Source organism: Bacteroides sp. 224 (assembly GCF_010500995.1).
GTDB lineage: Bacteria > Bacteroidota > Bacteroidia > Bacteroidales > Bacteroidaceae > Bacteroides.
Genome location: NZ_QVMK01000005.1, coordinates 1 through 57,671, shown reverse-complemented (window position 1 = coordinate 57,671; position 57,671 = coordinate 1). Strand labels below are relative to the sequence as shown.

The window sequence follows — 57,671 nt, the reverse complement described above, 5'->3', positions numbered from 1 at the left end:
TCTAAATATCAATACCACAAATTACTCAACATCATTCAAGATCGCAATATGATAACAGAAATAGGGCTCAATAGAAGAACCTATGTAAGTTACAAATTGAAAACTCTCAATGAATTGGTGGATGCCATATCTATGAAAGGAAACAGATTAAAACGCAGACAACAGCGTAACGAAGAAAAGGCAAAAGCAATAGAGCGTTTTTTTGCCTCTCAACAAAACGAGTAAAGATGATTTCTTGCGGCCGTTGAAGAAAACTCTTGCGGCCGTTCCAATATTCTGCCACGGCCGCTACAATATCCTGCCACGGCCGCAAGAAAAATCTTCAGCTTAAAGTTCCGGCTCTTCTATCGTCCACGTCATCACAAAATCGGGATGAGTTAAGTAATAAATCAGGAAACGTTTTCTTAGGGATGTACGATACTCGCGACAGTTCATAAAGGGCTTGGAATCGGCGGGTAATTCCACCATTAAATGCGCTCGGAAATCTACTTCACTCTCATTCATACATTTAAACATAACTTCTTTGGCAGACCATATCAGGAGCAGAGAGAGTATTTCTTTTTCGGGGTTAATATGTGCCTTCTCATCCTCGCGCACAAATTTATGGGCTACCTTCAACACACGATCTCTGTATTGTTCTATATCAATACCCACCTCATGCCGCCGGCTTACAATAACAGCCACATATCCCTTGGTATGAGAGATGCTTATATGGGCAGAAGCATCGGCCAGATAAGGTTTCCCGGAAGGTTCGTAGAGCACCTTCTTCATCTCTCCTAAGAGTTCGAAAAGCAACACACGAATAGCCAACCACTCCAGCCGTCGAGATTCGGAAGTAAAAGCCTCCATGCCTTTGAGGTATTCGGCACGGCCCATCACAGGAAGTTTCATCAAAAGTTGATCAATGCTTTCTTCCTGTTTCCAGATAGCCCATCGGCAGTGATATTGGTTGTATTGTTTAAATAACGGCATTATTTTTTTGAAAACTTCACTTTCAAGATTCTTCTGTTATCCATTTCGAGCACTTCAAACTCATAGTTTTCATACACAAGCTTTTCATGCAGTTTAGGAAATTCTCCTTTTACTTCAAGAAGCAATCCGGCAATCGTATCGGCATCACCGGAAACTTTATCGAACAAATCTTCCTCCACTTCTGCAACCCGGTAGAAATCGGTCAATAAGGTTTTACCCTCAAATATCCAGGTATGATCGTTCAATACAACGTACGTTTTTTCTTCATCATCATATTCGTCCTGAATTTCTCCTACGATTTCTTCGATGATATCTTCCATAGTTATAAGTCCGGATGTACCTCCAAACTCATCTACTACAATGGCAATATGTGTTTTATTGGCTTGAAAATCTTTTAGCAAATCATCAATCATCTTCGTTTCCGGAACAAAATAGGCCGGACGTATAAGCGTTTGCCAACGAAAGCTTTCTCCTTTATTAATATGAGGCAGAAGATCTTTTATATACAAAATGCCTTTAATATTATCTCTCGAACCTGAATATATGGGTATACGCGAGTAAGCATTATCAATAATACATTGGAGCACCTCTTTATAAGGAGTACGAATATCCAAATCTACCATATCAATGCGAGAAGTCATCACTTCTTTGGCTGTTTCGCCACCAAAACGAACTATTCCTTCTAAAATAGTATTCTCTTCCGACAGTTCTTCTTTGTTTGTTAAATCCAATGCTTGCGAAAGTTCGCTCACTGATATGATGCGGCTCTTCTTTGTTAAATGCTTATTCATAAAGGTAGAAGAATGCATTAATAGCGAAGCCAAGGGATAAAAAATGGTACGAAACATCAAAATACCCGGTGCGGCAAAACGAGTGAAAGCCAACGTTTTTTGTGCTGAATAAAGTTTAGGTATGATCTCTCCAAACAACAACAGCAGAAAGGTCAATACTACGGTAAGTATTAAAAACTCTGCAATAGGCGATGCAAAATTGAAAATACCCATAAAGAAGTAATTGCATAGCATAATGATGGTTACATTCACAAAGTTATTGGTAATCAGCACAGTAGCCAGCAAGCGTTCTGTATTGCTCAATAATTTACGAACTTTACTGTCAGCAGGGTGAGCTCCTTCATCTATTTCATTTTTATCGGAAGGAGACAAAGAAAAGAATGCAATCTCCGAGGCGGAGGCAAAACCGGATATAAGTAGTAATAACGCAGCCAATATGATGGCTATAATCTCCGAAGTAGACGGAGCATTCACTGAAATTCCACTGAAAATGTCTGCCAAACGGCATAAATGATCGTCTGAGTCCAAAAGTCTATTTTTTTAGTTACACGTATTAGTTACGAGTTACAAGTTACGAGTTACGAGTTACAAGTTACGAGTTACAAGTTACGAGTTACGAGTTACAAGTTACGAGTTACAAGATATGCTGCATAGTATTACTCGTAACTTGTAACCTGTAACTCGTAACTATTTTATTTAAAACGGCAAGTCGTCCGTTTGGTTATTTCCTCCTATGTTTTGTTGAGGTTGTTGAGTCTGTGCAGGTGCCGCAGTTGATTGCACTCCTGAGGCGGCTCCTCGGGTAGAAAGCATCTCCATAACATCTACAAAGATTTCGGTGACATATCTCTTATTTCCGGCTTGATCATCGTAAGAACGAGTTTTTATCTTTCCTTCAATATAAAGCTTATCACCTTTATGCAGGTATTTCTCTGCTGTTTCGGCAAAACCGCGCCACAATACCAGATTATGCCATTCGGTTCTGTCGGGTACTTGCGTGCCGTTTTGCAATGTATATCCGCGTTCGGTAGTAGCCAACGGGAAAGTAGCTACAGCCACTCCGCTATCCAAGTATCTTACCTCAGGGTCTTTGCCCAGATTTCCCACAAGAATGACTTTGTTTATTGACATAGTTCGTTTATTTATGATTTTAGAGTTCAAAAATAAGAAGTTTTGGAACACGATGCAAGTTATTTCAAATAAGTCGACTATCTTTGCTATAAAATTATACACTATCATAGTAAAACGTCTAAAAAACACGTATGAGTAAAGTTATTATTAACTCTTTTGAAGATTTCGAGCAATATGTAGGAAAGGAACTGGGTGCTTCGGATTATCTTACTGTCACACAAGAGCGTATTAATCTATTTGCAGATGCCACTTTAGACCACCAATGGATACATGTGGATACAGAGAGAGCAAAAACAGAAAGTCCTTTCAAAAGTACTATTGCCCACGGCTATCTGACTTTATCATTGCTTCCTCATTTATGGAATCAAATCATTGAAGTGAACAACACCAAAATGTTGATCAACTATGGAATCGAGAAACTTCGATTCAACCAAGCTGTACTTCCCGGAGATGAAGTAAGATTGGTAACCAAGCTTCAATCCATCGTCAATCTAAGAGGGGTAAGCAAAGCAGAAATAAAAATGACACTGGAAATTAAAGGTGCCAGAAAGAATGCAATGGAAGGAACCGTTGTTTTCTTGTATCATTTCGTATAAACGATCTCATCATAAAAAAAGAAGTGCTCATTTGAAAGAACACAGAGACACGAAGACACAGAGATTTATAATCCTCTGTAAATGAAAGACTCCGTGTCTTCGTGTCTCTGTGTTCTAAAAATGAATGACCTGCTGAAGCAATCTTGGAAAAGCATATTCCTGCCAATCACTCTTATGTATTTTCACATAATCGAAGAAAGAATCTATAGCTTCGGAAAATTCAACTTCATAAAAATTGGAGTAGATAATTCGATGAGAAAGTACATGTTTCACATCCCTGCAAACCAAACGAATAGTAAAGTCTTTATTTGCGCCCAACATTTCCTTTAATTGAGGTAAAGACAGGAATTCCTCCTCCAACACCGGATGCTCCGTTTCTATGAGAGGAATTTCAAAAAGATTCTTCCAAATATCATTCCCCACACGTTTGCGTATAAATGTATATTCTCCGGCAGATATATAAATGTAATTGAAATATCGGTTGGTGGTTTTGGTTTTATGCTGCTTCACAGGCAATCGACCAATAGCCCCTTCCTTAAAAGCAACACAAATATCAATTAAAGGGCAAAACATGCAATCGGGAGATTGAGGCGTACATTGTATGGCTCCGAAATCCATAATGGCCTGATTATACAAAGCCGGTTCTTTCTTATCTAAATATTCATTGGCCAATGCAGCAAACAATTTCTTTCCCTGAGTAGAATCAATAGGAGTGTCGATTCCCAAATAGCGAGCCAGTACCCGATACACATTACCATCTACTACCGCATAAGGCATTTTATAAGCAAATGAGCAAATAGCGGCAGCCGTATACTCTCCTACCCCTTTCAGGGCCAACACTTCTTCATAAGTTTTCGGAAAAACACCATCCATGCTTTTGGCAGCAGCATGAAGATTTCTTGCACGGGAATAATACCCCAAACCCTCCCAATATTTCATAACTTCGTCTTCATGAGTCTCGGCCAATGCCTTTACATCAGGAAAACGCTTTATGAATCGCAGAAAATATTCATAACCCTGCGCCACCCGGGTTTGTTGAAGAATTATTTCAGAAATCCAAATGGTATACGGATCAGAAGTATCCCTCCAAGGAAGTTCTCGTTTGTTGTCTTGATACCAAGCTAATAGCGTTTGAGTGAAATTCATGCACAAAAATACAAAATGTTCAGGATATATTTTTTTGAGAAGCTAAAAACCTCTATATTTGCAATCCGATTTTCGAAGCTATTGTATTATAAGCTAATAACATAAGTAATAATTTATTTTTTGAAAGAAAAATGACTAAAGCAGATATTGTAAACGAAATTGCAAAAAATACCGGTATAGACAAAATAACCGTAATGACTGCAATTGACTCGTTTATGGAAGTAATTAAGGATTCGTTGACTAATGAGGAGAATGTATATTTACGCGGTTTCGGTAGCTTTGTGGTAAAAAAGAGAGCACAAAAAACTGCTCGAAATATTTCCAAGAACACAGCTATTATCGTACCGGAGCACAATGTTGCAGCGTTCAAACCAGCTAAGTCATTTGCAGAAGTAGTTAAAAACAAGTAAACATAAATATTAACCCATAAAATGTGAAGCTATGCCAAGCGGAAAGAAGAAAAAAAGACATAAAATGTCTACGCACAAGCGTAAAAAAAGATTAAGAAAGAACAGACATAAAAGCAAAAAGTAATTTTATAGTCTGATGAACAGAGATAAAGAACAAACTTGTAAAGCAAAATGTCTTTCAGGTTTGTTCTTTCTGTTAGGTACTAAATAATAAACAATAATAGTGACAAGCGAATTAGTAGTTGATGTACAACCCAAAGAGGTTTCTATTGCACTTTTAGAAGATAAAAGTTTGGTAGAACTTCAAAGCGAAGGAAGAAACGTTTCTTTCTCGGTGGGCAACATGTATTTAGGCCGCGTCAAGAAATTGATGCCGGGATTAAATGCTTGTTTTGTAGATGTCGGTTACGAGAAAGACGCTTTTCTTCATTATTTAGACCTGGGACCTCAATTTAACTCACTGGAGAAGTTCGTAAAACAAACTTTAAGCGACAGAAAAAAAATCACTAACATTGGCAAAGCAACCCTGCTTCCCGACCTTGACAAAGATGGCACCATAGCCAACACACTCAAAGTAGGACAAGAAGTAGTGGTGCAAATAGCCAAGGAACCCATCTCAACGAAAGGCCCCCGATTAACTTCCGAAATATCTTTTGCGGGGAGATACCTTGTTCTTATTCCTTTCAATGATAAGGTTTCCGTTTCTCAAAAAATTAAATCGAGCGAAGAGCGCGCCCGCCTCAAACAACTACTACAAAGTATTAAGCCCAAGAATTTTGGAGTAATAGTACGTACCGTAGCCGAAGGAAAACGCGTAGCCGAACTCGACGGAGAGCTTAAAGTATTATTAAGGCAGTGGGAAGAAAGCATGGTAAAAGTGCAAAAGGCAACCAAGTATCCTACATTAATCTATGAGGAAACCAGTCGTGCCGTAGCTATGCTTCGCGACCTATTCAATCCTTCTTTCGAAAACATTTATGTGAACGATGAAACGGTGTACAAAGAAATAAAAGACTACGTAACACTCATCGCACCCGAACGGGAAGGAATTGTAAAACACTATAAAGGTCAACTTCCTATTTTCGACAATTTTGCCATTACCAAACAAATAAAATCGGCGTTTGGTAAAACCATATCCTACAAAAGCGGCGCTTATTTAATCATTGAGCACACAGAGGCATTGCACGTAGTTGACGTGAACAGTGGAAACCGCACCAAAAACGCCAATGGACAAGAAGCAAACGCACTGGAGGTAAACCTGGGAGCAGCCGACGAGCTGGCTCGCCAATTAAGGTTAAGAGATATGGGGGGTATCATTGTAGTCGACTTCATTGATATGGGCGAAGCTGCCAACCGCCAAAAGGTATACGAACGGATGACTGCCAACATGCAGAAAGACAGAGCAAGGCACAACATTCTGCCTCTCAGCAAATTCGGATTAATGCAAATAACCCGTCAGCGGGTGCGCCCTGCTATGGACGTAAACACTTCCGAAGTTTGTCCTACCTGTTATGGTAAAGGAACCATCAAGTCATCCATATTATTCACAGATACACTTGAGAGTAAAATTGACTATCTGGTAAATAAACTGAAGATCAAAAACTTCTCGTTACACATCCATCCGTATGTAGCTGCATTTGTAAATCAAGGACTTGTTTCTTTGAAACGCAAATGGCAAATGAAATACGGATTTGGTATCAAAGTAGTTCCCAGCCAAAAGCTTGCCTTCCTTGAATATGTCTTCTATGACAAAAACGGGGAAGAGATAGATATGAAAGAGGAATTAGATCATAAATAATAGAAAAGGGTGAGTGTAAAGAGCTTACCCTTTTTTATTACTGCCTCGGGTAAGCATTACACTACCACTCACTATCTTTTTATATAATCCGAGTATTTGTTGATAAAGGCACTGAATCCTTTGATCTTCATCAAACCCTTTTCGAAAAGGAAGATACCTAATAAAGCACAGAAAATACCCAAAAGTACATCAATAATGTAATGGTGACAAGAATAAACTGCCGTACACCAAATGCCTACCATTAATATAATCAGCAAAGAAGTAAATGCCCAATTACACTTCTTTATAATAGCATAATATACGGCAACTACCATATAAGCCGCATGTAAAGAAGGTACGGCTGCAAATACATTAGAGTTACGACTATAAATAGAATCAAAAATAGAAACATGCAACAACGCATCAAACCGTGCCAGCCCTGCCGCATTACCCGGAGTATTCAATATTGGTTCAAAACCATAGTTTATAGCATACCAAGGTGGAGCAGCCGGATGAATATAATAACCGGCAAAGCCCAACAAATTCACAAACAGAAATACAAGGGCAAACCTCAAATACAGTTTCTGCTCTTTTTTAAAGTAAAGCCATAGTCCGAATGCAATAGGAACAGGCACCCAAGTCAGATAAAAAATGCCGGCAAAGAAATCGGCAATGCTATGATGATGCAAAGCAAAATACTCACAAGGAATCAATGTTGCACCTTCTGTATTTATGCCAAAGAGCTGCTTTTCCAGTTCGTACAAGTTTTGCACATCAATCGGATTTACCATGTAATTGGGATAAACGCGCATCCAATCATAAGAAACACCAAATACAATAAATGGTAATATGGCAACGGCAAGTTTACGCGTCTGTTCTCCGGCAAAGAATAAAAGTAAAAAGCCGGCTACAATTAATAGATGTTCGGAACGGAGTTCTACAAATACTGCTGTCAGCAACAAGAAGACAGCAGAAATTCCAATAACCGTAAAGGACTCTTTACGTGTAGGGAATGACAAATGATTTATCATAATTTATTTCTGTGTTTCCATTACCCGACGGCTATGATTTAAGCGTCCGATAGCTGTTATATTAGAAAATATGGCTACAATCAATAAAGATGCCGTAAAAACCCAGAGCACCCACTCTTCGAATCCCGCAAAATGGTAACAAATGCCACAGACCAGTGCTCCCACTCCCATGATTACAACCCTTTCCGGGCGTTGCATGAAACCACCTTTACATTCTATACCCAAACCTTCGGCGCGGGCTCTTATATAGCTCACCATAATTGAACCTACAAGTGCTACGAGCGAAATAAATCCGGCAACAAAGAAGTGGTTATACATAAAATAATAGATGATTCCGCCAAGCACTACCATCTCGCTGTAACGATCGAGTACAGAGTCGTACATAGCACCAAATTTAGAAGACATTTTGCCTATACGAGCCACTTGCCCGTCGAGCATATCAAACAAACCGGCAAATAATATAAGGAATCCACCCCAACCAATATAAGAATAATCTCCTTCCGATCCATAAGGAGCACCATACACAAATATGCCTGCGGCGGCTACGTTAAGTAAAAATCCGATGGTAGTAACAACATTGGGGGTCACTCCTATTTTGATTAATCCGCGCACAAAAGGGTCTATAACTTTATAGATAAACTGTTGTGCCCAATCTCTTGCTTTCATTTATTGCGATTTTATTCAATTATTCCCTTGTTCCCTTGTTAGTCAAGATTCTTTCCGTCTGAAAAAGTCTCTTATGTTTCGGTTTCTATAAACAAAAAGCCGATGCATATTATAGTTCCATAAAAAACTGACCAACAAAGATACAATGATTTTAGGTATAATGAAAAAATCATCAAAATATTGGTCTATCAAATCTCTTAACCAGGGTATTCGTACCAGTGTTTCAGTCAGGCAATAGGTGCCTAATGTATTTAACAGGATACTTCCAATCCAAACTATCAGATATTTTAATGCAACATGCGTTTTTCTGCATTCTTTCGACTTAAACGTCCATTGGTAGTTTATTACACAATTTACTACCCCTCCACATATTGCGCCCAATAGAGTGGCATATACATAATAAAGCCCAAAGAGTTTTGCCAGTAAAATAGTTGCAACGAAATCGCAAACGCTTGCTAATTGAGAAGAAAACTGGGCTCTTATAAACATAAAGATCCCGCCTTTTTCGGATAGTTTTCGGATAGTTTCCTTTATCCAATTAGCCATCTTCCTCCCAACAACAAGATCAGGCTATATACACCGGCTAAAACATCATCCATCATAACTCCCAGACCTCCTTTAAGATCCTCCATCTTTCGGATACCCAAAGGTTTAAATATATCGAAAAGACGAAACAGGACAAATGCAATTATCACATGGTAAATATTTCCCTCTGCAACTCCTAATAAAGCAATCCATACACCAACCATCTCATCTACTACAACTTTGGAGGGGTCTTCTCCCCAAATTGGCTCGACTTGATCCGTCGCCCAAATTCCGACAATTGTAAACACGATGATTAAAGCACCTGTCAGGATCAGCAATAAATCGAATGAGCAAAACAGAGACAAAGCCCACCAGATAACAGTTGCCAGTAATGCTCCCGCCGTACCCGGGGCAAAAGGAGAAAGGCCGGAGCCAAACCCAGTAGCTATAAATTTAGCAATCCACATATTATGAGTTGAGAGTTGAGAGTTGAGAGTTGAGAGTTAAAAGGCCATGCGGCATCGTAACTCTCAACTTTCAGCTTTCAACTCTTTTAGTCTAAGTAATCTAATGTTTCTTCGCCAATCATCTTGCGAAGTGTATTTTTCAGTTTAGTGTACTGAATAAACAAATCATGCTCCGGAATATGATCAAAATCATGCATCGGGCTCTTGAAGTAGAATGATAACCAATCTTGTATTCCACTCATTCCTGCTCTATGCGCCAAGTCGGCAAATAACACTAAATCCAAGCACAAAGGAGCAGCCAGAATAGAATCACGGCAAAGGAAATCTACTTTCAATTGCATTGGATATCCCATCCAGCCTACAAGGTCAATATTGTCCCAACCTTCTTTATTGTCTTTGCGAGGTGGGTAATAGTTGATACGTACTTTATGATAGATGTTGCCATAAAGTTCCGGATACAATTCCGGTTGCAAGATGGTATCGATAACAGACAGCTTACTTACTTCTTTTGTTTTGAAAGAGTCCGGATCATCCAATACTTCACCATCGCGATTTCCTAAGATGTTAGTAGAGAACCAACCATCCAATCCTAACATACGGGTTTTCAACATCGGAGCCAATACCGTTTTAATCATGGTCTGTCCGGTTTTATAGTCTTTACCGCAGATAGCCACTTTATTCTTTTCGGCAAATTCCCACATAGCCGGTGTATCTACACAAAGGTTTGGAGCACCCATAATGAAAGGAGCACCTTCTGCAATAGCTGCGTATGCATAACACATACTTGGAGAGATACATCTTTGCGGTCATCTTTCATTGCCTTTTCTAAAGAAGCAAGTGTTTTATGCTCCTCGCATAAAGGAAGATAAACTTCTGTACTTGCCGACCAGATCACAACTACACGTTCGCAATTATTGGCAGCTTTAAAGTCGCGGATGTCTTTGCGAATAGCTTCGGTAAGTTCCCAACGGTTGGCAGCTTGCTTGATATGTGTTCCGTTTAAGCGCTTTACCCAATCATGGTCAAAAGCAGCAGGCATTGGTTTAATAGCTTGCAATTCTTCTTTCACACCATTCAAGTCTTTTTCACTTAAAACTTCGGCATGAACAGAAGCATCGTATACATTTTCCGGGAAGATATCCCATCCACCAAATACGATATCATTTAAATCGGTTAATGGAACTACATCCTTGATCTTTGGGAAATTATTTTCTTCTCTCTTTCCCAGACGCATTGTAGCTAATTGAGTGATTGACCCTATAGGTTGAGATAATCCTTTACGAACGGCCAATGTTCCTACCACAAATGTAGAAGAAACAGCACCTCCCAGTCCTACTACCAAAACTCCTAATTTTCCGGTAGCCGGCTTAATTTGATTTTCCATGTTGTTCTGCTTTTTAAAGAATACATTAATTGATCGCAAAATTATGCAATATTATCTTTAAAGTGGCTGTAGTTTGGAAGGTAAATTAGCTTGAAAGTAATATATTTTAGGCAATTTAACACGACTCTTAAAATTAGTCTCCATTTCTTCTTTGGACATATTCAGTCGTTGAGATTCGCATATTTCCTGTAAGACAATTATTTTGTAGCAGCAACCGGCATCTTCTTTATTCGCTCCAAATGCCTTCCACCCTCAAATTCACCGGCAAAAAAAGCTGAAATGATTTGTTCTGCCATTTCTGTAGATATAAATCGACCCGGCATAACCAAAATATTTGCATCATTATGTTGGCGAGCCAATGTAGCTATTTCGGGCATCCAACATAAAGCTGCTCTAATGCCCTGATGCTTATTTAAAGTCATATTAATACCGCTTCCACTACCACAAACAGCAATACCCTGCGTACACTCTCCTGCTTCCACGGCCAAAGCTAACGGATGAGCAAAGTCAGCATAGTCGCAACTATCCTTACTATATGTGCCAAAGTCTTTCACTTCTTTTCCCTGCTTTATAAGAAGTTCTTTCACAAACTCTTTTAGTTCAAATCCTGCATGGTCGGAGGCTAAACCTATCAATTCTTTCATACCGTAATTTTCGATTTTTCTTTTCAATTCGGCAAACTTACATAAAAAGAATGATTTATAAATGAGTTGAATAAAAATAATTAATGAACACAGAGTCACAAAGACACAGAGTCTATATTCTTTCTCTGTGTCTTTGTACCTCTGTGTTCATTCTATATTATACGAGGAAAGAAAGTGTGTCATAAAATTCTATTCCGGTTTCAGCACTACTCCCAGTTTCTTCTTTCCATCCATCTTTATCATAATAGGAGAAGAAAAACGGACATGTCGCAAATACTTAGTTTCTTCCACTACGGGCAAGTTATTCAGAAAGTCCTGATCGTAAACACCATCATTCATAAATGCATTGATGGTAAAGTAACCTACTCCAAATGATGTCAGGTTCTGGAAGAAGTGCGTTCCCTGACTCGGATCTACCCGATAGTTTGTCAGCCCGGCCTCCACAATAACTTTAGCAGCGCTGATATGCGGCCACTTCACAGGAATACCTAACCATGTATCGCTGGAGCCCCAACGACCGGGACCAACCAACACATAATTCTTGCATTCATTGAGAAATTTTTGATTTATCTTCTCTATTTCGTAAGCTATCATCTGGTTATTGCTCGCACTATAATTATCTGTTTTTACATATACAACATCAAATACATCATCTATAATGCCATGCCCCAAACTATTTTGAGATCGAAGGATGCATTGTTCATCCGGAATAATAGCAAGATCCTCATCCAGCATTTCTTTGGAGTCTACAATCGGGCGAATTTGTAACAGATAGAAAGTGCCCGATCGTTCTCTATCCCGATTCATATTGACTGCAAATTCTATTTCTACCGGACGCCTTACCTCCGTATTGCTATGCTCCAAAACCAATTGCAGAATACGAGCAAGAGGAAACACATCATGCTGTAATATATTGGCGAAAGTAATCACTTTACGTCCACCGGGATATAAGCCATCTCGTATTACCATATCATAAGGATCGTAGGTAGAAGCAATATATCGCAATGAGCCATCTTTTTCGGCATCTTTTACATGAAGTTTCAGGAGGTTAAACCCGTCATCAATGGAAAACTCCTGGGCTACGTTCTTTAAATCGAGTGCATAAAACTTGGTTTGAGTTTCCTTTAGAGCTATTTCCATTTCACTGGTTTGCAACACCTGATTGGGGTGGTAAGGAGAAAAGCGCAGCGTCATTCCACCATCCACAATATATTTACCCAGTCCTAAAGCAAGGTTCACTGTGCCCTCCTCTGCTTTTTCATCGCCAATGGGATAATAGTTTAAAGAACGAGCCACGCCACTCATAGAAGGATAGAAATGATCTCCGTACTGAGTGCCGACTACCTCTTGCAGAATAACCGCCATTTTTTCCTGATCAATCACATTGCTGGTAGCCTGCATATAAGCTTTACTATCCTTAAAATAAACAGAAGCATACACTCCTTTGATGGCATCCGAAAGCATGCGAAGCATTTCGTATTTATCGTCCAGATAAGGAATCATATACGTATTATAGATTCCGGCAAAAGGCTGATAATGAGAATCTTCCAGCATACTCGAAGAGCGTATGGCAATGGGCGACTTCACTACATCGAAGAAGGTGAAGAAGTCTTCAATAAATCTATCCGGTAGTTTAGCCCGTAAGAAATGGCGAAGAATGGATTCATCATCGGCATCGCTTAATGCTATCTGATAAAGGCCGTTCGTCTCCATAAACTCATCGAACACATCGGTACAAAGCACCACCGTTTTGGGGATGGCTATATGTGCATTCTCAAATTCATAATACTCGGGATATCGCTTTACCATATTATCGATAAACGCCAGTCCTCTACCCTTCCCTCCCAGAGAACCCTCTCCAATGCGGGCAAAGTTGGAGTATCTGTCGAAACGATCGCGCCGGAAAATGGCTACCACTCCCTGATTCTTCATTTTGCGATACTTCACTATGGCTTCGAAGATAATCTGGCGGTGCATATCCAAGTCTTGCATGGTGTGTCCTGTTATCGGTTTCAGGAACTCGGCCACAGGAAACATAGCTCGCGAATAAAGCCAACGAGATACATGATTACGACTTATATGGTAGAGGAATGACTCTGCCGGAATAGCAAATATTACATTCTGCAACTCTTTCAGATTGCGCACACGGGCAATTTCTTCATTGGTGCTTGGATTACGAAATATAAAATCGCCAAATCCGAAATTATCTGAAACTACCTGTCGCAAATCGACATCCATCTTCTTTGAATTCTTATCAATAAAAGTTGCACCGTATTTCGAAGCATACGCTACATTATCCGCCTCGGAAGATTGGATAATAAGAGGTACAAACGGGTCCTCCTTTCTTATATAGCTGCATAATTTAATACCCGCTAAGGCATCTTTATTCTCTCCTTTCGGAAAACGAACATCGGTAATAACTCCTAATACATTATTCTTATACTTATCATATATATAAGTAGCCTCCTCGTAAGAGCGAGCTAATACGATTTTAGGACGTCCACGCATTCGCAACGTTCGTTGATGGGCATTTAAGGCTTCGGTACTGAACTCCTGACTTTGCATCAACACAAATTTATACAGATTAGGCAATGCAGATGAATAGAAACGGATACTGTCTTCTACCAACAAAATAAGTTGTACGCCTACTTCTTCCACATCGTGTTCCAGATTCATTTTATCTTCAATAAGTTTAATGATAGACAATAACAAATCTGTATTCCCCAACCAGCAAAAAATATAATCGAAAGCACTCAAGTCTTCATCGGCAATGCGCTTGGTTATCCCCCGGCTGAAAGGGGTTAATATAACAATGGGAATATGCTCATACAATGATTTAATGCGCCGACCAATATCAAAGCTATCGTTATCTCCCGTACCCGGCATACAAATAACCAAGTCAAAACTCATTTCACTCAATGCTGCCAACGCTTCCTCTTCGGTAGAAACCTGCGAAAAACGAGGAGGATAACGAAGTGATAGCGAGGTGTATTCATTAAAAAGCTTTTCATCAATCCGACCATCATCCTCAAGCATAAAAGCATCGTAAGGATTGGCTATTAATAATACATTAAAGATACGATGGGGCATCAAGTTTACAAATTGCGTATCCTTGAAGAGTTGATTTAATTTTAGTTTACTGAGCATGGCTTTTAGTTACGAGTTACCAGTTACGAGTTACAAAGGTATAAATAGTTCTTTATTAAGTGTTCAGAATTAGTTTGTATTTGTTTTGAGTTAAGTTGAAATGGATACGCGGAAAAAACGGAATGAACGGATGAACGCGGAAGATATATTTTCGTCCTTATGTCGCAGAAAAAATAATTCCGCGTGTTTCTGCTCATTCCGTTTTTTCCGCGTATCTATCCTCATTTACTTTAATTTTAATTTAGCCACGGATTACGCAGATTAGACGGATTTTTAAACACAGATTTTAATTTGTGATATCAAACTAGTAAAATATTTATCCGTGTTTTAAAATCCGTGCAATCAGCGTAATCCGTGGCTTAAAAATAATCCGGTTTCAATCATTTCCGAACCTATATGAACTAATTATGAACATCTACTTATCTATTTAAGAACCAGTATATAATAAGACATGTCGGTTCTTTTTGTTTTTATACTGAAATTTATTTTTGTTTCATCTGCCAACTATTATTTTTTCTTGCAAAAGTTATTCGTCCACCCGCGGGTGGACGCAACGTACTCCACGGGTGGACGCAAAGTCTCCCGCGGGTGGACGCAAAGTACTCCGCGGGTGGACGAATAATTTTCATAAGGAAAACAAATAGATTTCGCACAGAAAAGAAATAGATTCCGCATAGAAAAAGAATAGATTCTAAATTAATCTCTCCAACGGGTAAGCTTCACAAAGAATTATCGTAATTTTGTATTTAACTTGTATCAATTTGAAACTTACTTATGAAAAAAACACTCCTCTTAGTATGTGTAATTATGGTAGCATCCTGCTCACAACAAAAGAAAATGAATTATCCGAAAACAACGAAAGTAGACACTGTTGATGTATACTTTGAAACCGAAGTAGCCGATCCTTATCGTTGGCTCGAAGACGATAGATCCGAAGCTACAGCCTCTTGGGTAGAAGCCCAGAATAAAGTAACAGGCGAATACCTGAAACAAATACCATTCCGTGGTGCTTTGTTACAACGATTAACCGATCTTGCCGATTACGAAAAGATAGGCGCTCCTTTTAAACGGAATGGAAAGTATTACTTTTATAAGAACGACGGGCTTCAGAACCAATCTGTACTTTACGTGCAAGATACCAAAGAGAGCGAACCACGCGTATTTCTTGATCCTAACAAACTTTCAGATGACGGAACTGTTTCATTAGGCGGCGTTTTCTTTTCGAACAATCAGAAATTTGTAGCTTATACTATATCGAAAAGCGGATCGGACTGGAATGAAATCTTTGTAATGGATGCCAACACCGGTCAATTATTAGACGATCATATTCAATGGGCCAAATTCACAGGTGCATCCTGGCAAGGAGATGGTTTTTATTACAGTGCTTATGATATGCCTACTGATGGTTCGGTATATTCTGCCGTTAACGAGAATCATAAAATCTATTACCATACAATTGGAAAGCCTCAGAGTGAAGATAAATTGGTTTATCAAAACAAAAACTATCCCAAACGTCTTTACCGGGCCAGTGTCAGCGAAGATGAGCGGGCTATGTTCCTTCAGGAATCCGGTTCTTCGCTTGGTAATCGACTCTTTATGAAAGACTTGACAAAGAAAGATGCCCCTGTAGTAGAAATTGCTTCCAACAATGAATTTCAATATTCGCCGATTGAGGTAATAGGAAATAAAATCTATATTTATACTACTTACAATGCTCCTAAAGGCAAAGTTATGGTAGCAGATTTCTCTAAACCTGAAATAAAGAATTGGAAAGAACTTATTCCTGAAAATAAATATGTATTGGATGGTGTGCAAATTATTGGAGAGAAATTCTTCCTCAGCTATAACCAGGATGCCTCTACACACGCTTATGTATATGAACTTAACGGAAAATTAAAGCACGAAATCAAGTTCCCAACATTGGGTTCTGCCGGATTTAGTGGAAAGAAAAATGATAAAGAGTGTTTCTTTACCTTCACATCTTTCACCTTCCCCAACTCTATTTATTCTTATGATATGGATAACAACACGTATGAGTTGTTTCGTGCGCCGGATTTAAAGTTCAAAGGAGATGATTTTATTACCGAACAAATCTTTTACCCGAGCAAAGACGGTGTAAAAGTGCCTATGTTCCTTACTTATAAAAAGGACCTGAAAAAAGACGGAAACAATCCTGTATATCTGTATGGTTATGGGGGCTTTAACATTAACCTGTATCCTAATTTCTCTACCAATCGTATTCCTTTCCTCGAAAACGGTGGTATCTATGTACAAGTAAATCTTCGTGGTGGAGGCGAATATGGCGAAGAATGGCACGTATCCGGAACCAAAATGAATAAGCAAAATGTATTTAACGACTTTATTGCTGCTGCCGAATACTTGATAGATCATCAATATACCTCTGCAAACAGAATTGCCATTGTTGGTGGTTCTAATGGCGGACTTTTAGTGGGTGCCTGTATGACACAGCGCCCCGATCTTTTTGGAGCCGCCATCCCCCAAGTAGGTGTAATGGATATGCTGCGCTATCACAAATTCACTATTGGCTGGAATTGGGCCAGCGATTATGGCACAAGCGAAGACAATAAAGAGATGTTTGAATACCTGTATGCTTACTCGCCCTTGCACAACCTAAAACTGGGTACTACCTACCCTCCTACCCTTGTGACCACTGCCGATCATGACGACCGCGTGGTGCCGGCGCACTCCTTTAAGTTCGCCGCCCGTTTACAAGAGTGTAATGATGGTAAAAACCCTACTCTTATCCGTATAGATACCAAAGCCGGGCATGGAGCAGGAAAACCTATCGGAAAAATTCTGGAAGAGCAGGCAGATATTTATGGATTTATCATGCATAGTCTTCAAATGGAACCAACGTTCTAAAAGGAGATTCCTTATTTAAGGAGACAGCGGCAAACTATTAAAAAGATAGCTTGCCGCTATTTTTTTCACCCCGACTTATTCATAAAACAAAAAAATAACTATATTTGCATCATGTAACGCTTACATTTTATCAAAGACAACCTTTTTAATACATATATTATGAACATTGAACGAATTATGTCCTCATTAGAGGCTAAGCATCCCGGCGAGTCTGAATATCTTCAAGCCGTAAAGGAAGTTCTTATTTCCATCGAAGATATATACAATCAACACCCGGAGTTCGAAAAAGCTAAAATCATCGAACGCCTGGTAGAGCCCGATCGTATTTTTACTTTTCGTGTAACATGGGTTGATGACAAGGGCGATGTTCAAACAAATCTTGGATATCGAGTTCAGTTCAATAACGCTATCGGCCCTTACAAGGGAGGTATTCGTTTTCATGCTTCCGTTACCTTATCTATATTGAAGTTCCTCGGATTTGAACAAACATTCAAAAATGCATTAACTACTCTCCCTATGGGAGGAGGTAAAGGTGGGTCCGACTTCTCGCCCCGCGGAAAAAGTAATGCTGAAATTATGCGTTTCTGCCAGGCATTTATGCTTGAACTGTGGCGTCATTTAGGTCCTGACATGGATATACCGGCAGGAGACATTGGCGTAGGTGGTCGCGAAGTAGGTTATATGTATGGTATGTATAAAAAGCTAACCCGCGAGGTTACAGGTACTTTTACCGGCAAAGGGTTGGAATATGGTGGTTCGCTCATACGCCCTGAAGCAACAGGTTTTGGCGGATTGTACTTTGTGAACCAAATGTTACAAAACAAAGGCATTGATATTAAAGATAAAACCATAGCAATCTCCGGTTTCGGAAACGTGGCTTGGGGAGCAGCCCTGAAAGCTACCGAACTGGGTGCCAAAGTAATCACAATCTCAGGACCAGACGGTTATATTTATGACCCTAACGGCATCAGCGGCGAGAAAATTGATTATATGTTGGAACTACGGGCAACGGGCAACGACATTGTAGCTCCTTATGCCGATGAATTCCCCGGATCTACCTTTGTAGAAGGTAAAAGACCATGGGAAGTTAAATGTGATATCGCACTTCCTTGCGCCACTCAGAATGAATTAAATGCCGAAGACGCTTGCAATCTCATAAAAAATAACGTTCTTTGTGTTGCGGAAATCTCAAATATGGGATGTACGCCCGAAGCGATCGATGCCTTTATTGAGAACAAAGTAATGTATGGCCCCGGCAAAGCAGTGAATGCGGGTGGTGTAGCAACATCAGGACTGGAAATGTCTCAGAATGCTATGCACATTAGCTGGAGCGCTGCCGAAGTGGATGAAAAATTACAATCAATCATGCACGGTATACATAACCAATGTGTGAAATATGGCACAGAACCCGACGGATATATTAATTATATGAAAGGCGCCAACGTTGCAGGATTCATGAAAGTGGCTCAGGCAATGATAGGACAAGGAATTATTTAAGTTTATTAGTTTTGAGTTATAAACTCAATTAAAGATACTTTGTTTAGTTGTATTTGTATTTGTGGTATGCGTTGTTACCCCCTGTGATAGGCCGTAGCAACGCCTTTTTTTCTCCTTACAGTCCGGGGCATAAATGCTCCCCATATACAAGATTCATTTTATGTCGGTTGTTTCCTCTGTTTACAAGTAGTTTTGTACCTTTGTGTTCTAAAAGGAACAATTTATTAATCACGTTTTGCATTTTCAAAAAACAAAATCAATAAACTAAAAGAGTATGCTATTACCCGAATTAAAATTCCGACGAGATAAGATCCGCACCCTTATGTCTCAGCAAAATATTGATGCTGCACTTATAGCTTGTAATGTAAACCTCTTGTATACAGCAGGACAAATCATTAGTGGTTATCTTTATCTACCGCTCCACTCTCCGGCCAGGATTTTTGTGAAACGCCCCAATAACTTCACCGGAGAGCATGTACATTCCATCCGAAAACCCGAACAAATAATAGACATCTTGAAAGAAGAAGGTCTCCCCATACCACAAACTCTTATGTTGGAAGGAGACGAACTTTCATACAACGAATATGTACGTTTGGAAAAGATATTTCCCGAGTCGACCATTGTAAATGGTACTCCTATTATCCGTCAGGCGCGCAGCATAAAAACAGAACTGGAAATCGAGATGTTCCGCCGCGCAGGAATTGCACATACCAAAGTTTATGAAAAAATTCCTTCTGTATACAGGGAAGGCATGACAGACACTGAGTTTTCTATCGAAATTGAACGCCTGATGCGATTAGGTGGCTGTCTGGGTATTTTCCGCGTATTTGGCCAAAGCATGGAAATCTTTATGGGTAGTCTGCTTGTTGGCGACAATGCCGCTTCGCCTTCTCCTTACGATTTTGCTTTAGGGGGACAAGGGGCAGACATCTCCCTGCCTGTAGGTGCCAACGGCAAACTCATGAAAGCAGGAGAAAGCATCATGGTAGATTATGGTGGTAACTTCAATGGATATATGTGTGATATGAGCCGGGTATTTTCAATCGGTAAATTATCTGACGAAGCGTATAAAGCCCATCAGGTTTGTCTGGATATCCAGGAGAAAGTTATTTCCATGGCAAAGCCCGGAGCTGTATGCGAAGATTTGTATAATGCCGCCATAGAGGTTGTAACACAAGCCGGTTTTGCCGATAACTTCATGGGGGTGAGTCAAAAAGCGAAATTCATTGGTCATGGCATCGGTTTGGAAATCAATGAGGCTCCTGTACTTGCTCCACGCAATAAACAGGAATTGGAACCGGGAATGATCTTCGCGCTCGAACCCAAAATAGTGCTTCCGGGAGTAGGTCCGTTAGGAATAGAGAATTCATGGGTAGTAACTACGGAAGGAGTAGAGAAACTGACGCTTTGCGAGGAGAAGGTGGTGGATTTGCTGGAGTTTAAGGTATAATGGTTCTAAATGAATGAATTTGAACCACAGAGTTACGCAGATTAACGCAAAGTTTTTAATACAATGCTGCATAGAACTAAAACTTAATCCTCTGCGTTAATTTGCGTAACTCTGCGGTTCAATATAACTCAAAACATAACAAATTTTTTGGTATTCATTGGAGGCTGTTTAGAAATTCCTTCGCTTCTTTCTTGGCAAAGATAGCGATGGAGCCATACTGTTTGTATTTAGCATTTATAATGTAGTGGGCTTTCTGCGTAGCTTTATCAAGGAAGTTCATCTGCCGATAAAAAGAAAAGAGTCGATAATGCGGATTCACATAGCCGGGAGCCATCTCGGTAGCGAGCAGAAAGGCTTGTTCTGCTTTCACATAATCTCCTGTGTGATAATAACACTCTCCTAAGTCGCTGAGTAAGAAAGAAGAAGGTTGCAGCCGGGCAGCCTGTTCTAACAGAGGAAGTGCTTTATGATACTCTTTTTGATTAAAAAGAATTGCACTATAAAAAAGCATATAGTCTGCATTTAGATTGAATGCTTTAGTGGTTCTTTGGAAAACATCTTCATCGAAGTCTTTTTCTTTCAGTAAGAAGCTACGCATCTCCCGCCGCCCTTTTTCATACATAAAGAGTTTATTTAGCTGAAAGCCAATACCAATAATGGCAACAACAAGAATCACTCCCTTTATAAAGAGGGGTTTATCACTGGTATAAGCAACCTTAACACCAACTCGATTAACCAATATACCACCCAGTATTATAAAAACAAGCCTGATAGCCTGTACATCACTTGGATAACTGAATAACCCGAATATAAGCAACCCGATGAAAGCACAACTTATAATATCTGTACCGAGGTTAGAATAAGATCGAAATACAGGGCGTAATATAATACCGCAGAAGCTTAAAAAGAGCAATAAACCTATCAGCCCATCTTCGGCAGTTATTCGTATCAGTTCATTGAAAGCGTATTTCACATTACCAGCCAACAGTATTTCTCTTACATCGGAATGATTCTTCAGGTAATCTGCTTGATAGTGCATATAATGACGAGGAAAGGAGTGAGCACCCAATCCGGTAACAGGAGCTTCTTTGCACATTTCTAAAGAGGCTTTCCAGATTAAGATACGCCCATCAGCAGAATCTCGCCTTAAATAATATAAGAATACCAGCAGACAGAGCACCAAAAGTATAGAAGCCATTCTTATCTTTCCGGATACACCTTTTTTAAGCAACAATAATAAAACCCCTACTACCACAGCAAGCCATGCCGCACGCGAATTAGATAAGAAAAGCACACCCAAGAACAGCAATAAGCCTCCTCCATAAACAACCATTAAATGCATTTTCCTCTTTCCAACAAACTGTTTATAGAAAAGATAACCGCTCAAAAAGAATATAGGTACCAAGAAACCGGCCAAAGGACCCGGGTTGTGAAAGCTCCCTGTGAAATCAAAAAGAGAATGATTAGAGGCAATTACCCCCGTTAACTGTGCCAAGCAAATCAGTGCTTGCAGCACCCCGGAGAGAAACAGATAGTTTATTATTCTGTTAGTTTGCTTTTTATTCATATTCCGCACAGCTATGTAAATAAAAGCCAGATAGATGTCGGATAGTATATAGAATGGATCGGGCTCTTCGTTTCGGATCAATATTCGGATGCCTATCCATATTATATATAAGAATAGTATAATATCGGGAATAGTGACCTTTATCAGTTTATTAAATGGGATGGCAACCATGAATAAAAGACACATCAAGCCGAGAACTGTTATCTGCAAAGGGGTTGAGATAACAGGAAGGATGCTTTCTAATAAGGGGTAAATGCAGAGGGTTAGTCCGCAAAGGGTGAAAGCGAGGGGGTGGATATGGAGGGTGAAGGGGGTGTTCATGGAACGCTAACTAAAAATCAATCTCTTTCAATTCCGGATAAGAACTAAAATCAATTTTATGTTTGAGGTTAGATTTTTCAAAGTTTAATTTCCTCAATCGTTTTCCGGGAGGGGTGTTTTGTTGATTGGGGAGATATAAGTATTCTAAGATCCAAAAATCTTCTCTCCTTTTTACCCCATAATATGCTCGATGAGCACCGCATATTAACTCTTGCAGATTAAAACAATTAGTAAAATCTAATTTGCGAATAAAATTACTACTACAATCAACAGTTTCCAGTTCTCTGTTATTAGTAAGATCTAATTCTTTTAATCTATTTGAAGAGCATTTTAGATGCTTTAGATTAGGAACTCTACTAAGATCTAATTTCTCCAAATTATTAGATTGTACATCTAAAACAGTCAGCCCTTTTCCGGCTGGTGTATCAATATTATTGGGCAATAAGAGTTCCTTCAGATACATTTTATAACCATCCTCATAAACTACCCCTCGAATCAGTCCCTGCGTATAATATAGTCTTTCAAGGTTTGTATTTGCAGTAAGATCCAAATATGGAATATATGCATTAGAACAGTTTAGATATCTTAAAGATTCTAATGAGGATGTATTTAATTCAAATAAAAAATTGTCTTGACAATCCAAGTATGACAATGAAGCATTTTTACCAAATCTGATTTTCTTAATAGATGATTTATGACAAATCAACGTGTCGAGTTTTATGCAATCTCTCAAGTCCAAATATTCTATTTGATTCAGATGACAATTCAAATAAGTAAGGTTTACACAATCTTTTAGATCGAGATTCTTTAACTGCCGGTTTTGAGAACAGTCAACCCTTTTCAGTAGAGGGCATTTATAAAGTTCTAATGACTTATAATTATTTCTCTCACAATAAAGTTCTTCAAGTTTTGGCGTTTTGCATCCAAACTCAGGAAATATAATCAAACTTTCGGCTGATGATCTACTTTCATAGTCAAAGCAACTACGTTTTGTCGTTAACTTCCGAAGATTATAATTCCGGCTAATATCAATTGTATCAATCTTTGTATTTACACAATACAATTCTTCAAGTTCAGGACAATTACTAACATTTATCTGTTTTATTTTAGCATTGAAACAATGAACTTTCTTAATTTTTTGATTGTGAGATAAGTCTAATTTAAGCTCTGGTTCAGAAGAATAACTATTTCCGGATGAATAATAAAAAGTTTCAAGTTCTTTAAAGTACTCTAAACCTGCAAACGATTTGATATGAGCATATTTTCCAAGCTTAAGCTCTTTTACAGACGAAACATCTTTTACTCGTATCTTTTTTGCACTTGAAACAATACGATATATTGCCAAATCTTTTTTAAATACTTCACAAGTAAACTTAGAAGTAATATCTTGCCCTTCTTGAATGATGGTTATTTTTTTGCTTCCTTTTCTTCCTTTAAAAATTACAGTGCCTCTCCGTTCTTGATCATTATTGTTTTCTTCAACAGATATATAAAAGCAGTCTTTACATGTTTTTCCAGAAGTAACAGTTATCCATTCTTCGGAACATTTTACTTTTAATTTCCATTTATTACCAATATAAAAAGGAGACTCAATGGTTTGAGCGTATGTGGAAACGTTACAGGTTACTTCTTCTTGGGCATGAAGCTTTTGTTTTAATCCAAATAAGAAAATAATGCAGATTATTAGAGAGAGTTGGCGTTTTTTCATTGCTGTAGAGTTATGTTATATGAAAGCTATATAAATACGACTTACAAAAAAATAAGCCGTATTTCTTTTTTTACTGTGGAAACATCGTTGGTCTTGGTTTATGTTTCATATATGGAATTTTTTCAACCTCTTTTTCTTGAGATCGAGTCATGTTTTCTTTAAATGCACGAGCTATTCCATTACCTATTCCTATTATATAAAGAGTTCCTGTGTCTCCCCAAATTAGCACATCTACTGAATAATAGATATGCTCTTCTGAATTAGAAATATCATAAGGGAAGGCAACTTTATATATTACCCTACCTAATCGAACACCATATTCTTCATCTACCAATTCAGGGTCTTTTACCAACGATCTTGTTATTTTGGGGGTTCTGAATTCTCTATAATAATCTGGTGCATATTTTTTAATTGCATTTTTAGCAATTTCCACCAGTAAAACCTCGCGTTGCTCTTTCTTCATTTTTTCCAGATTTTGAGAAAAAGAAGAAATAGCAGCAATTAATACTATGGATAAAATTAATATTCTCTTCATAATTTACTCAATTTAGAAAAAGAGGCTATAAGGATAAGACTGTCTCTATCCTTATAACCCATTTAGTTACTCCTCTTCTTCCTCTTCTTCTCTTGTCATAATAGCACAACTGGGAACTGAAAACCCAATTGGTTTTATAGTAGGTCCAAGGTAGTCCCCTTCTGTTTCCCAGAGAATTCCTGCTTCTTCGTCTAATAGCCAAAAGAGAGTATCATTCCAATAGAAAGGCTGGATAATGCCTCCCGTGATCCCATTACCATTAAAGTGTTTTTTCTTTTGGTCGTAAAATTTTACAGCCAAATTATCTTCACCAGTATCTATTCCCCAAATATAGCCGTTAATTTCGGACGACCATAAGCTCAAATCCCAGCTATCAGGTATCTCTTTTATATAATCCTGCACTAATACACCTTTTACAGAGAGAGAATACCCTCCCAGAATGGTATTTTCATTTTTACCACCTTGGGTAATAGTTACTTGCTTTAGCTTGATTCTGAAAATAGTATCATTTATCTCGGCTTTCCATACACCTTCAAAATGTGTCAAATCTCTTTGAGAAAAAGCACAAGTTGTTATGAATGATAATAAGATTAAATAAAAAAATCGTTTCATTAGTTACTGTTTTTATTATCAATATTGCTTTTATTCAAAAGGCGACCAAGCTTTTTCTTTTTATTAGAACACTAAGAAGAATGTAATGCTATAAGGACAAGTCGCTAACCAGAAAATTTCCAAATATGGTTTGCATATTTTCAACAAGCAGAATCTTGTTTTTTGCTTTTAGCAATTTTCACTAATACAACATTACGTTTCTCTTGGCTCATCATCTTCAATTGTAATGTGTGACTTCCTTTACCTAATTAAAGAAAGCCACACATATATTTTTAGTCTCTAATCAGTTGACGTGGCTCACGTTTTATATAGGGAATGATTTCAATTTCTTCTTCCTGAGCTCGGGTGTTTTTTTCTTCAGGAAGATGTCGCCCCCCACTATTGCCTACTAAGATAACAAAAGCCCTTCCTGTATCTTCCCATATATAAACAGCTGCTGAAAAACCATAGTAGAAGAATTCGATAGATTCGTCATATGGGAAAATTACTTTATAACTAATTCTCCCGATTTTATATCCAGATTCTTTACTCTCTTGTTTATCAATGATATTCTTCTCTATTTTAGGCTTTCCATACTCTCGATAATAACCTGGTGCATATTTTTTAACTGCATTTTTAGCAATTTCCACCAGTAAAACATCGCGTTGTTCTTTCTTCATTTTTTCCAGATTTTGAGAAAAAGAAGAAATAGCAGCAATTAATACTATAGATAAAAATAATATTCTCTTCATAATTTATCTCAATTTAGAAAAAGAGACTATAAGGATAAGACTATCTCTATCCTTATAGCCTTACATTATTAATAGGAAGATTAGTCTTTGAATTCTGGTACTTGTTTAACTATAATTTTCTTATTACCTTCTGCATCATAAGCTACTGTTTCCTTCCTTACCATCTTAAGAGGAGGGCAACGCTTATATTCCATCACAGGATATTCCCCACTACGAGTAGAGGGAAGTTCTTCTATATCAATGTAACGACCAATTCCAAAAGTAATATCAAAAGGGTTACCTATATCCTCCCAAATAAAAACTTGAAAAGCAAATCCAGTTACAAAAAACTCCTTTGTTTCATCATAAGGATATTTGACTCTATAAAAGAAACGACCATTATTTTTTTCTTCAAATTCAGCAGAAAAAGATTCCCCTCCTGACACTTTATCTCCCACGAAAAAACGTTCAATGACTGGTTCTCCATATTCTCGGTAATATCCAGGACCATATTTAAAGACGGTTTCTTTAGATACCTTCTTTAAATACTCTTTTCGTTTTGAATCATTCATTTTCGCAAGATTCTGTGAAAAGGCAAAACTAGTAGCAATTAATACTATAGATAAAATTAATATTTTCTTCATAAACTACAAATTTTATTGAGGAGTTTCCCTACGATCAGGACCATATAAAAAAAATCATGTTCATCATCTATTCCATGAGTATGCTTTATACATAATCATAACCAATACCAAAAAATGCTTATATATTAGAATATCTCAATAGAAAAAAGACCCTCTATACAAAACCAAAACCTTGTAGAGATTTCAGTTAATGCAACTTTAATTCCTCCAACATGTTATTAATATGCCTTCGGAGATTTTATAAAATAGTCTTAGCTCCTCCAAAAAGAGCTAAGACCATACCCAATCTAATTTGCCACTGGTTCATTTTCCACCTTGAATTCACGATTGTTCTTTCGCCAGTCTTCTAAAGATTGGAAATGAACAATGCGTTTATCCTCTTGCTCTGTACTGCGGGTGGCAGGATCGTTATCGATTATCCAGCCATAACCATTGCCAAATGCAATAAGGAGAATCTGACCAGTATCTGCCCAAATCCAGACTTCAGCAGCACAATTAATGTCATATAAAGTTTCTACAGTTTTATCATACAAAATTTTCACATTATAGTATTTTCGCCCAATATTTTCTCCTTTTTCTGGAAATCCATTTTTAGATATATATTTTGTTTCTATTACTGGCTTCTTATGTTCTCTCCAGTATCCTGGCCCGTGTTTCATTATAACCTCTTTAGTCTTAGCAATTAAAACAGAGTTACGTTCTTTTGTTGGTAGTTGATCTAAATTCTGAGCATTCAAAAATATAATGATAAAACTTAAAGATATTGATAAAATAATTTTTCTTACCATAACCGTTTTTATTAATTTTTATTTTACTTATAAGCAGGTTCTCTTTCTTTGCCATAATGGAATACTTTAGCTGGATCACTGATTTCATGTCCTGCTTTCAATTTCCCATTTTCTCCCATATAATCATACACAACCCCTCCAATCGTAAAATCTTCATCTGTAGAAGGACCAACTGGTCTTGTTCTCTTCTTATCCGTACATTGATATGGTGGATGTGTATGAAACCATGCTACTACATACTTTCCAGGATGTGTGGCTTTTACTACAGAAGATGCAGCATTCACTTTTACTGTTTGTTTAGAAACCTCACAAAGATTCTCATAACTACCATAATCAATATCTGAAAAAGAATAGCGAGCTTCTTCTGAAGCTATATCATCGTGGGTAGAGAATAAATAGCAAAACCTGGATGAACAACCACTTTTCCCTATAGGGGTCAATCCCAAATCCGGCATATTTAAGATTCGCGTGGATTGCAGGGAATGATCATGTTCACATCCTTTACTCACACTTATCATCATGGGTACGTGTGCTTACAGAAGGGTGGACAAAAGCAAGTTGATTAAACTCAACAACGTCATTTTCGAGGGGTTTTCTTGGAGTTAGTATGTTTTTCATTATAGATAATTTGATGGTTCATAAATAGATAGGATACTATAAAGATAAAGTAACCTCTTATCCTTATAGCTCAAATCTATTTTCAATTAGGAATGTTCATTTAATCATTTATCAACTTCCAGAACTTGTCTAATCCTCCTTCCTTTTTTTCCCTCTTCATCATAATAATCTTCTTCAATATTAACGATTTTATATCGAGTACTTTGTTTGTATTCTATTACAGGATGCTCTCCACTACGGGTAGTGGGAAGTTCTTCTAGTTCAAGAAAAATTCCGTATCCAAAGGATACGTGAAAAGGTTTACCTGTATCCTCCCAAATAAAAACGCAGGCAGAATAATCCATTCTAAAATACTCTTTTGTTTTATCATATGGATATTTTACTCGATAAAAGAATCTCCCATTATGTTTTTCCTCAAAAGCAGCAGAGAAAGCTTGTCCTCCCCTTCTTCGTTCTCCAATATAGAATCTATCAACACTTGGTACATAATCTCTATAATACCCAGGTCCATATTTCAATATGGTTTCTTTGGCTGTTTTTAAGAGAAATCTGCTTCGTTTCTGCTCACTCATTTTTGCGAGGTTCTGTGAAACTGCAGGTAGTACTGTGCATGTAATCACAAATAAAAGAATAAATATTTTCTTCATACTAATTTGTTTTATTAAGGGGTTGGTCGAGATCCATAGCCATGACTAAAAAAATCTCTGGGGAGATTAATAGAATGAGCACTATTGATAAGTTCTGTATAATCATATCCAATACCCGGAAGTTCTGTATTCCTATCAAAATCAGATGCTCCTACTGCTCTTGTTTGCTTCGATTTTACATAAGTCAACGGAAAATGCGTATGACATGACCCAACATCCAAAACAGGATGATCTCCTGGGTCATAAGAAGTAGTGCTATATGAAAAGATAACATTTGCCGACAGTTGTTCATAATCTTGTGTAAATTCTATAGGATTACCAGCTATGTCGGGTCCACAAAAATATTGTCCTGTATTGGTGTTTAATCGAATAAGGCAACCATACTCCCTAACTTTATTAGGATTATCTTTTGCATAAGTTGTTGCCAAATTCCACAAATGTCCACTTAAATGATTTCTTATAGAAGCATTATTGTAGAAATTATCTCTGGAAGGATATCTTTCTTCTATTTCGAACTTATTAGATATATTCTTTAGTTCTTTTGAATTATTCATGCTTAAAGTTATTTTCGCATTCCAAACTCCAGGTGTTCTTGCTTTTCGTTCAATAGTGAAATATTCTAAATTTCCAACGTCTTTGGCTTTGACTGTTTCAGCTATATACCAATTGTTGGGATTATCTATACGAGCCATCTCCAATTGAATGAGATTTATTTCTTTAGTATTACCTAAAATCTCAACACTTATTGTGTAGGTTTGACAAACCTCAATCCATCTTTGCCAACAACTGATTCTAACAGCTAAAGGTATTTCGCATATACACAATGGACAATTCGACCCACTTCTTGTACTTGCCAAATATCCCCCACATGTTTCACATTGAGGTCCAGTGCAGTCATCTTCTTCTTTATCATCTTCGCTTCCACCTATGCTACCACCTATGTCGCCTCCAGCATACCAACAACTACCATAGCAATAAGAACTTCCACAGGATGAACAACCACTTGGAGTAGGGTAATCGTGATCATTATCTCCCCAATCAATAGGAGGAACCCATGTACCAGGTTTATCTCCTACTATCACTACTTCATCCAAAGAATGAACATCATGCACTATACATGGTTTCCCAAAATATTGGCAAACAGCACACGTTGGGTCCATTTCGCTGTCACCCGAATTACGAGTAGTAGTCAGCAATTTATTACGTAAGGTAAGCCCCAATCGCCTTGGCACATTTAATTTCTTTTCAAGAATCACTTGTGTAGGAATAGCTTGCAACCGTTGTTTCATATTCCCATTCTCATATTTGAATATATCTCCATATCTGCCATCCATTTCCGAGCAAAGTACCATGCCCGAGAAATTACTTCCGCCAAGATAACGAAATTCTTTGGGATCTGCATCTTTATTTGCTTCACATTCTGCTGTAGGAATCAAGGTTATTAAAAACATGTGAGTAGGGCTATCAGCATTTCTTTTAGCCATGATTAGCTTACGAGAAACATGGGTGCGGGTACGTTTTTTGTTCTTTTTCTTTCTGTACTCTGTCAGATCAGCCAATGTTTCTATATTGGCATCAACTGTAACTTCTACTATACTTACTCCATCTTTGCAATAAGATACTCCGTTTTTCCATACAGGAGTTAATCCTAAATCAGGCAAACTTCGGGTAATTTGCTGAGAATGATCATGCTCACAGCCTTCCTTACACTCTTCATTATGTGTATGAGTGTTTATCGAAGGATGACTAAATACAAGCTGATTAAATTCAGTAACATCATTTTCAAAATACCTCTGTGCATCTTCCACCGTTATATCCGGCTCCTCATGCACAGATATTTGCTCTTCTATAAATTTTTCTTCCCTCACACAGGAAAAGATGGATAGTAGAATTGCTGTGTTCAAAAAATAAATTAGTTTTTTCTTCATTAAACGTTTTTCCTTTCTTTTTTTAAATGATTAATACTATTTCTATATATGCTTTCCGGCTTACCACCAGACTTGCTTTCCTTTTTCATAAGTAAATATTCTATCCTGCTTCCCTCGGTCTATATTGCTTAATAAGAGTATGGCTTTATCAGGTACATTGTCATATATCAAAGTTTCACTTACAGCTTCTTGTATACCCAAAGAAAACCACTGACCATTTTCCCAATATTTCAATTCATAAAAATCGCCTAAATGCATGGCATTATCATCACTACGAGGCACGCATACCACCTTTCCTATAGTAGTGGGCTCACCAAAATCGAAACCTACCCAGCCGCCTGAAGGAAGCGATAGATTAGTTAACCAATTTCCATCAAAGCCTTTCTTTATATTGTTCAACATATTTTCATTGGTGATATCTGCGGAGCAAATAAATGTTCCCTCTAAAAGCTCACTATCTATTGTAAGAAACTGAAGTTCAGCGAAATTGCAATTAAAATAAGGCAGAGTAGATTTATATCTCCAATACCTATAAGGAGTTTTTTCTTTAACATGAATGGGAATAGGATAAAAAATACTGTCTATAGCATAGATTACTTCGTAAGTTGCAAAGTCCTTATCATTAGATGCTTGTATTTGCCCTCCTTTCATTTTATACTCCATTACGGCTGTATTAAAATCTTTCGGGAATTTACGAGTCAGAGATATTTCTTTGATATGAGAAGTATCAGGTATACAATATTCAATTACTCCTGTTTTTCTGATAATAAATGGATGAGAAATGGGTACCAACTTCTCACCTTCGGTTCCTAAAACGATGTAGGCTGCATCTCTTCCTATATTCTGAAAATGGGCACTACCTTTGCTCAAGACTCCAAAATCAATAGCCCGCCAATCTTTATTATTAAAGATACCTAAATGAACATATCTCTTATCTGTTAGTTTTATAGAGCGATTGATAGGGATAGATATATTTTCTACTGCTACATATTCAGACGTCACATCCTTTTGAAACTTGGTAATATGCGGCATCCGGTAATGAGACTGTTGTATGTAATCTTCCAACTCCGGATTGGCAGAATATGTATACCTCATTACCTTGGGCATTTGTCTGGCTTTTAATAGTGGTTCACCCAGATTTCCTTCCAAATTCCAGATAAAAGGTTCATACTTTCCGTTGTCTGATAAAATGGTGTGCCATTCGTGTCCACTTGAGCCTCTTCCCCATTGTGGTACATAGTCCAGAGCAGTGGGTACTCCATTGCTACGCATCACAGTAGTAGCAAGTATAGAATAATCCATACAACTCCCAAAAGGCATACGATGTATAGTTTGAGCATCACGCAAACGGATTCCCGTGTAGTCTCTTACCAAATTTTGGTGTTGGTTGACGGCTACTCTTAAATCCTTATTGATATCTGAAGCTATTTGTTGAGTGGAATTACTGACTTCATCATTATAAGGCATATCTTTCGAAAGACCTAAATATCTTCCATTGAATGCCTCTCTCCAACCATCCATTTCTTGCAATTCCACACATTTATAAGGTAGCAAGTATTCGCAAAACTGTTCAAAGTTTAAATGGTAAGCCCAAGGTTTTTCCCAAGCCTCAAATGCTCTTTCTATATTTTCAATCAGAAAATCGGCAGTAACTATCTGTATATCTTCTATACTATCTACCTGATTATATTGTTCGGAAAGCTTTGTGAGAGCCGCTTTGCTCTCTTGTACACCTCGGTTTGCATTTATTATTTGGATAGCTTCCTTATAGAATTCTTTGATTATTACCGAATCATAAGAATAGTGTCCGGGCATATTTTCAATCAAAAACACAGCCGATCGGTATTTAAGACTGTCTTTTTCATCTATAGAATAATGATTTAGTACTTTTTCTAACTCAAGACGATTAGAACCAGCTAACGTTAAAACCTCGCCCAGGCTGCTTCTTTCAGCATTACAGGCTATTAAAATAAGATACAGGAAAATGGAATAAAACAAATGCTTCATAGTATGTAATTTCTTTTTCTCCGCAAGATAAATATTTATTCTCTATCTGCAAAGAATAATTAAAATTACATTTAAACATTTATTTCTCCCACTAAAGAAGCACAAATAATCAAACAACACAATCCATTGAAAGCCAATAGGTTGTTCACTTTATTTTGTACTCAATTCAATTCACCATCAATAGAAGCTATCAAAATTTATACTGCAACCTAAGTGTAAAAACATCATCATTCACATTCCGACTATACACATCTTCCATCCAATCATTTTTTATTTTTTCATTGGATGTCATCTCATAATACGCAGTCATCCGCAGATTCGGATTTATACGAAACAGCCACCCTAAGCCTACAGTTGTATACGAGACATCTCCTATTGTAAGGCATCCATCTTTAGAGAGCTTTGTATTAGGATCATAACCATCTAACTTAGCTACTAATGAATGCTTACTTTTTCCTATATCCTGCACTAACTGAATATAATATCCACTAAAATTACGAGAATAAATATCCGTGGTTATGGCTCCTGTTGGACTCTTGCTACCATTTTTGCTTCCCGGCTGAGTACCCCAAAGATACTCACCTCGCAAGTTGGTTGTTCCAAGAATCGATGATAAGGTATATTGAGCATCAAAGCCAAAGTAATGGCGATTGGCATAGTCGCCAAGAGATAAGCTGTTATCTTCCAAGAATTCCTTGTTTCGAAGTTTATAAGCTTTCTGTCCTTCGACTCCTGCTAAACGAACACCTCCGTAATATAGAGAAGCCCCCAAGGCAAAACTCATGTTTTTATATTGCTTCCGATAGGCTAAATGTCCAATGAAATCTTTCCCTGAATCTGTTTCTTTAGCCTGACCGCCATTGCCGGCAAAGACGCCTGCATTCAATGTAAAATCTTTCAAGAATGATCCTTCAAGACCTCTCAGTACTATTTCAGCACCTAAATCGCGTTCCTTAGGAAAGAGTGTTTGGAATATGCGACTTCTTTCGGGAGATTCACGACGGGAAGAGGAATAACTAATCTCAGCCCCAAAAGGACGATCGAAAATACCTGCGCGAAAAGCCAACCAGCCTATTTCGGGTATTTTACCTTTTAAGTATGCGTCTTTAATATCAACCCCCTCTTCGGTTACATCTATTTGCATGACTGCCTCTCCATACTTATTACTATAAGCGGCTTTAAGCCTGCCCCTACGCACAGAGAACTTATTCTGATCGCCCGACTCTATACCCGATTCATCCCATACCCATTGAGCTTGTACATAGCCTGATATCTTTAGGTCGCCTTCCTGCGAATTGGCTACGAGACAACTCATACACACAAATGCTAACAGAAATATTTTCCTCATTTTTTCAAAACTTTCTTATTACAACGCAAAAATAGACTCTTTACGTTAATATAATGTTCCGTTTCTGTTATAATATGATGTAGTTTAGGTTACAATTGGGTTACAAATTTACCCCCACAAAGAACGCAGAGTTTTTTATTTCTCTGCGTTCTTTGTGGGGGAATCTATTTTATTAAGTAAAGATCGTTAAATTGTTTACCTGAAAAGTCTTTCTATTTCTTCTTCTTTTATAGTGCTTAACACGATTTGCCCATCGGGAGTATAATTAGGCATTGGACAAGCAAAAAGATTATCTACCAAACGACTCATTTCTTCATCGCTAAGTACTTGTCCGTAAACAATGGCAGCTGCGCGGGCAAGGGTTAACGCCAACATATTTTGTACTTCTTCTCTTACATCTTTTCCTTTTTCTATAGCTGTATATACCATGTTTCGTACAAGTTCTACAGAATTTAACCCTTCAATTCCGGACGGTATACCATTTATTGCATAACTTCCCCCACCCAAGTCGCTCAAATCAAAGCCAATAGCTGCCAAGTCTTCCTGAATTTCCTGTAGAACAGCAGCTTCCGAAGGAGGCAATTGCAATATCTCCGGGAAAAGCAAACCTTGTGATATACCTTGACGCTGTTTCACTTGGGTTATATATTGATCAAACAATACGCGAATATGCGCACGATGCTGATCAATTAACATCAGTCCGGATTTAACCGATGTCAGAATATAGCGCCCTTTATATTGTAAATGCTGTGAACCTTTTTCGATGACCTGATTATTACCATATAAATTATCAGCAACAGGAATAGTTGCAGGTGTTTGTTCTTCCTCAAAATAATCACTATCTCCTGAATCTTCATCAGACAAAGAAGGCAAATGGGTTGCCTGTTCCCTTTCTAATCCGTTATATAATCCTTCCCATTCTACTTTGGGGCGGGAATAGCTACCACCACCTCCACTTGTTTTAAAAGGATTAAAACCCGAATCTATATGTACTTTAGGAGGTTCGATTGGTCTGGTTTGATCAAAAGCCGGAATATCCGGCATTCCTTCTGTATCGAAGTCTATAGAAGGAACGGCATTAAATTTCCCTAACGCTTCTTTAACGGCAGCCGAAAGAATTTGCCAAATCGCCTGTTCGTTTTCGAACTTAATCTCTGTTTTTGTGGGATGTATGTTTACATCAATATTAGCAGGATCTACCTCAAAATAAATAAAATAAGAAACTTGCTCGCCGGTTGGAATCAAATGCTCGTATGCATCTGTTATCGCCTTATGAAAGTAAGGGTGACGCATATATCTGCTATTTACAAAAAAGTATTGATGAGCACCTTTCTTACGAGCCGTTTCCGGTTTAGCCACAAAGCCCGAAACCTTTATCATTGTTGTATCTACATCTACAGAAAGCAGTTGTTGATTCAACTTCTTACCGAAAATAGCTACAATGCGCTGACGCAAAGAAGATACCGGTAGGTTGAATAACTCCGAATCATTACTGTGCAATGTAAAAGCAACCTCAGGATGTACCAAAGCTATCCGTTCAAATTCAGTCAGGATATTGCTAAGCTCAGTTGCATTCGATTTCAGAAACTTTCTTCTGGCAGGTATATTAAAAAAGAGGTTTTTTATAGAGAAGTTACTTCCTTTAGAGCAAGATACAGCTTCTTGAGTTTCTACTTTCGAACCGGCAATCGTAATCAGAGTTCCTAACTCTTCGCCTTCTTGCCGCGTTTTCAATTCAACCTGCGCCACTGCCGCAATAGATGCCAAAGCTTCTCCACGGAACCCCATAGTGGTAAGTGCAAATAAATCAGATGCAGTACGTATTTTGGATGTTGCATGTCTTTCAAAAGAAAGTCTGGCATCAGTTCCCGACATTCCTTTTCCATCATCAATCACCTGAATACAGGTACGTCCGGCATCCGTTACCAATACATGTATATTTTGAGCACCGGCATCTATCGCATTTTCCACTAATTCTTTAATAACAGATGCGGGACGTTGAATAACCTCTCCGGCCGCTATTTGATTGGCTACCGAATCCGGTAACAAATGAATAATATCACTCATGAATTATGTTGCTAATTTAGGCTTCCCTCAATTAAAAACTCCAACTTCCGGTTAGAAAGTAACGCCAAAGAAAAATAAGTAAAGCAATAATCACAAGTATAACGCCCATGTGTACAGGTTTGCGTTTACTCTGCTTTCTACGCTTTAAATGAGTAGTGCCTTCAATAAATTTACCCCTGATATCTTCCGGATTGAATTCTTTTTCCGGCAGCATACCTAAATCACGCTTAGCACTCTCTTCCATCTTGGCCAGCCTTTCTTTTCTTTCATCGTAGTATATATACTGATGATTGAAACCACGCGGTTTTCTTATATTGAACATTCCCATAGTTATTCTCCTATATTTATTGAGTCATTAGGAACAGTTTCCTCTATGATACCCGGATTCTCTATTTTCCTTTTTAAATTGGGTTTTACCAAATCACGCGAAGGACCGACAGCCTTTTTTTGCACAGTCTTCGTCAGTTTCTCTTTCTTTCCTCTCCAAACAAAAATATCATCTTTATTGAGGGGGCGAATATAATCAAACCAAGCAAAATTAGAAAGTTTCAGTTTATCAGATGGTATCTGGTTCATTGGGTATAATGTTCCATTGGATTTGGGACTCATCTTCATTTTTTCCATTTTACGATCTTTCAAATATAAATTCAGTAAACTGGTTTCCGAACGATTTAACCCAATGCTACCACCATCATTTTCTTCCGGATAATAGGCTACCATTACATTTCCTATAACATCTACCTGGCGTATTTCGCCACTGATGAAATATGCTTTTATTTCCTTACCGGCTATTTGATTGTATGATATGGAATCTTTCATCTCTACAGTCAATGCCTGATTGATGATATGAGCCCAATCTATGGTGCTATCATTCATATACACCTTGATTTCTTCGCCCAATAGCTGTTGTGCTTCATTCCAAACAATGGGATCCGAATACATGGTTAAACAAGAATCATTTGAGTTATAGACAATCGAATCACAAACTCCTTGCAAATCCGTACGATAGATACGCACTTTATAATATCCACGCATTTCGCGATACATAGAATCTGTGTCCATATTGAATGTCAGTAGCTTCAAAGTATCTGCATGCATGTAAAGACTGTCTCCCTGAGAATAATCAATAGCAACGGCTCGTTTTGTAGCCATTGCATAGCCCGTCAATTCATTGTAAAAACAATAATTTCCGGTCAGCATATTCTTGTTTATCGTATCGTTCATGACTACATTATCAAAAGCTTCTCCATAACCTTTATTACGATCATAATAAAGACTGTCTCCGGTCATCTTTTTACCTTGATTAGTCAAAACAGAACGGTCCAACAATTCTGCTATATTATTGGTTGTATCATAGAATCCTCTTACTGAGTAAATATGATTGCTATCGCTTACAATATTTGAAGGACCCAATATAGTTGCCACCTTTGATAGTGTACTATATTTCAGTGTGTCGGAAGTTAAAACAAAACGAGGGTTTACCAATTCAACATCATGATTAAACACTGCGATTTTAGTAGAAGGGCTGTATTCTCCCCAATCGGAAGTCAATACATTTTCTTCGTCAGTCAACATTCCTCCTTCAAAATAGTAACCAAAATCATACAGGCGGTCATAGTTCAAGCTATCTGTAAGTAGTGTTGTATTACGATTAATCATTTTTACGTTATTACGCAGCATTGCAATCTGCGTCATTCCATCATAATACAAATAATCTCCATAGATAAACAAGGTGTCTCCTTGCTCCATGCGTACATTACTGAAAGCTTCTACAGAGTTGCTACTTTCAAAGATCAATGCACTGTCACAATACATATACATGCTATCATGCCGTAACCTAACCGAACCTACAAGTACTTGTACATCCGGACGATTATTTTTATCGGCATACCCCACATCAGCATGAAGCAGGTCTACTCTTGTTTTCTTTTTCTCTGGTCTCTCGCCGGTTCGAGCATTACTCCTATCTTGTGGCTGCACAGAGTCAGCTAAAAGGGAATTTCCTGCCGTCGGCTTATACGTACCCATCGGTTTAACCTGTGCTATCAGCACCAAGCCAAACAGGCACAGAACTCCCAAAAAGAGAATTCGGTGCCCGCTTTGAGTATGATTACTTTTTTCTTTTTTCAGCATAAAAATTAGAATACTTAAACGCTATCATTCTTTAGTCCAACCCGGATATTTGAATTTACAGTTTCTCCAGTTTTCATTTATGCGAACATATGTGCGTTTTTGTTTATCTACAATCCATTTCTCCAAAAGCTCTCCCTGACGTTTCTCTACCACAATCTCTTTCAATCGCTGATAATCTTCCGACATGGTTGCTTTATGTCCATTAATTCTGCTTTTCAGTTTAATAATGGCACATACTTCTTTACCATCTTTTTCGTTCACCATAGTAAAGGCTTTGGATATTTCACCTACGTTCATTCTCTCTACTACTTTACCAATTTCTTGAGGGAGTTCCTGCATTTCGAAACGAGAAGTACCTGCATTCATTCCATCTCGTTGGTTTTGCATGAGTCCATGGTTATTACGTGTATCCTTATCTTGAGAAATAACGGCAGTTGCATCTTCAAAAGCAAACTTATTATTACGAATATCATCTGCTATGGAATCTAACCTGTTGTTAGCCTCAGTTAACTCTTTCTCTGAAACTTTTGGTTTCGCCAAAATATGCCGGGTATTAATACGGTCACCACGCTTTTCGATCAACTGTATTATATGAAAACCATATTCCGATTCTACAATTTTCGATACCTTCGCAGGATCTTGCAGGTTAAAAGCTACATTCGCATATTCGGGAACAACCTCTCCTCTTCCTTTAAATCCGATTTCTCCTCCTCTCAAAGCACTCATTCTATCTTCGGAATAAAGACGTGCCAAAGTAGAGAATTCGATTTCTCCTTTATTCACACGATCTGTATACTCACGCAATTGGCTCTTCACTGCTTCTATCTCTTCAACAGGTATTTTTGGTTGCAAAGTAATAATCTGAACTTCTACCTGAGTAGGTATATAAGGGATACTATCAGCCGGAAGGTCTTTAAAATGACGACGCACTTCTGCCGGAGTTACCTTTACGTCTCCTACCAATTTTTGCTGCATCCTCTGAATAGTGAGTCCAACACGTGCGTTCTCGCGCATGGTTTCACGAATCTGAGTATATGATTTATTAAAGTACTCTTCCATCTTCTCGCGAGTTCCTATCATCTGAATATACTGATTAGTCATATATTCAACGCGTTGAATTACTTCAGCTTCAGGCACTTCAATACTATCTAACACAGCCTGATGCAAATAAAGTTTCTGTATAGCAAGTTCTTCCGGTATCACACAATAAGGTTCACCATCAATACGACGTCCCTGATACTGTGCATCCAGGCGAGTTTCTTCTACCTCCGATTTAAAAATGGCTTCGTCGCCAACTACCCAGACAACTTCATCTATCACATTATCTTGCCCATATACGGTAATTGCACAAGCTATCATAGCCAGTAGGACAGCAAGTTTAAAGTTCACAAACTTATTCATTCTCTATGCTTAATAATTATATTTAATCTTATTTCCTTTTAATGCTTCTTTATACAGGTCACTTTTCATATCCTTTATAAAATTAACCCGCTTCATGTTTGTTATTATCTCAATGACTGACGGACGAGCAAAATCGTATGGTTTCTCATCTCCTACTCCCAAGTAATCAGTAACATTCAAAAAATAATAAGAAACAGTGTCTTGCAATTCTATATGTCTATGTTTTGCAACATAATCTTCCTGGTTTACTTCTTTCAGGGGCATTTTTCCAAGCACCTCGGAAAGAGTAATCCACTTATCATAAAAATAGTCGTAGCTCAATGCATGTTGCAAACTATATTTCTCTAAATACTCTATTGCTTCCTGCGTTTCCGTCTTATACCATTTACGTACATCGTTCATATTAGGGGCTGCCAGAGGTACTCTTATAAAAAGGCCTTTTACCAAAGGACGCTCCAAAATAAACAATCGCTTATTATTCTCATAAAATTCGGTCAATTCTCTTTCCGGAATTTCCGATGATAGTCTTTGGCTGATTAATTCTTGTTGATAAGTATGTATGATCAATGTTTTGCGATAGCTCTCCACCAGCTTGTCAACCTCTTCACTATTTGGAATATTGGTTTTAGCTACATTATATAGCAATATATCTTCTACCCAATTGCGAATATAGTTTTCTGCAAATAGCAGACTGTCATCTTTTGAAAGACCCACAGGAAGAACTTTCTGTAAATCATCTTTATACAGGAATTCACCATTTACTTCCACTAGAAGGTTCTCTTCCATCGAGTTACGGTTGCCATTACACGACACACAAAGCAAGAAAAAAAACAATAGGAGACCGGTTAATCTCATTGTATACTATGATTATGCTTGTTTAAGGTTACGAAGATAATGTAATATCTTATTTCTTCAAATTATTATTAACTGTTTTTAAAACCTCTTGGTTAATTTCAACCTTATTGCCAGCATGTAAACGAGTTATCCAAAGAGATTCTAAAAAATTCTGATAATCAATTATTAACAGGTCTAGCACTTCTTCATACCGTACCGGTTTCTTTGTTTTTTTCCCGACTACAGTAGTGTAAGGAAAGTCTTTCAAAAAGATATACTCTCCTTTTTTAAATATAAATTTATCGATATATGGATCATCACCTTCGGCAAAAAGCCCTTGTTTCATTTGTATGATCGGCTTTTCACGATCTGCATTAAATTGTTTATTGATAATTTCCTCCCACTTCTCATTCGGCTGTTTCTTTATGAGTTTCTTGGCTCTACGGGCTATTTCTTCATCTACGCATTGTAAAACGATTCCTCTATATCGAGGTTTCTTCCAGGAATATTTTTTCTTATGTGTATCGAAGTAAATTCTTAAACCTGTATTATCATTCGATTGAGATATTATTTCTTTATTAGTTATCTCTTTCAGAAGAATGCTATCTCTGGTTACCTGAAAAGTTCTTTTATAAGGTAAAGAATGAGGGGTTAAAATATCGCTTTCATAATCAAGCAAAGATTTCAACACAAAATCGTCTAATAAATCTTTCGGCTTTTTAAACTTTCTATTGGCAAATGTGGCAAAGTCTGTTCCCGTATACTCTTTCCCTCCCAAATAAAATAAAGGTTTATTTGTTCTTGACAGTTTAAGTAATTCGGCCATACCTTCATCGTTAGCTCTATAATCGAAAGAGTTTTTCAATGATGCTATTAATTGAGCATTGCTTTTTCCTCTGGCTATTTTATTTCCGGTTTCCACGTATTCTTTCGCCAGCAGTTTCACTATGTAAACCCCATTATGAGATAAAAAAGGTTTGGATATTTCTCCTTGCTTTAAAGAAAATACAACTCCTGCAAATTCTTCCGTCATCTGTAAAGCATTCAACCGGAGGGAGCTCTTATCATCAGAATACTTTTCAACATACTGCCTGAAGTTGGCAGCAGATTGATTATTTATCATATAATAAAGAGAATCTATCAATCTTATAGTTTCATTCTGCTTACTAACTGAAATGGACTGGGGTAAGTGTTTATAGATATATTCAACATGTACTACCTCCAGTTTCCTTAAAGGAGTTTTAGGCATTTCTGAAACAACTCTTTCTATGGATGAGTGTTTTTTCAACAATGCTTGTTTCAGTTCAATCAGTTTATTACAAACATTTGCTTCTTTATCTATTTGTAATTTTTCGGCTTCATCTATCTTCAACTTATTATTAACAAAGGTTTCTAAAGCATGTTTTACCTGTGCAGCATTACTTTTTGCAGGAAGATTGTTTTCACAAAAAGAAATAAATTCCGAACACAAAATCCCCTTTCCGTTAATTCGAACCAATACAGAATCGTCACTCTGAGCACATATATAATGAGTCAACAGAGAAAAAACAGCTATCCAAATGCTTCTTTTCATTTTTATAATAATATCCAATAAAGGTATATAAAACAAATAAAGGTGCAAATATATTCACATATTTACACCTTACATTTTATTTTATTTATTCTTAAGCCTTATTGAGGACGGCTATAGTTGGGAGATTCACTGGTAATAGTTACATCATGAGGATGACTTTCCATTACTCCGGCATTCGTAATGCGAGTAAATTTAGCTTCATGCAATCTTACAATATCAGGAGCTCCGCAATATCCCATACCTGCACGTAAACCACCTGTTAGCTGATAAATCACTTCATACAGTGTTCCTTTATATGGAACACGGGCAGCAATACCTTCGGGAACAAGTTTCTTCACATCCGCTTCTCCACTTTGGAAATAACGATCTTTAGAACCATTTTCCATCGCTTCCAAAGAGCCCATTCCACGGTATGACTTAAACTTACGTCCGTTGAATATAATTGTTTCGCCCGGGCTTTCTTCTGTACCGGCTACCAAAGAACCAATCATTACAGAATATCCTCCTGCGGCTAAAGCTTTCACTACATCGCCTGAGTAGCGTAGTCCACCATCAGCAATCAATGGAATTCCTGTGCCTCTCAAAGCTTTCGAAACATCATATACTGCAGAAAGCTGAGGAACTCCCACACCGGCAACCACACGAGTTGTACAGATAGATCCGGGGCCGATTCCAACTTTCACGCCATCGGCACCTGCTTCTACCAAAGCTTTAGCAGCTTCTCCTGTAGCAATATTACCAACAACAATATCAATATCGGTAAAACGTTTCTTTGCTTCTTTCAGTTTCTCAATTACAGAAGCAGAGTGTCCGTGAGCTGTATCTATAACGATAGCATCTACACCGGCATCAACTAAAGCTTGCATACGTTCTATGGTATCCGCAGTAACTCCAACACCTGCTGCTACACGCAAACGTCCTTTGGCATCTTTACAAGCCATCGGCTTATCTTTAGCTTTAGTTATATCTTTATAGGTAACTAACCCGATAAGTTTGCCTTCTTTATCGACAACAGGTAGTTTTTCGATTTTATGTTTTTGTAGAATATCAGCGGCTGCTTCAAGATCTGTCGATTGATTTGTAGTAACCAGATTATTCTTGGTCATCACTTCATCAATACGTTTGTTCATATCTCTTTCAAAACGAAGGTCACGGTTTGTAACAATACCAACCAACATTCTGTTATCATCTACCACCGGGATACCACCTATTTTATATTCAGCCATCAAAGCCAAAGCATCACGTACTGTAGATCCTTGTTTAATAGTTACAGGGTCATAGATCATTCCATTTTCAGCACGCTTCACAATAGCTACTTGCTTAGCCTGCTCTTGAATGGACATATTTTTATGAATAACACCGATACCTCCCTCTCTGGCTATTGCAATAGCCATTTTGGCTTCCGTTACAGTATCCATAGCGGCTGTAACGAAAGGTATTTTTAACTCGATGTTTTTAGAAAACTTTGTCGTAAGATCGACAGTACGGGGCAAAACTTCAGAATAGGCAGGGATCAACAGAACGTCATCGTAAGTTAACCCGTCCATTACAATTTTATCAGCAATAAATGACATATAATTATGCGTTCTTAAAATTTATTGCGTGCAAATATACGGTTTTTATTCCATTAGTTAGCCATCTCAGAGATAAATTTAATACGTATTAAACGTATTTCATCCTCTGTAAAGTCTTCGCCCAATTCGTCCAGCGCATCTTCTACGCTGTCAGTAGTAGATTCCTTAAAATAATCATAGATATCGAGCAAGTGATCTTCGTCCATGATTTCGTTCAAGAAGTAATCAATATTCAATTTTGTACCTGAATAAACGATTGCTTCAATCTCATCCAACAGTTCACTAAATTCAATTCCTTTAGAAAGAGCAATATCATCTAAAGCAACTTTACGATCAATAGACTGAATGATCGACACTTTCAATTTCGATTTATTGGCAACAGTGCGCACTCTTAAATCTTCCGGACGGTCGATTTCATTTTCTTCGCAATGCTTCTTAATCAGCACACAAAAATCTGCTCCATACCTCTTTGCCTTCCCTGCTCCTACACCCGGAATGTTTTGCAATTCATCCAATGTAACCGGATAAATAGTAGCCATTGCTTCCAATGATGGATCCTGGAAAATAACATAAGGAGGTACACCCAATTTTTTAGATAGTTTTTTCCGTAAATCCTTCAACATAGAATAAAGTCCGGGATCTACAGCGCAAGAACCTCCTCCTCTGGCCGGTGCTTCTTCTTCTACTTCTTCAAATTCATTGTCTTCTGTTATTTTAAAAGACTGGGGCTTCTTCAAGAATTTACGTGCGGCATCTGTCACTTTTAATGTTCCGTAGTTTTCTACGTCTTTACTCAAATAACCGCCAATCAATGCCTGACGAATCACCGCATTCCATACTTTTTCATCTTCGCCCATACCGGAGCCAAACACTTCCAAATCTTCATGAAGGTGTGCTTGCACTTCGGATGTTTCTTTTCCTAACAGAACATCAATAATATAGTCTGATTTAAAATTTTCTTTTACCGCCATGACTACTTCAATCACAGCACACAATAAGTCTTTAGCCTCCACTTGCTTTTTAGGATTTAAACAGTTGTCACAATTTCCACAATTCTCTTCTACATACTCCTCACCAAAGTAATGCAGTAATGACCTCCGACGACAAACGGATGACTCCGCATAAGCTGCCGTCTCAATCAGTAGTTGTTTACCGATTTCTTGTTCAGCCACCGGTTTTCCTTGCATAAACTTTTCCAGTTTCTGCAAGTCTTTGTTTGTATAGAAAGTAATGCATTTGCCTTCTCCACCATCCCGGCCGGCACGCCCGGTTTCCTGATAGTAGCCTTCCAGGCTTTTAGGAATATCATAATGGATCACATATCGAACATCCGGCTTATCAATACCCATTCCAAAAGCAATAGTTGCAACAATTACATCTATTTTTTCCATCAGGAAATCGTCCTGATTCTGGGTTCTGGTAGCCGAGTCCATCCCGGCATGATAGGCACGGGCATTGATATTATTGGCCTGAAGAACCTCCGCAAGTTCTTCTACTTTCTTACGGCTTAAACAATAAATAATACCTGATTTCTCTGTATTATTGCGAATATACTTAATAATGTCTTTATCTATATTATTAGTTTTTGAACGTACTTCATAATATAGATTTGCTCTATTAAACGAAGACTTGAAGACTTCAGACTCTACCATTCCCAAGCTCTTCTGTATGTCATGCTGCACTTTAGGAGTAGCAGTAGCCGTTAGAGCTATCACAGGAGCTTTTCCTATTTCATTGATAATCGGCCTGATTCGTCGATATTCTGGTCGGAAGTCATGCCCCCATTCCGAAATACAATGTGCTTCATCTACCGCATAAAAAGAGATCTTTATGTCTCTCAAAAAATCAACGTTCTCTTCTTTAGTCAAAGACTCGGGAGCAACATACAAAAGTTTAGTTTTTCCTCGAACGATATCTGCTTTTACCTGTTCAATGGCACCTTTATTCAACGAAGAATTAAGGAAATGTGCAATTCCGTCATCTTCGCTAAAATTACGCATCGCATCCACCTGATTTTTCATCAATGCAATGAGAGGTGAAATCACAATAGCGGTACCTTCCATTAATAATGACGGTAATTGATAGCATAAAGATTTTCCGCCTCCTGTAGGCATCAGAACAAAGGTATCATTACCTTCCAGCAAATTTTGGATAATTGCCTCCTGATTTCCTTTGAATTTGTCAAATCCGAAAAACTTCTTTAGTTGACTCGTTAAATTAGTCTTTTCCGACATTGCTTTAAGTGCTTTATTCAGTTCAAATATAATACTTGTACTCCGGGAAGAGTTCAAACAAAGTTAGAAACAACTTCTAAAATTCCAAGTAAAATACTATGAATATTTTTTAGAAAAGCATCAATATTAGTTCTGATATAGGATTTTACTACTTTATGCTGTTTGCAAACGAGCCAAATTAGCTTTTTCTACCTGCTCTTTTGCGAATGATAACGTCACATTATACTTTTTCTTATTCTGAGATGGAATATCAAACATTACATCCATCATGATTGTCTCTACAATAGAGCGCAAACCACGGGCACCCAGTTTATACTCTACAGCTTTGTCGACAATGTAGTCCAATACTTCTTTATCAAAGCTTAACTTCACTCCATCCATCTCCAACAATTTTATATATTGTTTGATGATAGAGTTTTTAGGTTCTGTGAGTATTGCACAAAGCGCATCTCTATCTAAAGGATTCAAATAAGTAAGTATAGGCAAACGCCCAATGATCTCCGGAATTAAACCAAATGATTTTAAATCCTGAGGAGCAATATACTGCAACATATTATCCTTATCCAACGACAGTGTTTTCTGAGCGGTATTGTATCCAACTACATGTGTATTTAACCGCTGAGCGATTTTCTTCTCAATACCATCAAAAGCACCACCGCAAATAAACAATATATTTTTAGTATTTACTGCTATCATTTTTTGTTCCGGATGCTTACGCCCTCCCTGTGGGGGTACGTTCACAATAGAACCTTCAAGCAATTTCAAGAGTCCTTGCTGAACTCCTTCTCCACTTACATCACGAGTAATGGAAGGATTATCTCCTTTACGAGCTATTTTATCTATTTCATCAATAAATACAATTCCTTGCTCAGCTTCTGCTACATTATAATCTGCTACTTGCAACAAACGCGTTAAAAGACTTTCAATATCTTCTCCCACATACCCAGCTTCGGTAAGTACTGTTGCGTCTACAATAGTAAAGGGAACTTTCAGTAATTTAGCTATGGTTCTTGCTAATAACGTTTTTCCTGTACCAGTACTACCTACCATGATGATATTTGATTTTTCAATCTCTACATCATCTTGGGTACTTTTTTGCAGCAAACGTTTGTAGTGGTTATAAACCGAAACTGAAAGAAAACGCTTAGCATCATCTTGACCAATCACATATTGATCGAGAAACTGTTTTATTTCTAAGGGCTTAGGGAGCTCTTCTATGTTAAGACGATTAAATGCAGTAGTCGAATTGGCCCCACTACTTGTTGCTTCTTTTACTATTTCATAAGCCTGGGTTGAACAGCTATCACAAATATAGCCATCCATCCCAGTTATAAGGAAACCAACTTCGTTTTCAGGACGTCCACAGAAGCTGCATCTATTTTTTGTTTTTTTCCTTGTTTTTGAATCTTCCATTAACCTTAAGGTTTACGTACTAATACTTGATCAATCATACCATACTCTTTCGCTTCATCGGCATTCATCCAATAGTCACGATCCGAATCCGCCCATACTTTATCAAAGTCGGTCTTTGAATGATCGGCGATAATGGTATACAATTCTTTTTTAAGTTTTTGTATTTCGCGGGCAGTAATTTCTATATCAGATGCTTGTCCCTGCGCACCTCCCATGGGTTGGTGTATCATTACACGAGAATGTTTCAATGCAGAGCGCTTACCTTCTTGTCCGGCAACAAGCAAAACTGCTGCCATAGAAGCCGCCATACCTGTACAAATGGTAGACACATCACTTCCGATGAACTGCATGGTGTCATAAATACCTAATCCGGCATACACAGAACCACCGGGAGAGTTTATATAAATTGAAATATCTTTTCCTTGATCAGCCGAATCCAGATACAACAATTGAGCTTGCAAAGTATTAGCTGTATAGTCATCTATTTGAGTTCCCAGGAAAATGATACGATCCATCATTAAGCGAGAAAAAACATCCAATTGAGTTACATTCAGTTGTCTTTCTTCCAGGATGTAAGGGTTTAAATAAGATGCTTGTGATTTAATCACTTCATCTAAAGCCAGACCATTCATTCCCAGATGCTTGGTTGCATATTTTCTAAAATCATTCATGTCTATTACTTTTTAAGTTAATATAATATGAAGAGGAGGCTTTCGACCTTCTTTCATTGAGTATAGCAAAATTACGAAAAATAAATGTCATAATTACACATTTAGTTTTACGTATAATCTCAAATAGTGATCCAAAGCCTCCCCTTTTAGGAAGTTTTAGCAGAAACTACCCCATATTGGCAGTTACTCAAATAATTTCTGGAATTCATCCAAAGAAACTGTCTTTTTTGTCAGTTTTACTTTTTCCTTCAAAGTATTAGCTAATTTAGATTCAACCACGCGGCTTACAAGTCCATCCACAGTTTCTTTCTTCTTCAGCATTTCTTTTGAGTAGTTTTCTAAAATATCATCAGGAATACTTGTCATTCCATATTGAGCAAACTGAGCTCTGGTAGCCTCTTTTGCCATGGTAAGAACATCTTCTTGTTCTACTTTAATATCGTATTCTTTAACGAGTTTTTCTTTGATAAGATGCCATGTCAGTTCCTCAAGGCTCTTTTCGTAGTTTTCGTTTACAAATTCTTCGCCTTTATCACTGTTGTTCATCAACATGATACGTTTCAACAAAGCATCCGAGAATTCCAATTTACCAATTTTGCCCATCAACATTTTGCGGGCATCAAGCAAGAATTTATAATCACTGTCTGCTGCATATTGAGAAGCTACGATTTCCTTCATCTTTGCACGGAATTCTTCTTCTGTTTTCACCACGCCTTCACCCAAAGCCAGGTCGAACAGTTCTTGATTCAATTCTGCTTCAACAAAACGAGTAATCTCTTCTACCTGATAGCTAAAATTAGATTTTTGCTCGGCAACCGCATCTTTTTCAATGCGAAGAAGTGATGCTATTTCTGTTTCATTTCCGTCATAAGCTGTATAAGGGTTGAATACTAAAACATCATTTACTTTTGCATCTGCAAAAAGAGCTTTTTGATCATCGTTCTTCATGTAAGAAGGCATCAATACAGCACCCTCTATTTGAATACCACCTTCTTTGGTATTTCCTTTTTCATCAAGTTCGGCCAGCAAACCTTTCAACATATCTCCGTCTTTATAATCATTTACCTGATCATATTTACCGGCACGTTGGGTATAAGTCTTAATCTGGTTGTCAACCATTTCATCAGTTACATCAATCGTATAATAGTCTACTTTATCTTTAGCAGCTACTTCAACGGTAAATTCAGGAGCCAATGCTATATCAAACAGGAACTCAAACTCTTCCATTGTATCGAAATCAATCTTTTGTTGTTGTTCCTCGTTAGGCAATGGTTCGCCAAGCATATTTATTTCATTTGTTCTGATATAATCATACACACTATTAGAAAGCAACTTATTCACTTCTTCAGCAAGTACAGACTTTCCATACATTTTCTTTATTAAGCTCATAGGAACCATTCCTTTACGGAAGCCGGGGATTTGTGCTTTCTGGCGGAATGATTTTAAACTTTTTTCAACTGGTTCCTGATAATCGGATTTTTCTACCTTCACAGTTAACTGACCGTTAACCTTGTCAATGTTCTGAAATGAAACGTTCATTCTGACAATTATTTATTAATTATACTTCTATTTTTCTAACCTTAAATGAGGTGCAAAATTAGCGTTAATCTTTTAATTATCAAATAGCATTACTATTTATTTCATACAGATTAAAGGTCTGTTCAAATTTTCTCTCTTGCATTTTTCTGTTTCTTATATTTCACTTAAATTCTTCTATCAAAAAAAATGCCGGTTTCATTTGCTTTAAATACTACTGACAATTGAAGCAAATGCTACTGGCATTTAAAGCAAATGAAACCGGCAATTAAAATAGCTGATAGTAATGCAAAAAAATAATCGAAAAAGTTGCGTATTCAAATTTAATGCTTTCCTTTGTAGCCGAAAAATGGCATAATTAGTTTCATGATTTCTATTACAAGGCTTTACTTTCCGTTTTCAAACGCTTTTGTAAACTCTCTGTTGTTTTCATTCTTTTTTAGCTGTTTTTCAAAGAGAGTTTTTATATTTTTATTTATTTTATTATTTTCACTATGAACATTTATGTTGGAAACCTTAACTATCGTGTAAGGGAAGCAGATTTGCAACAAGTTATGGAAGATTATGGAACAGTATCTTCAGTTAAAGTAGTTATGGACCGTGAAACCGGACGTTCGAAAGGTTTTGGTTTCGTAGAAATGGACAATGACGAAGAAGGTGCAAAAGCTATCGCTGAATTGAATGGTGCCGAATTTGAAGGACGCACTATGGTAGTTAAAGAAGCCAGACCAAAATTCTAAAAATATATTTAGAATAGGAAATACAAAAGCCTTTTGCCACCATAAGCAAAAGGCTTTTGTATTTCCTATTCTCATTAAGAACGCTTTATTCTATAAAACAATGATTAATCACAAAAGAAGTAGAAACAATACTATATCTATCAATAATCGTTTATTTTATGCTTTGTGCTTCATCGCTCTGTTTGCTATAGAAGTTCTGATAGCCCTACATGTCAGAGATCAAATCATTCGCCCTTATGTTGGCGACATACTTGTAGTTGTTCTTGTTTATTGCTTTGCGCGTATCTTCATTAGCAAACCGCTACGCCTACTTCCTTTATGGGTATTCCTCTTTGCCTGTGGAGTGGAAGTTATGCAATATTTTCAGATAGCTACTTTACTTAACCTGCAAAACAATACCGTGGCAAGAATAGTAATCGGCTCTACATTCGATTGGAAAGATATTATGTGTTATACGGTTGGATGCCTTCCTTTGTTTCTTATAAGGAAGTAAACTCCAAGTTAAAATTACTCGTTATCGCTTAATTGGAAATCTTTACGGCGAAGCACAAAGCTATTACTCAGGTATTTTTCGCGCACGATCTTGTTCTCGGCCAACTCTTCGGGTGTACCTTGAAATAGGATTTTCCCTTCAAATAACAGGTATGCCCTGTCGGTAATACTGAGTGTTTCCTGTACATTATGGTCGGTAATCAGGATACCGATATTCTTATCTTTCAATTTCCACACGATTTGTTGGATATCTTCTACCGCAATGGGGTCTACCCCGGCAAAAGGCTCATCGAGCATAATAAACTTAGGGTCGATAGCCAAGCAACGTGCGATTTCAGTTCGGCGACGCTCTCCCCCCGACAATTGATTCCCTTTATTTTTACGCACTTTTTGCAATCGGAACTCAGCGATCAAGCTTTCCAGTTTATCTTTCTGATATTCTTTAGACTTATTGGTCATTTCAAGTACCGAAGCAATATTGTCTTCCACAGACATTTGGCGGAAAACAGAAGCCTCCTGAGCCAAGTAACCAATACCGGTTTGAGCGCGTTTGTAAACGGGATATTTGGTTATTTCCAAGTCATCCAGAAAGATACGTCCTTCATTGGGGGTAATAAGACCTACTGTCATATAGAAAGAAGTGGTTTTACCGGCACCATTCGGTCCCAGCAAGCCAACAATTTCACCCTGCTTCACATCAATAGAAACATGACTTACCACTGTTCTTTTACCATATTTTTTCACCAGGTCTTCTGTACGAAGCACCATCTTACTATCTTTCATGTCTATGCAATTTTACGACAAATGTAGTAAAAATCAGCTTAAATGATGTACATTTGCAAACAAATAGTTTAGTTATCAGTTACGAGTTACAAGTTACGAGTTACAAGAAGGTCTCGTTACTTTTATAACCAATCTCTCGTAACTTGTAACTCGTAACTTGTAACTCATAACTTTTATGTTCAAAGCGTTAAAAACTGTAGGCCGATACCTTATGCTTATGAAACGTACATTTGCACGCCCGGAAAGGGTGAAAATGTACGCAAAACAGTTGATAAAAGAGATTGATCAATTAGGGGTCAGCTCTATCGGAATTGTATTACTTATATCTTTTTTCATAGGGGCTGTTATTACCATACAAATCAAATTCAATATCGAAAGCCCTTGGATGCCACGATGGACTGTGGGCTATGTTACCCGCGAAATCATGTTGCTTGAGTTTTCATCATCCATCATGTGTTTGATACTTGCAGGAAAGGTTGGTTCGAATATAGCTTCCGAGTTAGGATCTATGCGTATTACCCAACAAATTGATGCCATGGAAATGATGGGGGTAAATTCAGCCTCCTTTCTTATTCTTCCTAAAATCGTAGCTCTGGTAACGGTAATTCCTATCCTTGTGACTTTCAGTATATTCGCTGGAATTATCGGTGCATTTGCCATTTGCTGGTTTGGAGATCTTATGATGGCTACAGATTTAGAATATGGGCTACAATACATGTTTGTGGACTGGTTTATCTGGGCTGGTATTATAAAATCTCTCTTCTTTGCTTTTATTATTGCAAGTGTTTCTTCTTTCTTTGGATACACTGTCGAAGGTGGTTCCATCGAAGTAGGGAAAGCATCTACAAACTCGGTTGTATCTTGTAGTGTTCTTATTCTATTTGCCGACCTGATATTAACCAAACTATTAACAGCATGATTGAGATAAAAAAACTACATAAGTCTTTTGGAGATAAAGAAGTACTAAAAGGCATAAACGGAGTATTTGAGAACGGAAAAACTAATCTTATCATCGGACAAAGTGGTTCCGGGAAAACCGTACTCATGAAGTGCATCGTAGGATTACTTGAACCGGAAAGTGGGGAATTACTATATGACAATCGTAACTTCCTAACCATGAGCAAAAAGGAAAAGAAAACACTCCGCAAAGAAATGGGAATGATCTTTCAAAACGCAGCCTTATTCGACTCAATGACTGTGTTTGAAAATGTTATGTTTCCATTAAATATGTTCAGCAGAGATTCTTATCAAAACCGGGTAAAACGAGCAATGCTTTGCCTGGACCGTGTGAATCTGACTGATGCCAAAGATAAATATCCCGGAGAAATCAGTGGAGGTATGCAGAAGCGTGTGGCTATTGCGCGTGCTATCGTGTTGAAGCCTCAATACTTATTCTGTGATGAACCCAACTCTGGATTAGACCCAAAAACTTCTCTTATTATTGATAAACTAATACAGGATATTACCAAAGAATACAATATGACTACCATCATGAATACTCATGATATGAATTCAGTGATGGGCATCGGAGAAAAGATTATCTTTATTTATGAGGGAAGGAAAGAATGGGAAGGCACTAAAGATGAGATATTCACTTCCAGTAATAAGCTCCTAAATAACTTCATCTTCGCATCCGATCTTTTCAGAAAGGTGAAAGAGGCAGAGACTCACCACAATATGGAAGAAGGATAAGAATTCATATTGAAACATGAATATTATAATAAGCCCTCGCTTCTTCCGGGAAACGAGGGCTTATTATTTTATTTCTGCCTGATATAAATATTAATTGGAGTACCTGTCAAATTCCATTTCTCACGCATTTTATTCTCTAAGAAGCGTCGATATGGCTCTTTTACATACTGCGGAAGATTAGCGAAATACACAAAAGAGGGAACTTGAGTATTGGGTAATTGGGTAACATATTTAATCTTAATATATTTACCTTTGTTGGAAGGAGGAGGATATGCCTCGATCAAAGGCAACATTTCTTCATTCAAACGTGCAGTCGGAATCTTAGTCATACGATTCTCATATACGTTTCTGGCTTCCTCCAATACTTTCAGGATCCTTTGTTTAGTAAGAGCAGATCCAAAGATAATCGGGAAATCTACAAATGGAGCAAAGCGGGTACGAATAGCATTTTCGAATTCTTTCTGCACCTTCACTGATTTATCTTCTACCAAATCCCATTTATTAATAACGACTACCAAACCTTTAGAATTCTTTTGTATCAAAGAAAAGATATTCAAGTCCTGACTTTCTACTCCACGAGTAGCATCAATCATTAGGACACAAACGTCTGCCCCTTCAATGGAGCGTATGGAGCGAATCACTGAATAGTATTCCAAATCTTCATTCACTTTTCCTTTCTTACGAATACCGGCAGTGTCTACCAGGTAGAAGTCGAATCCGAATTTATTGTAACGGGTATAGATTGAATCGCGTGTAGTACCTGCTATTTCTGTTACAATATTACGATCTTCGCCAATAAAAGCATTTACAAGAGAGGATTTTCCGGCATTGGGACGTCCTACTACTGCAAATCGTGGAATGTCTTCATCTAATATCTCCGAAGATTCTTTCTTAAAGTTATCGACTATGATATCCATTAAATCTCCAGTTCCACTACCTGTCATAGCAGATATACAGTAAGGATCTCCTAATCCGAGGCTATAAAATTCGGGAGCATTGTATTGCAAATCATGATTATCTGTTTTGTTTGCAACAACAATCACAGGGTTGTTTGCGCGACGAAGAATAGCGGCAACCTGCATATCCAGGTCTGTAACTCCATTCATAATATCTACTACAAACAATATTACATCTGCTTCATCCAATGCAATCAGTACTTGTTTACGGATTTCTTCTTCAAAAATATCATCCGAATTCACTACCCATCCGCCTGTATCTACCACTGAGAATTCACGACCTAACCACTCTGTTTTACCATATTGTCTGTCACGAGTAGTACCAGCTTCATCATTCACAATGGCCTGACGTGTTTTAGTCAGACGATTAAATAAGGTAGACTTACCAACATTGGGGCGCCCTACTATTGCGACTAAATTTCCCATACATTTTTCTTAATTAGCAACTATCACAGTTGTATGAATACTATTTTAATTAATCCGGCTGATAACCAAAATTACGCAGCTCTTTATCTGAGCTTCGCCAATCCTTATCAACCTTCACAAAGGTCTCCAAAAATATTGTTTTGCCAAAGAAGCGTTCCAAATCTTTGCGAGCTTCGGTAGCCACTTTCTTCAATGCTTTACCTTGCTTTCCAATGATTATTCCTTTCTGAGAATCGCGTTCCACATAAATAACTGCATTGATATGAATTTTCTTGCTTTCTTCTTTGAACTGCTCCACTACTACTTCAACGGAATATGGAATCTCTTTATCATAATAAAGCAATATTTTCTCACGAATAATCTCATTCACAAAGAAACGAGCAGGTTTATCTGTCCACTGATCTTTTCCGAAATAAGGAGGAGAATCCGGTAAAAGTTCTTTTACCCGCTTCATCACATAATCAACATTAAACTTTGAAGTAGCAGACATTGGAATAATTTCTGCTTGTGGTATAATTTCCTTCCATTCCTCCACGCGTTTAATCAACTCTTCCTGATTAGTTAAGTCTATTTTATTAATTAACAACAGAATCGGAATTGACTGTTTACGCACTCGCTCTACAAACTCACTGTTTTTATCTATTTTCTCAACCACATCTGTTACATAGAGCAATATATCTGCATCTTGCAAAGCTGAATTTGAGAAATTCAACATAGACTCTTGCAGTTTATAGGTAGGCTTCAAAACTCCCGGAGTATCAGAGAATACAATCTGCATATCATCAGTATTATAAATACCCATTATACGATGTCTGGTAGTCTGAGCTTTAAAGGTCGCAATAGAGACCTTCTCGCCTACCAATACATTCATCAAGGTAGATTTACCCACATTGGGGTTGCCTACAATATTCACAAAACCTGCTTTATGCATAATCTAATTCTTGTTTAGACAAAAAAACGCATCTAATTTTAAATAGGATGCGTTCTTTATATTATTCCGTCAACTATTAATCGTTTTTCTTTCCATCATAACCCCACTTTACATAAATGGCTCCCCAGGTAAACCCGGCACCAAAAGCTGTAAAGATTAAGTTATCACCTTTCTTGAGTTTTTCCTCAAAATCCCAAATACACAATGGCAACGTAGCAGCACTGGAGTTACCATAACGCTGTATATTAACCATAACCTTTTCCATTGGGAGTTCTAAACGTTGTGCCACTGCATCAATAATACGCATATTAGCCTGATGAGGAATCACCCAATCAATATTATCTTTATTCAAATGATTACGCTCAGCTATCGCTGCGCTCACATTTGACATGTTTGATACCGCATATTTAAAAACAGTTCTCCCTTCCTGATAAACATAATGCATGTGATTATCTACTGTAAAGTATGAAGGTGGACATACAGACCCTCCTGCTTTCATGTGCAAGAAAGGTAATCCTTTGCCGTCTGTTCTTAGGATGGCATCCATGACTCCAACATCTTCGGTAGTTGGTTCTATCATAAAAGCTGCTGCTCCATCTCCAAAGATAGGGCATGTAGCTCTATCTGAGTAATCTGTAATAGCAGACATTTTATCAGCTCCCACAATGATAAGCTTCTTATATCTTCCGGAACGAATAAAAGCCGCAGCTGTTTCCAAAAGGTATAAGAATCCGCTACATGCTGCTTGCATATCAAATGCAAATGCATTTTTCAGTCCTAATTTATCACATAAGATTGAAGCTGTAGAAGGGAAAATGTAATCTGGAGTACTAGTTGCAACAATGACTAAGTCAATGTCATCTGGGTTAGAGTTTGTTTTTTGCATCAGCTGCTTAGCAGCTTTTCTTGCCATGTAAGAAGTACCCAAACCTTCTTCATTTAATATCCGTCTTTCTTTAACACCGATACGGGTCATAATCCACTCGTCTGTAGTATCTACCATTCTGGATATCTCTTCGTTAGTCAAGACATAGTTTGGTACATATCCGCCTACACCAGTGATTACTGCATTTATCTTTTCCATCAATTCTATGTTAAATGACAAAAATGCTTATGTCAGATTATACCTTTAAATGGCTAACCTGACATAAGTAATCAACAGCATTATTATACTGCTGCTTCTTTTTCGATAGCGAGTTTACCTCTGTAGTAGCCGCAAGCGCCGCAAACAGTGTGATAAACGTGCCATTCACCACAGTTAGGACAAATAGCTAATGTAGGAGCTACTGCTTTATCGTGGGTTCTTCTCTTTGCAGTTCTTGTTTTTGACTGTCTTCTCTTAGGATGTGCCATTTTCTAAAACTTTAATTATTATCTAATATTTTCTTTAAATCATTCCAACGCGGATCAATCCGTGTCTCTGTATCTTCATTATTATCTTCAGTTAATTCCATAGATGATGCAAAATCTTCATCGTTATCATCTCCGACTTCATCTGAGTTTGTACGCAAATGCTTATTTAACTTCCCTGTCATTGTTTTGTTGCACTTACCAGGCCCATGTACATGTTTCATTGGAATAGCCAGAGAAACGAACTCATACATAAACCATGCAACGTTTATATCTCCCTCTTCTTCAGGAACGATAATTAAATTATCACCTTCCTCACCATAAGTAGCTCCAAATTTCACCATCAGTTTATCCGAGCTGATTATGGGAAGTTCCATTTCATCAAGACAACGATCGCAAGGCACCCAAACAACACCTTCTGTTTGAAAATTCAATTCAAATGCTCTTGAAGTCCTTTTTACGATTAAAGTTACTTGCACTTTACCCTTTTGTACTTCCGGACCATCTATATTAACGAAAAAGAGATTATCAAGCAAGAAATCATAGGTCATGGAATCCGCTTGCATTCCTTTTAAGTCTATTCTATATTTATCAAACTTTCCCAAAATTTCTTCTACTATTAATTGCTGTAAAACAAATCAATTACTCGCTTCACATCCCTTTGTTTCATCTTTAAGGATATAATTCGGGCGACAAAGATACGAATAATAATCTTCATTACACAGAAAACGCATGTAAATATGCAAATTAAAGCTTAATCTTTCATTTATAGGTGCTTATTTCTAACAATTTACTCTATCTCCAAAAACGGCTTATAACGCAAAAAGCCTTCCTATCATCTTTGATAAGAAGGCTCTTCATTAAAACGGCAACTACTTACTCTCCCACTGTTACGCAGTACCATCAGCGTGACGA

General features: G+C 37.7%; 50 protein-coding genes and 1 pseudogene (1 of these 51 running past the window's edge). 11 read left to right on the top strand and 40 right to left on the bottom strand.

Annotated features, from left to right (window positions below; translation table 11 throughout):
- A protein-coding gene (locus D0T60_RS04950) for a hypothetical protein (protein ID WP_163217047.1) crosses the window boundary here: on the top strand, positions 1-225 show its final stretch. The gene continues 702 nt to the left of window position 1, outside the view; only the last 225 of its 927 coding nucleotides appear in the window; the start codon falls outside the window, past its left edge; its stop codon occupies positions 223-225.
- 102 nt (positions 226-327) lie between these two features.
- On the opposite strand, the gene D0T60_RS04945 is transcribed toward D0T60_RS04950, so the two are convergent.
- The 3 genes from D0T60_RS04945 to D0T60_RS04935 form a co-directional block, all read right to left on the bottom strand.
- The gene (locus tag D0T60_RS04945; protein ID WP_163217046.1) at positions 328-972 is read right to left on the bottom strand and encodes a 4'-phosphopantetheinyl transferase superfamily protein; all 645 of its coding nucleotides are present in this window, start codon (positions 970-972) and stop codon (positions 328-330) included.
- Positions 972-2,291 carry a gliding motility-associated protein GldE gene (gene gldE / locus D0T60_RS04940; RefSeq protein ID WP_163217045.1) on the bottom strand — a complete coding sequence of 440 codons (1,320 nt, stop codon included), beginning with the start codon at positions 2,289-2,291 and terminating at the stop codon, positions 972-974. The genes D0T60_RS04945 and gldE overlap by 1 nt, the downstream gene beginning before the upstream one ends.
- A 168-nt stretch (positions 2,292-2,459) precedes the next feature.
- Positions 2,460-2,894, bottom strand: a complete 435-nt coding sequence (locus D0T60_RS04935) for a single-stranded DNA-binding protein (protein ID WP_163217044.1) — start codon at positions 2,892-2,894, stop codon at positions 2,460-2,462.
- A gap of 131 nt (positions 2,895-3,025) precedes the next feature.
- On the opposite strand from D0T60_RS04935, the gene D0T60_RS04930 reads away from it, so the two are divergent.
- Entirely contained in the window at positions 3,026-3,490 is a 465-nt protein-coding gene (locus D0T60_RS04930) for a MaoC family dehydratase (protein ID WP_163217043.1), read from the top strand.
- A gap of 114 nt (positions 3,491-3,604) precedes the next feature.
- On the opposite strand, the gene mutY is transcribed toward D0T60_RS04930, so the two are convergent.
- Positions 3,605-4,636: an A/G-specific adenine glycosylase gene (mutY, locus tag D0T60_RS04925; protein ID WP_163217042.1), complete on the bottom strand. Its 1,032-nt coding sequence runs from the start codon at positions 4,634-4,636 to the stop codon at positions 3,605-3,607.
- 101 nt (positions 4,637-4,737) lie between these two features.
- On the opposite strand from mutY, the gene D0T60_RS04920 reads away from it, so the two are divergent.
- Together D0T60_RS04920 and D0T60_RS04915 are read left to right on the top strand one after the other, a co-directional pair.
- Positions 4,738-5,046, top strand: coding sequence for an HU family DNA-binding protein (locus D0T60_RS04920; protein WP_370524383.1), 309 nt, complete (start codon positions 4,738-4,740; stop codon positions 5,044-5,046).
- A 223-nt stretch (positions 5,047-5,269) separates the two neighbouring features.
- Entirely contained in the window at positions 5,270-6,844 is a 1,575-nt protein-coding gene (locus D0T60_RS04915) for an Rne/Rng family ribonuclease (RefSeq protein WP_163217040.1), read from the top strand.
- 71 nt (positions 6,845-6,915) lie between these two features.
- Here the strand turns inward: D0T60_RS04915 and D0T60_RS04910 are convergent, their stop codons facing one another.
- From D0T60_RS04910 to D0T60_RS04880, 7 genes and pseudogenes are all read right to left on the bottom strand, one after another.
- A complete protein-coding gene (locus D0T60_RS04910) occupies positions 6,916-7,854 on the bottom strand; it encodes a phosphatase PAP2 family protein (RefSeq protein ID WP_163217039.1) in 939 nt (312 codons plus the stop codon).
- 3 nt (positions 7,855-7,857) lie between these two features.
- Positions 7,858-8,520: a CDP-alcohol phosphatidyltransferase family protein gene (locus D0T60_RS04905; RefSeq protein ID WP_163217038.1), complete on the bottom strand. Its 663-nt coding sequence runs from the start codon at positions 8,518-8,520 to the stop codon at positions 7,858-7,860.
- Positions 8,521-8,562: 42 nt separating this feature from the next.
- Positions 8,563-9,066 carry a GtrA family protein gene (locus D0T60_RS04900; RefSeq protein WP_163217037.1) on the bottom strand — a complete coding sequence of 168 codons (504 nt, stop codon included), beginning with the start codon at positions 9,064-9,066 and terminating at the stop codon, positions 8,563-8,565.
- Positions 9,051-9,512: a phosphatidylglycerophosphatase A gene (locus D0T60_RS04895; protein ID WP_163217036.1), complete on the bottom strand. Its 462-nt coding sequence runs from the start codon at positions 9,510-9,512 to the stop codon at positions 9,051-9,053. The genes D0T60_RS04900 and D0T60_RS04895 overlap by 16 nt, the downstream gene beginning before the upstream one ends.
- An 86-nt stretch (positions 9,513-9,598) precedes the next feature.
- Positions 9,599-10,896, bottom strand: a pseudogene (locus D0T60_RS04890) (inositol-3-phosphate synthase).
- A 197-nt stretch (positions 10,897-11,093) separates the two neighbouring features.
- Positions 11,094-11,540: a ribose 5-phosphate isomerase B gene (gene rpiB, locus D0T60_RS04885; RefSeq protein WP_163217035.1), complete on the bottom strand. Its 447-nt coding sequence runs from the start codon at positions 11,538-11,540 to the stop codon at positions 11,094-11,096.
- A gap of 189 nt (positions 11,541-11,729) precedes the next feature.
- A complete protein-coding gene (locus D0T60_RS04880) occupies positions 11,730-14,687 on the bottom strand; it encodes a PEP/pyruvate-binding domain-containing protein (protein ID WP_163217034.1) in 2,958 nt (985 codons plus the stop codon).
- A 774-nt stretch (positions 14,688-15,461) separates the two neighbouring features.
- Between D0T60_RS04880 and D0T60_RS04875 the strand changes: the two genes are divergently transcribed.
- The 3 genes from D0T60_RS04875 (at position 15,462) to D0T60_RS04865 (ending at position 20,517) form a co-directional block, all read left to right on the top strand.
- Positions 15,462-17,570 (top strand): prolyl oligopeptidase family protein, encoded by a 2,109-nt coding sequence (locus tag D0T60_RS04875; protein WP_163217033.1) that lies wholly within the window; start codon positions 15,462-15,464, stop codon positions 17,568-17,570.
- A 159-nt stretch (positions 17,571-17,729) separates the two neighbouring features.
- Entirely contained in the window at positions 17,730-19,067 is a 1,338-nt protein-coding gene (gene gdhA / locus D0T60_RS04870) for an NADP-specific glutamate dehydrogenase (protein WP_163217032.1), read from the top strand.
- A 274-nt stretch (positions 19,068-19,341) separates the two neighbouring features.
- Entirely contained in the window at positions 19,342-20,517 is a 1,176-nt protein-coding gene (locus tag D0T60_RS04865; protein WP_163217031.1) for a Xaa-Pro peptidase family protein, read from the top strand.
- A 154-nt stretch (positions 20,518-20,671) separates the two neighbouring features.
- On the opposite strand, the gene D0T60_RS04860 is transcribed toward D0T60_RS04865, so the two are convergent.
- From D0T60_RS04860 to tig, 23 genes are all read right to left on the bottom strand, one after another.
- Positions 20,672-22,405 (bottom strand): O-antigen ligase family protein, encoded by a 1,734-nt coding sequence (locus tag D0T60_RS04860; protein WP_163217030.1) that lies wholly within the window; start codon positions 22,403-22,405, stop codon positions 20,672-20,674.
- 10 nt (positions 22,406-22,415) lie between these two features.
- Complete coding sequence (locus D0T60_RS04855; RefSeq protein ID WP_163217029.1) at positions 22,416-24,113, bottom strand: BACON domain-containing protein; 1,698 nt, start codon at positions 24,111-24,113, stop codon at positions 22,416-22,418.
- Positions 24,114-24,183: 70 nt separating this feature from the next.
- On the bottom strand, positions 24,184-24,648 hold the full coding sequence (locus tag D0T60_RS04850) for a type II secretion system protein (protein ID WP_163217028.1): 465 nt from the start codon (positions 24,646-24,648) through the stop codon (positions 24,184-24,186).
- Positions 24,649-24,714: 66 nt separating this feature from the next.
- Entirely contained in the window at positions 24,715-25,260 is a 546-nt protein-coding gene (locus tag D0T60_RS04845) for a DUF6705 family protein (RefSeq protein ID WP_163217027.1), read from the bottom strand.
- A gap of 272 nt (positions 25,261-25,532) precedes the next feature.
- Positions 25,533-25,991, bottom strand: a complete 459-nt coding sequence (locus D0T60_RS04840) for a hypothetical protein (RefSeq protein WP_163217026.1) — start codon at positions 25,989-25,991, stop codon at positions 25,533-25,535.
- Between the two features lie 80 nt (positions 25,992-26,071).
- Complete coding sequence (locus D0T60_RS04835) at positions 26,072-26,614, bottom strand: hypothetical protein (RefSeq protein WP_163217025.1); 543 nt, start codon at positions 26,612-26,614, stop codon at positions 26,072-26,074.
- Positions 26,615-26,901: 287 nt separating this feature from the next.
- Entirely contained in the window at positions 26,902-27,402 is a 501-nt protein-coding gene (locus D0T60_RS04830) for a hypothetical protein (protein WP_163217024.1), read from the bottom strand.
- 23 nt (positions 27,403-27,425) lie between these two features.
- Positions 27,426-27,923, bottom strand: coding sequence for a hypothetical protein (locus tag D0T60_RS04825; protein WP_163217023.1), 498 nt, complete (start codon positions 27,921-27,923; stop codon positions 27,426-27,428).
- A 201-nt stretch (positions 27,924-28,124) separates the two neighbouring features.
- A complete protein-coding gene (locus tag D0T60_RS04820; RefSeq protein WP_163217022.1) occupies positions 28,125-28,667 on the bottom strand; it encodes a hypothetical protein in 543 nt (180 codons plus the stop codon).
- 14 nt (positions 28,668-28,681) lie between these two features.
- Positions 28,682-30,595, bottom strand: a complete 1,914-nt coding sequence (locus D0T60_RS04815; protein ID WP_163217021.1) for a hypothetical protein — start codon at positions 30,593-30,595, stop codon at positions 28,682-28,684.
- Between the two features lie 60 nt (positions 30,596-30,655).
- The gene (locus tag D0T60_RS04810; protein WP_163217020.1) at positions 30,656-32,602 is read right to left on the bottom strand and encodes a hypothetical protein; all 1,947 of its coding nucleotides are present in this window, start codon (positions 32,600-32,602) and stop codon (positions 30,656-30,658) included.
- A gap of 190 nt (positions 32,603-32,792) precedes the next feature.
- Positions 32,793-33,917, bottom strand: a complete 1,125-nt coding sequence (locus D0T60_RS04805) for a porin (RefSeq protein WP_163217019.1) — start codon at positions 33,915-33,917, stop codon at positions 32,793-32,795.
- Positions 33,918-34,145: 228 nt separating this feature from the next.
- Positions 34,146-36,017 (bottom strand): DNA mismatch repair endonuclease MutL, encoded by a 1,872-nt coding sequence (mutL, locus tag D0T60_RS04800; protein ID WP_163217018.1) that lies wholly within the window; start codon positions 36,015-36,017, stop codon positions 34,146-34,148.
- 31 nt (positions 36,018-36,048) lie between these two features.
- Positions 36,049-36,345: a hypothetical protein gene (locus D0T60_RS04795; RefSeq protein WP_163217017.1), complete on the bottom strand. Its 297-nt coding sequence runs from the start codon at positions 36,343-36,345 to the stop codon at positions 36,049-36,051.
- 2 nt (positions 36,346-36,347) lie between these two features.
- Positions 36,348-38,150, bottom strand: coding sequence for an OstA-like protein (locus tag D0T60_RS04790; RefSeq protein ID WP_163217016.1), 1,803 nt, complete (start codon positions 38,148-38,150; stop codon positions 36,348-36,350).
- Positions 38,151-38,174: 24 nt separating this feature from the next.
- Entirely contained in the window at positions 38,175-39,551 is a 1,377-nt protein-coding gene (locus D0T60_RS04785) for a peptidylprolyl isomerase (RefSeq protein WP_163217015.1), read from the bottom strand.
- Between the two features lie 9 nt (positions 39,552-39,560).
- A complete protein-coding gene (locus D0T60_RS04780; protein ID WP_163217014.1) occupies positions 39,561-40,406 on the bottom strand; it encodes a peptidyl-prolyl cis-trans isomerase in 846 nt (281 codons plus the stop codon).
- A gap of 49 nt (positions 40,407-40,455) precedes the next feature.
- Positions 40,456-41,958, bottom strand: coding sequence for a peptidylprolyl isomerase (locus tag D0T60_RS04775; RefSeq protein ID WP_163217013.1), 1,503 nt, complete (start codon positions 41,956-41,958; stop codon positions 40,456-40,458).
- Between the two features lie 98 nt (positions 41,959-42,056).
- A complete protein-coding gene (gene guaB, locus D0T60_RS04770) occupies positions 42,057-43,532 on the bottom strand; it encodes an IMP dehydrogenase (RefSeq protein ID WP_163217012.1) in 1,476 nt (491 codons plus the stop codon).
- 53 nt (positions 43,533-43,585) lie between these two features.
- On the bottom strand, positions 43,586-45,766 hold the full coding sequence (gene recQ / locus D0T60_RS04765; RefSeq protein WP_163217011.1) for a DNA helicase RecQ: 2,181 nt from the start codon (positions 45,764-45,766) through the stop codon (positions 43,586-43,588).
- 153 nt (positions 45,767-45,919) lie between these two features.
- Entirely contained in the window at positions 45,920-47,179 is a 1,260-nt protein-coding gene (gene clpX / locus D0T60_RS04760) for an ATP-dependent Clp protease ATP-binding subunit ClpX (RefSeq protein ID WP_163217010.1), read from the bottom strand.
- A gap of 5 nt (positions 47,180-47,184) precedes the next feature.
- Positions 47,185-47,850, bottom strand: a complete 666-nt coding sequence (clpP, locus tag D0T60_RS04755) for an ATP-dependent Clp endopeptidase proteolytic subunit ClpP (protein ID WP_163217009.1) — start codon at positions 47,848-47,850, stop codon at positions 47,185-47,187.
- 183 nt (positions 47,851-48,033) lie between these two features.
- Positions 48,034-49,389, bottom strand: a complete 1,356-nt coding sequence (gene tig / locus D0T60_RS04750) for a trigger factor (protein ID WP_163217008.1) — start codon at positions 49,387-49,389, stop codon at positions 48,034-48,036.
- 491 nt (positions 49,390-49,880) lie between these two features.
- Here tig and D0T60_RS04745 point away from each other — a divergent pair, with 491 nt between their 5' ends.
- Both D0T60_RS04745 and D0T60_RS04740 read left to right on the top strand, forming a co-directional pair.
- Entirely contained in the window at positions 49,881-50,126 is a 246-nt protein-coding gene (locus tag D0T60_RS04745) for an RNA-binding protein (RefSeq protein WP_163217007.1), read from the top strand.
- Between the two features lie 139 nt (positions 50,127-50,265).
- A complete protein-coding gene (locus tag D0T60_RS04740; protein WP_370524381.1) occupies positions 50,266-50,619 on the top strand; it encodes a DUF2809 domain-containing protein in 354 nt (117 codons plus the stop codon).
- Between the two features lie 14 nt (positions 50,620-50,633).
- Here D0T60_RS04740 and lptB read toward each other — a convergent pair whose 3' ends face one another.
- Positions 50,634-51,401, bottom strand: a complete 768-nt coding sequence (gene lptB, locus D0T60_RS04735; RefSeq protein ID WP_163217005.1) for an LPS export ABC transporter ATP-binding protein — start codon at positions 51,399-51,401, stop codon at positions 50,634-50,636.
- A 175-nt stretch (positions 51,402-51,576) separates the two neighbouring features.
- Between lptB and D0T60_RS04730 the strand changes: the two genes are divergently transcribed.
- Both D0T60_RS04730 and D0T60_RS04725 read left to right on the top strand, forming a co-directional pair.
- Entirely contained in the window at positions 51,577-52,320 is a 744-nt protein-coding gene (locus D0T60_RS04730; RefSeq protein WP_163217004.1) for an ABC transporter permease, read from the top strand.
- Positions 52,317-53,093, top strand: coding sequence for an ABC transporter ATP-binding protein (locus tag D0T60_RS04725; RefSeq protein ID WP_163217003.1), 777 nt, complete (start codon positions 52,317-52,319; stop codon positions 53,091-53,093). Before D0T60_RS04730 ends, D0T60_RS04725 begins: the two co-directional genes overlap by 4 nt.
- Positions 53,094-53,161: 68 nt before the next feature.
- On the opposite strand, the gene der is transcribed toward D0T60_RS04725, so the two are convergent.
- The 5 genes from der to D0T60_RS04700 form a co-directional block, all read right to left on the bottom strand.
- On the bottom strand, positions 53,162-54,475 hold the full coding sequence (gene der, locus D0T60_RS04720) for a ribosome biogenesis GTPase Der (RefSeq protein ID WP_163217002.1): 1,314 nt from the start codon (positions 54,473-54,475) through the stop codon (positions 53,162-53,164).
- 49 nt (positions 54,476-54,524) lie between these two features.
- Positions 54,525-55,406, bottom strand: a complete 882-nt coding sequence (gene era, locus D0T60_RS04715; RefSeq protein WP_163217001.1) for a GTPase Era — start codon at positions 55,404-55,406, stop codon at positions 54,525-54,527.
- Positions 55,407-55,482: 76 nt separating this feature from the next.
- Complete coding sequence (locus D0T60_RS04710) at positions 55,483-56,490, bottom strand: beta-ketoacyl-ACP synthase III (protein ID WP_163217000.1); 1,008 nt, start codon at positions 56,488-56,490, stop codon at positions 55,483-55,485.
- 83 nt (positions 56,491-56,573) lie between these two features.
- Complete coding sequence (rpmF, locus tag D0T60_RS04705; protein ID WP_002562387.1) at positions 56,574-56,759, bottom strand: 50S ribosomal protein L32; 186 nt, start codon at positions 56,757-56,759, stop codon at positions 56,574-56,576.
- Positions 56,760-56,770: 11 nt separating this feature from the next.
- On the bottom strand, positions 56,771-57,361 hold the full coding sequence (locus D0T60_RS04700; RefSeq protein ID WP_163216999.1) for a DUF177 domain-containing protein: 591 nt from the start codon (positions 57,359-57,361) through the stop codon (positions 56,771-56,773).
- Positions 57,362-57,671 lie beyond the last annotated feature (310 nt).

What these genes read in the sequence shown, in the direction of transcription:
- D0T60_RS04945 (WP_163217046.1), bottom strand. Translation starts at nt 972, where the DNA reads ATGCCGTTATTTAAACAATACAACCAATATCACTGCCGATGGGCTATC.
- D0T60_RS04935 (WP_163217044.1), bottom strand. Translation starts at nt 2,894, where the DNA reads ATGTCAATAAACAAAGTCATTCTTGTGGGAAATCTGGGCAAAGACCCT.
- D0T60_RS04930 (WP_163217043.1), top strand. Translation starts at nt 3,026, where the DNA reads ATGAGTAAAGTTATTATTAACTCTTTTGAAGATTTCGAGCAATATGTA.
- mutY (WP_163217042.1), bottom strand. Translation starts at nt 4,636, where the DNA reads ATGAATTTCACTCAAACGCTATTAGCTTGGTATCAAGACAACAAACGA.
- D0T60_RS04910 (WP_163217039.1), bottom strand. Translation starts at nt 7,854, where the DNA reads ATGATAAATCATTTGTCATTCCCTACACGTAAAGAGTCCTTTACGGTT.
- D0T60_RS04905 (WP_163217038.1), bottom strand. Translation starts at nt 8,520, where the DNA reads ATGAAAGCAAGAGATTGGGCACAACAGTTTATCTATAAAGTTATAGAC.
- D0T60_RS04900 (WP_163217037.1), bottom strand. Translation starts at nt 9,066, where the DNA reads ATGGCTAATTGGATAAAGGAAACTATCCGAAAACTATCCGAAAAAGGC.
- D0T60_RS04895 (WP_163217036.1), bottom strand. Translation starts at nt 9,512, where the DNA reads ATGTGGATTGCTAAATTTATAGCTACTGGGTTTGGCTCCGGCCTTTCT.
- rpiB (WP_163217035.1), bottom strand. Translation starts at nt 11,540, where the DNA reads ATGAAAGAATTGATAGGTTTAGCCTCCGACCATGCAGGATTTGAACTA.
- D0T60_RS04880 (WP_163217034.1), bottom strand. Translation starts at nt 14,687, where the DNA reads ATGCTCAGTAAACTAAAATTAAATCAACTCTTCAAGGATACGCAATTT.
- D0T60_RS04875 (WP_163217033.1), top strand. Translation starts at nt 15,462, where the DNA reads ATGAAAAAAACACTCCTCTTAGTATGTGTAATTATGGTAGCATCCTGC.
- gdhA (WP_163217032.1), top strand. Translation starts at nt 17,730, where the DNA reads ATGAACATTGAACGAATTATGTCCTCATTAGAGGCTAAGCATCCCGGC.
- D0T60_RS04865 (WP_163217031.1), top strand. Translation starts at nt 19,342, where the DNA reads ATGCTATTACCCGAATTAAAATTCCGACGAGATAAGATCCGCACCCTT.
- D0T60_RS04860 (WP_163217030.1), bottom strand. Translation starts at nt 22,405, where the DNA reads ATGAACACCCCCTTCACCCTCCATATCCACCCCCTCGCTTTCACCCTT.
- D0T60_RS04855 (WP_163217029.1), bottom strand. Translation starts at nt 24,113, where the DNA reads ATGAAAAAACGCCAACTCTCTCTAATAATCTGCATTATTTTCTTATTT.
- D0T60_RS04850 (WP_163217028.1), bottom strand. Translation starts at nt 24,648, where the DNA reads ATGAAGAGAATATTAATTTTATCCATAGTATTAATTGCTGCTATTTCT.
- D0T60_RS04845 (WP_163217027.1), bottom strand. Translation starts at nt 25,260, where the DNA reads ATGAAACGATTTTTTTATTTAATCTTATTATCATTCATAACAACTTGT.
- D0T60_RS04840 (WP_163217026.1), bottom strand. Translation starts at nt 25,991, where the DNA reads ATGAAGAGAATATTATTTTTATCTATAGTATTAATTGCTGCTATTTCT.
- D0T60_RS04835 (WP_163217025.1), bottom strand. Translation starts at nt 26,614, where the DNA reads ATGAAGAAAATATTAATTTTATCTATAGTATTAATTGCTACTAGTTTT.
- D0T60_RS04830 (WP_163217024.1), bottom strand. Translation starts at nt 27,402, where the DNA reads ATGGTAAGAAAAATTATTTTATCAATATCTTTAAGTTTTATCATTATA.
- D0T60_RS04825 (WP_163217023.1), bottom strand. Translation starts at nt 27,923, where the DNA reads ATGATGATAAGTGTGAGTAAAGGATGTGAACATGATCATTCCCTGCAA.
- D0T60_RS04820 (WP_163217022.1), bottom strand. Translation starts at nt 28,667, where the DNA reads ATGAAGAAAATATTTATTCTTTTATTTGTGATTACATGCACAGTACTA.
- D0T60_RS04815 (WP_163217021.1), bottom strand. Translation starts at nt 30,595, where the DNA reads ATGAAGAAAAAACTAATTTATTTTTTGAACACAGCAATTCTACTATCC.
- D0T60_RS04810 (WP_163217020.1), bottom strand. Translation starts at nt 32,602, where the DNA reads ATGAAGCATTTGTTTTATTCCATTTTCCTGTATCTTATTTTAATAGCC.
- D0T60_RS04805 (WP_163217019.1), bottom strand. Translation starts at nt 33,917, where the DNA reads ATGAGTTGTCTCGTAGCCAATTCGCAGGAAGGCGACCTAAAGATATCA.
- mutL (WP_163217018.1), bottom strand. Translation starts at nt 36,017, where the DNA reads ATGAGTGATATTATTCATTTGTTACCGGATTCGGTAGCCAATCAAATA.
- D0T60_RS04795 (WP_163217017.1), bottom strand. Translation starts at nt 36,345, where the DNA reads ATGGGAATGTTCAATATAAGAAAACCGCGTGGTTTCAATCATCAGTAT.
- D0T60_RS04790 (WP_163217016.1), bottom strand. Translation starts at nt 38,150, where the DNA reads ATGCTGAAAAAAGAAAAAAGTAATCATACTCAAAGCGGGCACCGAATT.
- D0T60_RS04785 (WP_163217015.1), bottom strand. Translation starts at nt 39,551, where the DNA reads ATGAATAAGTTTGTGAACTTTAAACTTGCTGTCCTACTGGCTATGATA.
- D0T60_RS04780 (WP_163217014.1), bottom strand. Translation starts at nt 40,406, where the DNA reads ATGAGATTAACCGGTCTCCTATTGTTTTTTTTCTTGCTTTGTGTGTCG.
- D0T60_RS04775 (WP_163217013.1), bottom strand. Translation starts at nt 41,958, where the DNA reads ATGAAAAGAAGCATTTGGATAGCTGTTTTTTCTCTGTTGACTCATTAT.
- guaB (WP_163217012.1), bottom strand. Translation starts at nt 43,532, where the DNA reads ATGTCATTTATTGCTGATAAAATTGTAATGGACGGGTTAACTTACGAT.
- recQ (WP_163217011.1), bottom strand. Translation starts at nt 45,766, where the DNA reads ATGTCGGAAAAGACTAATTTAACGAGTCAACTAAAGAAGTTTTTCGGA.
- clpX (WP_163217010.1), bottom strand. Translation starts at nt 47,179, where the DNA reads ATGGAAGATTCAAAAACAAGGAAAAAAACAAAAAATAGATGCAGCTTC.
- clpP (WP_163217009.1), bottom strand. Translation starts at nt 47,850, where the DNA reads ATGAATGATTTTAGAAAATATGCAACCAAGCATCTGGGAATGAATGGT.
- tig (WP_163217008.1), bottom strand. Translation starts at nt 49,389, where the DNA reads ATGAACGTTTCATTTCAGAACATTGACAAGGTTAACGGTCAGTTAACT.
- D0T60_RS04745 (WP_163217007.1), top strand. Translation starts at nt 49,881, where the DNA reads ATGAACATTTATGTTGGAAACCTTAACTATCGTGTAAGGGAAGCAGAT.
- lptB (WP_163217005.1), bottom strand. Translation starts at nt 51,401, where the DNA reads ATGAAAGATAGTAAGATGGTGCTTCGTACAGAAGACCTGGTGAAAAAA.
- D0T60_RS04730 (WP_163217004.1), top strand. Translation starts at nt 51,577, where the DNA reads ATGTTCAAAGCGTTAAAAACTGTAGGCCGATACCTTATGCTTATGAAA.
- D0T60_RS04725 (WP_163217003.1), top strand. Translation starts at nt 52,317, where the DNA reads ATGATTGAGATAAAAAAACTACATAAGTCTTTTGGAGATAAAGAAGTA.
- der (WP_163217002.1), bottom strand. Translation starts at nt 54,475, where the DNA reads ATGGGAAATTTAGTCGCAATAGTAGGGCGCCCCAATGTTGGTAAGTCT.
- era (WP_163217001.1), bottom strand. Translation starts at nt 55,406, where the DNA reads ATGCATAAAGCAGGTTTTGTGAATATTGTAGGCAACCCCAATGTGGGT.
- D0T60_RS04710 (WP_163217000.1), bottom strand. Translation starts at nt 56,490, where the DNA reads ATGGAAAAGATAAATGCAGTAATCACTGGTGTAGGCGGATATGTACCA.
- rpmF (WP_002562387.1), bottom strand. Translation starts at nt 56,759, where the DNA reads ATGGCACATCCTAAGAGAAGACAGTCAAAAACAAGAACTGCAAAGAGA.